Annotated in this window: 25 protein-coding genes (1 of these 25 cut by a window edge); 18 read left to right on the plus strand and 7 right to left on the minus strand. The window is 75.3% G+C overall.

The window, feature by feature from the left end:
- The 6 genes from ACIP5M_RS27550 to ACIP5M_RS27575 form a co-directional block, all read left to right on the plus strand.
- Positions 1–1,628, plus strand: the 3' portion of a protein-coding gene (locus ACIP5M_RS27550; RefSeq protein ID WP_401201712.1) for a ricin-type beta-trefoil lectin domain protein. 61 nt of this gene lie to the left of the window's left edge; the window shows 1,628 of its 1,689 coding nt (coding positions 62–1,689); its start codon lies beyond the left edge, outside the window; the stop codon is at positions 1,626–1,628.
- A gap of 12 nt (positions 1,629–1,640) precedes the next feature.
- Entirely contained in the window at positions 1,641–4,076 is a 2,436-nt protein-coding gene (locus ACIP5M_RS27555) for an alpha-N-acetylglucosaminidase (protein WP_401201713.1), read from the plus strand.
- Between the two features lie 418 nt (positions 4,077–4,494).
- Positions 4,495–4,836: a hypothetical protein gene (locus tag ACIP5M_RS27560; RefSeq protein WP_401201715.1), complete on the plus strand. Its 342-nt coding sequence runs from the start codon at positions 4,495–4,497 to the stop codon at positions 4,834–4,836.
- Complete coding sequence (locus tag ACIP5M_RS27565; RefSeq protein ID WP_401201717.1) at positions 4,829–5,893, plus strand: polyprenyl synthetase family protein; 1,065 nt, start codon at positions 4,829–4,831, stop codon at positions 5,891–5,893. Before ACIP5M_RS27560 ends, ACIP5M_RS27565 begins: the two co-directional genes overlap by 8 nt.
- Positions 5,894–5,967: 74 nt before the next feature.
- Positions 5,968–7,164: an oxygenase MpaB family protein gene (locus ACIP5M_RS27570; RefSeq protein WP_401201719.1), complete on the plus strand. Its 1,197-nt coding sequence runs from the start codon at positions 5,968–5,970 to the stop codon at positions 7,162–7,164.
- A 98-nt stretch (positions 7,165–7,262) separates the two neighbouring features.
- Positions 7,263–8,852: a molybdopterin-dependent oxidoreductase gene (locus ACIP5M_RS27575; RefSeq protein WP_401201720.1), complete on the plus strand. Its 1,590-nt coding sequence runs from the start codon at positions 7,263–7,265 to the stop codon at positions 8,850–8,852.
- A 38-nt stretch (positions 8,853–8,890) separates the two neighbouring features.
- On the opposite strand, the gene ACIP5M_RS27580 is transcribed toward ACIP5M_RS27575, so the two are convergent.
- The 3 genes from ACIP5M_RS27580 to ACIP5M_RS27590 form a co-directional block, all read right to left on the minus strand.
- Positions 8,891–10,138 carry a cytochrome P450 gene (locus tag ACIP5M_RS27580; RefSeq protein WP_401201721.1) on the minus strand — a complete coding sequence of 416 codons (1,248 nt, stop codon included), beginning with the start codon at positions 10,136–10,138 and terminating at the stop codon, positions 8,891–8,893.
- A gap of 84 nt (positions 10,139–10,222) precedes the next feature.
- Positions 10,223–11,500: a putative Ig domain-containing protein gene (locus tag ACIP5M_RS27585; RefSeq protein WP_401201723.1), complete on the minus strand. Its 1,278-nt coding sequence runs from the start codon at positions 11,498–11,500 to the stop codon at positions 10,223–10,225.
- 114 nt (positions 11,501–11,614) lie between these two features.
- On the minus strand, positions 11,615–12,508 hold the full coding sequence (locus tag ACIP5M_RS27590) for a LysR family transcriptional regulator (RefSeq protein WP_401201724.1): 894 nt from the start codon (positions 12,506–12,508) through the stop codon (positions 11,615–11,617).
- 497 nt (positions 12,509–13,005) lie between these two features.
- Here ACIP5M_RS27590 and ACIP5M_RS27595 point away from each other — a divergent pair, with 497 nt between their 5' ends.
- The 9 genes from ACIP5M_RS27595 to ACIP5M_RS27635 all read left to right on the plus strand — a co-directional run bounded on the left by ACIP5M_RS27595 (position 13,006) and on the right by ACIP5M_RS27635 (position 33,831).
- Positions 13,006–20,106 carry an SDR family NAD(P)-dependent oxidoreductase gene (locus ACIP5M_RS27595; protein WP_401201726.1) on the plus strand — a complete coding sequence of 2,367 codons (7,101 nt, stop codon included), beginning with the start codon at positions 13,006–13,008 and terminating at the stop codon, positions 20,104–20,106.
- Positions 20,099–24,862, plus strand: coding sequence for a beta-ketoacyl synthase N-terminal-like domain-containing protein (locus ACIP5M_RS27600; protein WP_401201728.1), 4,764 nt, complete (start codon positions 20,099–20,101; stop codon positions 24,860–24,862). Before ACIP5M_RS27595 ends, ACIP5M_RS27600 begins: the two co-directional genes overlap by 8 nt.
- On the plus strand, positions 24,852–25,244 hold the full coding sequence (locus tag ACIP5M_RS27605) for an acyl carrier protein (RefSeq protein WP_401201730.1): 393 nt from the start codon (positions 24,852–24,854) through the stop codon (positions 25,242–25,244). The genes ACIP5M_RS27600 and ACIP5M_RS27605 overlap by 11 nt, the downstream gene beginning before the upstream one ends.
- Positions 25,245–25,252: 8 nt before the next feature.
- A complete protein-coding gene (locus ACIP5M_RS27610; RefSeq protein WP_401201731.1) occupies positions 25,253–26,098 on the plus strand; it encodes an alpha/beta fold hydrolase in 846 nt (281 codons plus the stop codon).
- A complete protein-coding gene (locus ACIP5M_RS27615; RefSeq protein WP_401201733.1) occupies positions 26,095–27,297 on the plus strand; it encodes a glycosyltransferase in 1,203 nt (400 codons plus the stop codon). The genes ACIP5M_RS27610 and ACIP5M_RS27615 overlap by 4 nt, the downstream gene beginning before the upstream one ends.
- Positions 27,294–29,192: a methyltransferase domain-containing protein gene (locus ACIP5M_RS27620; RefSeq protein WP_401201735.1), complete on the plus strand. Its 1,899-nt coding sequence runs from the start codon at positions 27,294–27,296 to the stop codon at positions 29,190–29,192. The genes ACIP5M_RS27615 and ACIP5M_RS27620 overlap by 4 nt, the downstream gene beginning before the upstream one ends.
- Before the next feature lie 1,247 nt (positions 29,193–30,439).
- On the plus strand, positions 30,440–31,138 hold the full coding sequence (locus tag ACIP5M_RS27625; RefSeq protein ID WP_401201736.1) for a galactokinase: 699 nt from the start codon (positions 30,440–30,442) through the stop codon (positions 31,136–31,138).
- 111 nt (positions 31,139–31,249) lie between these two features.
- A complete protein-coding gene (locus ACIP5M_RS27630) occupies positions 31,250–32,488 on the plus strand; it encodes an alkaline phosphatase family protein (RefSeq protein ID WP_401201738.1) in 1,239 nt (412 codons plus the stop codon).
- Positions 32,489–32,499: 11 nt separating this feature from the next.
- Positions 32,500–33,831: an MFS transporter gene (locus tag ACIP5M_RS27635; RefSeq protein ID WP_401201739.1), complete on the plus strand. Its 1,332-nt coding sequence runs from the start codon at positions 32,500–32,502 to the stop codon at positions 33,829–33,831.
- Here the strand turns inward: ACIP5M_RS27635 and ACIP5M_RS27640 are convergent.
- Together ACIP5M_RS27640 and ACIP5M_RS27645 are read right to left on the minus strand one after the other, a co-directional pair.
- Positions 33,713–34,084: a hypothetical protein gene (locus ACIP5M_RS27640; protein WP_401201740.1), complete on the minus strand. Its 372-nt coding sequence runs from the start codon at positions 34,082–34,084 to the stop codon at positions 33,713–33,715. The two genes, ACIP5M_RS27635 and ACIP5M_RS27640, sit on opposite strands and share 119 nt — an antisense overlap.
- 32 nt (positions 34,085–34,116) lie before the next feature.
- Positions 34,117–36,840, minus strand: coding sequence for a CHAT domain-containing protein (locus ACIP5M_RS27645; RefSeq protein WP_401201742.1), 2,724 nt, complete (start codon positions 36,838–36,840; stop codon positions 34,117–34,119).
- Between the two features lie 162 nt (positions 36,841–37,002).
- On the opposite strand from ACIP5M_RS27645, the gene ACIP5M_RS27650 reads away from it, so the two are divergent.
- The gene (locus ACIP5M_RS27650; RefSeq protein WP_401201744.1) at positions 37,003–37,917 is read left to right on the plus strand and encodes an SDR family oxidoreductase; all 915 of its coding nucleotides are present in this window, start codon (positions 37,003–37,005) and stop codon (positions 37,915–37,917) included.
- 15 nt (positions 37,918–37,932) lie between these two features.
- Here ACIP5M_RS27650 and ACIP5M_RS27655 read toward each other — a convergent pair whose 3' ends face one another.
- Positions 37,933–39,165 (minus strand): enoyl-CoA hydratase/isomerase family protein, encoded by a 1,233-nt coding sequence (locus ACIP5M_RS27655; RefSeq protein WP_401201746.1) that lies wholly within the window; start codon positions 39,163–39,165, stop codon positions 37,933–37,935.
- Here ACIP5M_RS27655 and ACIP5M_RS27660 point away from each other — a divergent pair.
- Positions 39,146–39,721: a dihydrofolate reductase family protein gene (locus ACIP5M_RS27660; protein WP_401201748.1), complete on the plus strand. Its 576-nt coding sequence runs from the start codon at positions 39,146–39,148 to the stop codon at positions 39,719–39,721. The two genes, ACIP5M_RS27655 and ACIP5M_RS27660, sit on opposite strands and share 20 nt — an antisense overlap.
- On the opposite strand, the gene ACIP5M_RS27665 is transcribed toward ACIP5M_RS27660, so the two are convergent.
- Positions 39,706–40,455, minus strand: a complete 750-nt coding sequence (locus tag ACIP5M_RS27665; RefSeq protein ID WP_401201750.1) for an AraC family transcriptional regulator — start codon at positions 40,453–40,455, stop codon at positions 39,706–39,708. The two genes, ACIP5M_RS27660 and ACIP5M_RS27665, sit on opposite strands and share 16 nt — an antisense overlap.
- A gap of 54 nt (positions 40,456–40,509) precedes the next feature.
- Here ACIP5M_RS27665 and ACIP5M_RS27670 point away from each other — a divergent pair, with 54 nt between their 5' ends.
- On the plus strand, positions 40,510–41,739 hold the full coding sequence (locus ACIP5M_RS27670) for an MFS transporter (protein WP_401201751.1): 1,230 nt from the start codon (positions 40,510–40,512) through the stop codon (positions 41,737–41,739).
- Positions 41,740–41,886: the final 147 nt, after the last annotated feature.

Here is a 41,886-nt window from a genome sequence, read left to right on the forward strand (position 1 = left end):
CGCTCCCCCCCACCCCCGCGGGCGCCGAGCCCACCGCGACCTCGGACACCCCGCTCGCACTGACCCCGCCCATGGGCTGGAACAACTGGGCGCACTACATGTGCGACATCAACGAGGCCAAGGTCGTCGCGAACGCCGACGCGCTCGTGTCCACCGGCCTCGCCGCCAAGGGCTACGACACGGTCACCGTCGACGACTGCTGGATGACCAGGAGCCGCGACGCACAGGGCGCCCTGGTCGTCGACACCGCGAAGTTCCCGCACGGCATGGCCTGGCTGGGCGAGTACCTGCACGCCAAGGGCCTGAAGTTCGGCATCTACGAGGACGCCGGCTCCCTCACCTGCGAGAAGTACCCCGGCAGCGGCGCTCCGGCGGGCGGCGGCGAGGACCACTACGAGCAGGACGCCCGGCAGTTCGCCTCCTGGAAGGTGGACTACGTCAAGATGGACGGCTGCAACCTGTGGGTGCCGGAGGGCAAGACGAAGGAGCAGGCCTACCGGGACGCCTACAACGCGGTGGCCGCGGCCCTGCGCGGCAGCGGCCGGGACATGGTGCTGTCGGCCTCCGCGCCCGCCTACTTCCAGCAGGGCGAGTGGGGCGGCTCCGACTGGCACAAGGTCCTCGGCTGGGTCGGCGAGACGGGCCAGCTGTGGCGCGAGGGCAAGGACATCAAGGTGTACCAGCCCACCGCGCCCACCACCTCGCGGTGGAGCTCGGTGATGGGCAACTACGGCTACAACCGCTGGCTCGGCCGGTACGCGGGCCCCGGCAACTGGAACGACCCCGACTTCCTGATCGCGGGCGCCCCCGGGCTCACCGCGGCGGAGAGCCGCAGCCAGGTCGCCCTCTGGGCCATGATGGCGGCCCCGTTCATCCTGTCCTCCGACGTCTCGAAGCTGACCCGGGAGGGACTCGCGGCCCTCGGCAACACCCGGATGATCGAGCTGGACCAGGACCCCATGGGCCGTCAGGGCGCGGTGGTCTCCTCGAACGCCACCTTCGAGATCCTGGTACGGCCGCTCGCGAACGGCGACCGCGCGGTGGCCGTGCTCAACCGCTCGGCCGGCGCCCGGGACATCGCTGTGCCGCTGGAGGAACTGGGGCTGCCGTCCTGTACGGCCGACGCACAGGACCTGTGGACCGGCGCCCGGCGGGAGGTGGCCGGCACGCTGACCGGGAAGGTGGCCGGGCACGACACCGGGGTCTGGCGGCTCACCCCGCGCGGCTGCGCGCGGGCCGTGCCGACCGGGCAGCTCGTGGGCGACGGAGTCCGCTGCGCCGACGGGGCGAACACCACCGGTGTCGGCGCGGTCGTGATGGCGGCGTGCACCGGGGCCCCCGACCAGCGGTGGGTCCTGGACCAGGACGCGCGGCTGCGGCTGGCCGGCGCATGCCTGTCGGCGGGCGAGGGCGGACTGGTGGAGCTGGCGGACTGCGCGTCGGGGCCGGCGGAGCAGCCCGGCCAGCGCTGGGCACCCCGGCGTGACGGCGCCCTGGTGGAGGAGGCGAGCGGGCGGTGCCTGACGGCCCCGGCCCGGGCCGCCACCCCCGACGCCCCGGCCGAGCGGCTCCACCTGGCTCCCTGTGGCGACCACCGGGTCGACCAGGCCTGGTCCCTGCCGGTCTGAGGGCGGGGACGGATGACGAACACCGTGCCGAAGTCCGCACCGGCCCCGGCCCCGGGCCCCCTCGGGACCGCGTCCCGCGCACGCGGGGCGGGGCCGGGGGCGCGGATGCGGGCCGCCGGGCTGGTCGCGCTGCCCGCCGCGCTGCTGACGGTGGTCTGCGCCTGGGCGGCGCCGCCCGCCGCACCCGCACCGCGCGCCGGGTCGACCGCGCAGGGCGCCGGGTGGCGTACGGAGGGTGCCTGGTCGCCCGCACCGCGCGCCGGGTCACCCGCGCAGGGCGCCGCGCGGCAGGCCGACGCCGCGCCCGGCCCCGCTGCCGGCGGGCGGGCCGCCGCCCCGCGGCCCGGAACCTTCGACGCCGCGCCGGCGCGCGCCGCGCTGGAGCGGCTGCTGCCTCGCCACGCCCGGCAGTTCACGCTCGTGCCCGACGCGGCGGCCGCCGCCGACACCTTCACGGTGTCCGGAACGCCGGGCGCCATCACCGTGCGCGGCAGCACGGGGGCCACCCTGCTCACGGGAGTCGGCTGGTACCTCCAGCACGTCGCCGGGGTGGACGTCGGCTGGCCGGGTGACAGCACAGGCATGCTGCCCGCGCGGCTGCCGGGCGTCCCCGCGCCCGTCACCCGCAGCGCGCTCGTGCCCCACCGGTACGCGTTGAACGACACGGACGACGGTTACTCGGGCCCGTACCGCACGTTCGAGGAACACCAGCGGCAGATCGACCTGCTCGCCCTGCACGGCATCAACGAGGTGTTCGTGCAGGTCGGCGCGGAGTACCCGTACTACCGGGCGCTCCAAGACTTCGGCTACTCCGCCGAGGAGCTGCGCGCGTGGATCCCCGGTCCCGGCCACCAGAGCTGGTGGCTGCTGCAGAACCTGAGCGGCTTCGGCGGCCCGGTCTCCGAGCGGCTGCTGCGGGAGCGCGCCGAGCTGGGCGGGCGGATCGCCGAACAGCTGCGCGGGCTCGGCATGACCCCGGTGCTTCCGGGCTTCTTCGGCACCGTGCCGCCCGGGTTCGCCGCGCGCAATCCGGGGGCCGTCACGGTGCCGCAGGGCGACTGGGCGGGCTTCGCGCGCCCGGACTGGCTGGACCCGGCCTCGCCGGTGTTCGGAAAGCTGGCCACGGCCTACTACGCCGAGCAGCGCGCGGTGTTCGGGGACAGCACGATGTACCGGATGAGTCCGCTGCACGAGGGCGGCCGGACCGGCTCCGTCGACGTCGGCGCGGCGGCCGGCGCCATCCAGGCCGCCCTGGACGCCGCGCACCCGGGCGCGCTGTGGGCGGTGCTGGGCTGGCAGGACGACCCGAGCGCGGAGCTCCTCGCCGGGGTGGACACGCGCCGGCTGCTGATCCTGGACGGGCTCTCCGACCGCTACAACCGGCTGGACCGCGAGGCCCGCTGGGGCGGGGCACCGTACGCGATGGGCACGATCCACAACTTCGGCGGGCACACCACCATCGGCGCCAACACCTCCGTCTGGCTGGAGCGGTTCGGCCCGTGGCGGACCAAGAGCAACAGCGCCCTGGCCGGCATCGCCTACCTCCCGGAGGGCACCGGGACCAACCCGGCCGCCTTCGACCTGTTCACCGACCTGGCCTGGGATCCGGGCCCGGTCGACCATCGCCGCTGGTTCGCCGACTTCGCGGCGCGCCGCTACGGCCGCCCCGATCCAGGGGCCGCCGCGGCGTGGGAGGAGCTGCGCAAGGGGCCGTACAGCACGTCCTCGGGGCTGTGGTCGGAGTCGCAGGACAGCCTCTTCACGGCCCGGCCTAGCCTGACGGCGGCGGGGGCGGCCTACTGGAGCCCCAAGTCGATGCGCTACCAGGCCGGTTCCGTACGGCGGGCCCTGGACCACCTGCTGAAGGTGGATCCGGCCCTGCGCGCCTCCAGCGCCTACCGCTTCGACCTGGTGGACACCGCCCGGCAGGCCCTCGCCAACCATTCACGGGTTCTGCTGCCCAGGATCAAGGCGGCCTACGAGGCCAAGGACCTGACGCTCCTGCGGCAGCTGACCGCCGAATGGGCCGACGCGGAACGCCGGTTGGACGCGGTCACCGGCTCCGACCCGAACTTCCTCCTCGGCCGCTGGCTCGACCGGGCCCGCTCCTCGGGCACCGACCGGGCCGAACAGGACCGGTACGAGTACGACGCCCGCTCGATCGTCAGCGTGTGGGGACCGCGCGGCACCAGCGAGGGCGGATTCCTGCACGACTACGCGAACCGCGAATGGAGCGGCCTGATCTCGGAGTTGTACGCACACCGGTGGCGGCTGTACTTCGACTCCCTGGAGGAGGCGCTGGTCCGGCGGACCGCGCCGCGGGAGATCGACTGGCATGCCGTGGAGGAGGAGTGGGCCCGGCTGACCACCCGGCATCCGGTCCGGCCGAGCGGGGACCCGTACGAGCTGGCGGCCGGGATCGCGGCGGTCCTGCCTCCCGGCCCCTAGGGCCTGTCGTCAAACTCCCGTCTGCCCCGCGACGCCTGGCACGCGCTCTCGCCGCACCGGGCGGAAGCCCGAGTACGGCCAGTACGAGGCCTGCCCCCCGGCACGCCGAGAGCACGCACCAGACGCCGCGGGGCCGCCCTCCGGGCGACGACGGGAGTGTGACGACAGGCCCTGGGCGGCCTCCGGCTGACACCCCTACACCTGCCCCGGTGGTGACGATCACCTCATCCGGTGATCGTCACCCTCCCGTGGGATTCTCGGCACTCGTGCGAGGGAGAAGGCGCCCCGCGGTTCGCCGCTCGGGAGCGGCACTCGGTTCACTGACCCGGAAACGATCAGGGGCGGCCACCGGAGCGATCCGGGGACCGCCCCTTCCGATGCCGCGACGGCACGACGTGAGCCAGGAGTACACCGAAGCATGTCCCAGACCGAACACGAGCAGCGCGCACAGGAGCAGCGGGAGCAGGAGCGGCCCGGGCGGGAACGGCCCGCGGGCACCGCGCCCCTGGAACTGTTCACGCTGATCGCCGCAGGAGTGGCCGACCTGGCCCTGGACCAGCTGCGGCAGACCGCTGACCACGCGCACCACCTGATGCGCCGCTCCGACCTGCGGGAACTGTTCACCGACGGGGTGGTGGAGCTGCGCAAGCGGGGAGAACTGGCCACCCGCCGGGCGGGAGTGGGCAACGAGAACTACCTGGAGACCATGGCCCGGCGGGCCGCGGAGCGCATCGCCGCCGAGGGCCGCCCCTGTGCATGACCACACCGGCTTCAAGGAACGCATCGACGAGGTGCTGGTCCGGCTGGCCGACGAGGAGGAGCAGGCCCTCCTCGGCCTGAACGCCGAACTCTCCCCGCTCTCGGAACAATTGCGGCGGTCTCTGGCGCGCGGCAAGCGGATCCGGGCGGCCTTCCTGTACTGGGGGTGGCGGGCGGCGGGCCAGCCCGACTGCGAGGGCGTGATCCGGGCCGCCGCCGCGATGGAGCTCGTCCACGCGGCGGCCTGCACCCACGACGACATCATCGACGGCAGCCGGATGCGGCACGGGCAGCTCACCGCGCACGCGGCGTTCGCCGCGGCCGGGCAGCGTCCCACCGCGCTCGCGATGATCCTCGGCGATCTGCTGATGGGGTACGCCGGGCACGTGTTCACCTCGTGCGGGCTGCCCGGGGCCTACCTCGCCCGGACGGTCCCCCTCTGGTCCACGCTGCTGCGCGAGACGATGGCGGGCGAGTTCCTGGAGGTGCTGCGCACCGGCACGCGAACCCCTCTGGAGCACCGTACGGCGGATCCGGGCGCGGCGGCGCCGAAGGTGGCGGAATCCCTGGAGGTCGCGCGCTACAAGACGGCCAAGTACACCGTGGAGCGGCCGCTGCACCTCGGCGCCACCCTCGGCGGCGGCTCCCCCGCCCTGCTGGACGCCTTCTCCGCCTACGGTCTCCCGCTCGGCGAGGCCTTCCAGCTGCGCGACGACCTGCTGGGCACCTTCGGCGACCCGGCCCGTACCGGAAAGTCGAACCTGGACGACCTCCGGGACGCCAAGCCGACCGCGCTGCTCGCCCTGACCGTGGCGGCGGCCGGCGCGGACGACCGCCGCCTGCTCGCGAAGCTCGTCGGCAACCCCGACCTCGGCCCGGAAGAGGCCGCCTCGGTACGGGAACTGATGGAGCGCCACGGAGCCCGGCAGCAGGTCGAGGACATGATCCGGGAGCGCATCGGGCGGGCCACCGGCGCGCTGGACGCCGTACCCATGCCCGCGGAGGCGCGGTCGGCGCTGCGCGAGCTGGCCGCAACGGCCGCCGAGCGGTCCCGGTAGCAGCCGGCCGCGGCCGCCGCCCCGCCGCCGGCGGCCGGTACCCCACCCGTCTAAAGACCCCAAGGACGACCGAAGTGAACACCACCGACACCACCACGGCCAACGCCGCCCCGGCGCGCACCCGTTACGACGACGCCACACTCGACGCCCTGCGCACCCAGGGGGATCCGCTCGCCGACGAGACCGTCGCCGAGATGTTCCACCGCAAGGAGGTGGGCGACCTCAACACCCTGATGCGGTTCTTCACCACCGTGGGGGACACGCTCCCGGAACAGCTCCCGGCCTCGGCGCGCGCCTATTTCGAGGCGACGGCCATGCCGCCCGGCTGGGTGGACTGGGACGTCATGGAGCAGGCCCGGCTGTTCTTCATGGACAACGCCGCCCACATCAACACCGGACTGTCCTTCGCGGCGATGCCCGCCACCTACGCCATTCCCCGGCTCTCCCGGCTGCTCTCCTCGACGCACTCCCTCGCGTACCCCTCGCGGCGGATGGCCAACACCGGCCAGTTCGTCACCTACCTCATGCAGACCAACTCCTTCGCGGAGGGCAGCAAGTTCATCCCGGCCGCGCAGAAGGTGCGGCTGCTGCACGCGGCGGTCCGCCACCACCTGCGCCACGGCGGCCACTGGGACGTCGAGAAGGACGGACTGCCCATCTGCCAGGAGGACATGATCGGGGGGCAGGTCTGCTTCTCGCTGCTGGTGCTGGACGCCATGCACCAGCTCGGCATCCACATGAGCGAGGACGGCGCGGAGGCCTACTTCTACGCCTGGCGGGTCGTGGGCGCCATGCTGGGCTGCGACATGTCGGCGGTGCCCGAGACGCTCGCCGAGGCCCGCGACTACTGCGATCTCTACCTCCTGCGCAACCTCGGCCCCTCGCCCGAGGGCGTACGGCTCAACGCGCAGCTGATGCGGATGTACGAGGACGTGGTCCCGGGCACCTTCTTCGACCCGATGGTGCCCGCGACGGTCCGCTTCCTCGTCGGGGACACCATCGGTGACTGGCTGGAGATCCCGCGCACGGCCTGGGACACGGCGGCGAAGGCGGTGCCCGTGTTCCTCGGGCTGCTGGAGACGATCGAGGACAGCAGTCCGTACGCGGAGTGGGCGCTCGACAAGGCCGGCTCGCTGCTCTCCGGCCTCGAACTGTCCGCGCTGACCCGGGGCCGGGTGATGCACCACGCCATCCCGGCGGAGCTGAAGGACGAGTACGGGGTGAAGGCGCCGCGCACCGGACGCTGGGTGCCGCCGGCGCCCGTGCACTGACCGGGGTGCCCTTGCACTGACCGGCGGCGCCCTTGCCTCGACCGCCCGCGCCGGGCCGGACCCGGGCCGGACCCGGGCGGTCGAGGCACACTGGCCGTGTGAAGGCAGATCCCGGGCGCCCCGGACGGCGGCAGCGCCTGTTCGGCGCCGCGAGTGGCGTGATCGCCGCGGTCGCGGGGCTGGGCTTCGCGGAACTCGCCGCGGCCGCCGTCCGGCCGGAGGCGTCCCCGCTCACGGCGGTCGGCGGAGCCGTGGTGGACCGTACGCCCGCGGCCGTCAAGGAATGGGCCATCCGGCAGTTCGGCACCGCCGACAAGCTGGTGCTCACCCTCGGCATCCTCGCGATCCTGGCCGCCGTGGCCATCGGTGCCGGGGTGCTGGCCCTGCGCCGGCTCCCCGCCGGCATGGCCGTCGCCGGCGGTTTCGGCGTGCTCGGCGCGGCGGCCGCGCTCAGCCGGCCCGAGGCGACGTGGCGGGACGCCCTGCCCTCCGCGGTGGGCGGTGCGGCCGCCGCCGGAGTGCTGTACCTGCTGGTCAGGGCGTTGCGGCGGCCGCGCCCGGCCGGGGCTCCGGCCGGCGGCGCCTGGGCGATGGACCGCCGCGGCTTCGGCCGCCTCGTCGCCGCCACCCTGGCGGTCTCGGCCGGGGCCGGGCTCGCCGGACGCCGTCTCGGGGCCTACAGCTCGGCCGGCGCCACCGCCTCCCGGGCCGGTTTCCGCCTGCCCCCGCCCGCGGTGCCGGCGCCGCCCGTACCCGCCGGCGCGGACCTGCGTGTCCCCGGGGTCTCCCCCTTCCTCACCCCGAACCGGGACTTCTACCGGGTGGACACCGCCCTCGTCGTGCCCCGCGTGGACGCCGACACGTGGCGGCTGCGCATCCACGGGGAGGGAGTCGCCGAGCCCCTGACCCTCGATCTGCGGGAGCTGCTCGCCCGCCCGCTCGTCGAACACGACATCACCCTGTGCTGCGTGTCCAACGAGGTCGGGGGCCCGTACGCGGGCAACGCCCGCTGGCTCGGCGTACGACTCGGGGACCTGCTCCGCGAGGCCGGCGTACGGCCTCCGTCGCAGGGCGGTCCGGCCGACCAGCTGGTGGCCCGTTCGGTGGACGGCATGACCCTGGGCACGCCCGTCGAAACCGTGATGGACGGCCGGGACGCACTGCTGGCGGTCGGGATGAACGGCGAGCCGCTGCCCTTCGCGCACGGCTTCCCCGTCCGGATGGTCGTACCGGGCCTGTACGGATACGTGTCCGCCTGCAAGTGGCTGCGCGAGCTGCGGCTGACCACCTTCGCCGCCTACGACGCGTACTGGGTGCGCCGGTCCTGGGCCGCCCGGGGCCCGGTCAAGACGCAGTCGCGGATCGACACCCCCCGGGCGAGCGCCGTGCTGGTGCCGGGCCGGGTGCCGGTCGCCGGTGTGGCGTGGGCGCAGCACCGGGGGATCGCCCGGGTGGAGGTACGGGTCGACGGCGGTCCGTGGCACGAGGCGCGGCTCGGGGACGCGGACGGCGCCGACACCTGGCGGCAGTGGGTGTGGCCGTGGGAGGCGACGGCGGGCCGGCACACCCTGGAGGTCCGGGCCACGGACGGCACGGGCGCCGTGCAGACGGGGGAACGCACCGGCACCCTGCCCGACGGCGCGACCGGTTGGCACGTGGTGACCGTGCGGGTCGGGTCGGGCCCTTGAGGATGCCGCGGGCGGATTGACGCCTGGGTTCCGCGCCGTTACTCCCGTACCAGGCGGACGGGCAGCGACTGCACGTTGTTGCTGATGAAACTGCGCTGGTGCGGGATCTCCGGCTCGGGAACGGCGAGGTCCAGGTCCGGGTAGCGGGCGAAGAGGCGCTCCAGGGCGATGGTGGCCTCCAGCCGGGCGAGCGGGGCGCCCATGCAGTAGTGCGCGCCGTGACCGAAGGAGAGGCTGCGGGCGGCCGTGGGGCGGGTGACGTCGAAGCGGTCGGCGTCCGGGCCGTGGAAAGCCCGGTCGCGGCCGGCCGCGCTGTAGCCGGCGAGCACCGGGGTGCCCCGCGGGATCACCGTCCCGTCGACGTCCAGGTCGCGGGTCGGGTAGCGGAACGGGAACCAGCTGACCGGCGAGTCCCAGCGCAGGGTCTCGTCCACCACGTCCGACCAGGTCGCCTTGCCCTCCAGGACCAGGGCCAGCTGATCGCGGTGGGTGCACAGGGCGCGGACCGCGTTGGTGATGAGGTTGAGGGTGGTCTCGTGGCCCGCGACCAGCATCAGCCGCATGGTGCCGATGAGTTCCGCCTCGCTGAGCCGGTCGCCGTCGCCCTCGCGGGCGGCGATCAGGGCGCTGGTGAGGTCGTCCCCGGGGGTCTCCCGGCGGGCGGCCGCGATGACGCCGATGAGGCCGACCAGCTCCTGCAGGGCTGCCATCTTCTCGGCCGGGGTGACGTCGGTCGCGATGATCACCGTGTTGGTCAGCCGGTGCAGCCGCTCCCGGTGTTCGGGATCCACGCCGAGCAGCTCGCAGATGACGCTCATCGGCAGGGGGAGGGCGAAGTGCGCGTGCAGGTCGGCGACCCCGCCGGGGGCTTCGGCGGCCGCCCGCCCGAGGTCGTCGAGAAGTGCGGCGGCCAGCTCTTCCACGCGCGGGCGCAGCCGCTCGACCTGGCGGGCCGTGAAGGCCTTGCCGACCAGGGAGCGGAGCCGGCGGTGGTCGGCGTCGTCGGAGGTGTGCATGCCCTGGGCGTTGGCGAAGACCCGCAGCGGCCAGTCGGGAGGGATGGTGCCGTCGTGCAGCGCCGGGAAGTGCCGGGCGTCCTTGGCCACGTCGGGGTGGGCGAGGAACTCCTTCAGCGCGTCGTGTCCCAGCACGACCGCACCGGGCACCCCGCCGGGGAGTACGACCTCGGCCACGGCGCCCCGGGCGCGCAGCCGGGCGTTCAGCGCGTGCGGGCAGCCGCCCGCCGGGTCGATGACGTGCGGGACGGGTGGGGTGGGGGACGACAAGCCGGATCTCCTGACCTGGTGAACGAAACTCGGTCAACAGTGCGGCCTGGGGGGCGGGTTGTACAAGTCCGCCCCCTGGCCGTCTCAGAACCAGTTGACGGTCAGCGCGAAGGAGGTGCCGGCGGTGGCTCCGGCCGCGTCGGTCGCGGTGGCGGTGACCTGGACCGTTCCGCTGCTCCAGGGCTTGCCGCCGATGCGTCCGGAGGCGGCGTCGAGGGACAGGCCCCAGGGCAGGCCGGAGACGGCGTACCGGACGGGCTGCTTGCCGCCGGTGGCGGTGAGCTGGATGGTGCAGGACTGGTTGAACTTGCACGTCTGGGGGCCGGGGTTGGTGAGGCTCAGGCCACCGGGAGTGGGGGTCGGAGTGGGAGTCGGGGTGGGTGTGGGCGTAGGCGTGGGGGTGGGCGTAGGCGTGGGCGTGGGCGTCGGGGTCGCGCCGCAACCCGGCGTGGCCTCCGGCGGCAGCGGCACCCGCCAGATCTGGGTGTCGTTCTCCGACCCGACGAGCAGGTTCGCGCAGTCGGCGTACGTCACCGTCTCGCCCTGCGACTGGGCGGGCAGGGCCACGTCCGCGAGCTTGGTCCCCGCCGTGTCGTAGACGGAGGCCGTGTTGGCGCCCAACGGTCCGCCGCTGCGCAGCGTGTACGAGGCTCCCGTCGGCGAGAAGGCCCCGTCGGTGGCGAACACCGGGCCGGAGCCGATCGCCGTGAGGGTGTTGACCTGTCCGGTCACCGGCGGCAGCGGGGCCTGGTAGAGCCGGCCCGCGGCTCCGATGACCTTGCTCGCGATGAAGAGCCGTCCGGTGACGGGGTCGGCGAGGAGGGACTCCGCGTCGTGCTTGCCGTCCGCGTAGGCGAAACGGTACGTCGTCGGCGTGACCGTGGCGTTGGCGAGCTGCGCGGGCTCGGCGAAGCTGTGGACGGTGATCTCGGCACGGCTGCCGAAGTTGTCCCCGATGTCGCCGACGAGGATCACCGGGCCGCCCGCGGCGTCCTTGCCGATCGCCAGGCCCTCCCAGTCGGTGTTACCGGCCCCGGAGACGGTGAGGGTGGCCTTGAGGACGCCGGTGGTGCCGGTGCAGTCGATCGCGAAGACCTGGTTGGTGTTCCCGCTGTCGTTGACGGCGTAGAAGACGCCCGGGTGCTTGCGGCTCATGGCGAGCCCGCTGAGCTCGGCCAGGCCGCCGGGCAGGGTGCACTTCTTCTCGGGCGCCAGGGCGGCGGCGGCCGCGGGACCGGCCGGGACGGGGGCGGCCGGGGAGGCGGTGGCGCTGGCCATCCAGGCCACCGCCGGCAGGATCGTGGCGAGGACCGCGGTCGCGAGGGCGGCGGCGGCCCGTGGTGCTGTCAGGAGTCGGGACATGCGGACCATGTGAGGCGGCAACGGCCGAGGACGCCAGACTCAACCCCGCCCCGTTCGAGCATCGTTCAATGCCGTCCCGGCATGCCTCCCGCCGGGCGCCCTCCCGGACCCGGCTCAGCGCACCGGCTCCCGTACCGGCGCCTTGCGCCCCACGTCCGCGATGAAGGCGCGGGCCGCGCGGCTCAGCGGCCGGCGGGCGTGCGCGATGCCCACGGGACGCAGCAGGGGAGGGGTGAAGGAGCGGATCTCCGCCCTGCTGCCGAACGCCCTCAACACCACGTCCCGGTACCAGATGAGGGAGCCGCGGCCGTCGGTCACCCCGGTCACCCAGGCGAGGCGCTCGTCGACCTCCAGGGAGGGCACGGGGCGGACCCCGAGACAGCTGAACATGGCTTCCATCTCGGTGCGCCGGCCGGTGCCCGGCGTGGGCAGCACCATCGGCAGCCCGTCGAGCATGCGCAGCGGCAGGGGGTTGGGCAGCCGGGAGCCGATCGGCGAGATCAGCACCACCTCGCGTTCCTGGATGTGGTGGGTGGTGAGTTCCTTGTCGACCGGCAGGTCGACGAGGGCCAGTTCCGCGTGCCCCTGGTTCAGTTCCTGGACGACCGCCTCCCTGCTGTCGTGCTGGTGGAGGCGGACGTCCACGCCGGGATGGCGTTCGGTGAAGGCGGCGACGAGGTCGGTGGCCAGGTCGAGGGCGAGGGTGGGCGTGGTGACGACGGAGAGGGAGCCCCGGGTGTCCTTGCCGTGCGGGGTCCCGATGTCGTCGATGGCCTCGACCGCGTTGAGCACGGTACGGGCCAGCCGGACGACCCGGGCCCCCTCCGGTGTGAGGTCCACCCCCCTTCCCCGGCGGGCGAGGAGTTCGACGCCCAAGTCGCGTTCCATGGCCTGTACGGCCCGGGACAGGGCGGACTGGGCGACGAAGACCGAGGCGGCGGCGCCGGTGATGGACCGGCAGTCGGCGACGGCGACGAGGTAGCGGAGTTGCGCGAGTGTGGGGGTCATGACCGGACGGTAACCGCGGGAGGGTGGACCCGTAAGGGCCACAGGGTGAACAACTGCCCGCCCCTCGGAGCGGTGTTCATGCCGGGTCGGCGGCAAGACATGCCGGTGCGGCATGAGCCAGGGGGATGTCGTACGCCGGCCCGCGCATCGGGGCGGCCCGCCCGGGTGGGAATCGCCGCAGGCCACCGGCGCGGCAGGGGCGCGATGCCGGTCCGCCCGGGGCGGGTTCCGCGTGCTCCGCGGGTCCCGATGAGGCGAAGCATCGTATTCCGTATGGCTGTTGACAGTGCACGGCGCCCCCCGCACGATGCATCGCGGCGTCCGGGCATGTGATCGTTGTTCAAGGTTCAAGCTCGCCCCCACCGATCGGCCGGGGATCCCGGCCGGTGTGCGCACGCGGCGCCCGGGCCGCAGATCGGCAGCACATCTCCACGCTCTCCCCCGGTTCTTCCGCCCTGTACTGCGCCATGTCACACAGCACTGGAAGAGGAGCGCCCGTGACCCCCCAGCCCCCGCAGTCCTCCCCCGCCACCCGCGATCTGGTCGTCGCCGTCAGCCCGTTCGAGGAGCCCCATCCGCGGATCGTGACCGCCGCCGAACGGGCCGGGGCCCTCGGGCTGCTCGACCTCGGCCGGGACGCGAACGCCGCACGGCGCGCCTTCGCGGAGCTGGACCGCCGGCTCGGCGCCGGCCGCCCCTACGGGGTGCGGGTGCCCGCGGGCTGCCCGACCGGGCCCGGAGAGCTGCCGGACCCCGTGGACACCGTGCTGCTGGCCGATCCGGCGGCGCACACCCGGGAGCAGGTGGCTGCCTGGGCGGCGGCTCCCGGCCGGCCACGGGTGTGGGCCGAGGTCACCAGCCCGGCGGAGGCCGCGGCCGCGGTGGCCGCCGGGGCGGCGGCGCTCGTCGCCAAGGGCCACGAAGCGGGCGGCCGGGTGGGCGGGACCACCACCTTCGTCCTGCTGCAGCAGTTGCTCGCGGGCCCTGGCGCCGGGGTGCCCGTCCGGGCGTGCGGGGGGATCGGGCCGCACACGGCGGCCGCGGCCGTCGCGGGCGGGGCCGCCGGGGTGCTGCTCGACGTACAACTGGCCCTGACGGCCGAGGGCGAGGAGGCGCTGCCCGGCGAAGTGACCGCGGCCCTGCGGGCGATGGACGGCTCGGAGACCCGGCTGGTCGACGGGCACCGGGTGTTCGCACGCCCCGACCTGCCTGCGCCGCCGGACGGACCCGCCGCCGCGCTGCTCGGTGCCCGGGACCTGCGGGCACAGTTGCTGCCCGTCGGGCAGGACGGTGCCTCGGCGGCCCGGCTGGCCGCCCGCCACCGGACCACCGGCGGGGTGATCCAGGCCGTACGGGATGCCGTCGCGGGGCATCTGGCCGCCGCCGTACGGGCCCGGCCGCTGGAGCGGGCCCTGCCCGTCGCCCAGGGGCCGATGACCCGGGTGAGCGACCAGGCGGCCTTCGCGGAGGCGGTGGCCGCGGCGGGCGGGGTCCCGTACCTGGCTCTGGCGGTCATGGAGGGCCCCGACGTGCGCAGGCTCCTCGCCGAGAGCGCCGAGCGGCTCGGGGACCGCCCCTGGGGGGTGGGCCTGCTCGGCTTCGCCCCCGCCGAACTGCGGCGGGAACAGCTGGCGGCCGTGGCCGAGGCCCGCCCCCCGTACGCGATCATCGCGGGCGGCACCCCGGCGCAGGCCGCGCCGCTGGAGGCGGCCGGGATCCGGACCCATCTGCACGTGCCGTCCCCGGGGCTGCTGGAGCGGTACCTCGCCGAGGGGGCGCGGCGGTTCGTCTTCGAGGGCCTGGAGTGCGGGGGGCACGTCGGTCCGCGGGCCTCGTTCCCGCTCTGGGAGGAGCAGATCGAGCGGCTGCTGTCCTGCGCCGAACCAGCTGCCCTGGACGTACTGTTCGCGGGCGGCATCCACGACGAGCGCTCCGCCGCCATGGTGGTGGCGGCCGCGGCCCCCCTGGCCGAACGGGGGGCGCGGATCGGGGTGCTGATGGGCACGGCCTACCTGTTCACGAAGGAGGCCGTGGCGGCGGGGGCGGTCCGGCCGGTCTTCCAGCGGGCGGCGGTGGACTGCACGGACACCGTGCTGCTGCACACCGCCCCCGGCCACGCGACCCGCTGCGCGGCCACCCCGTACGCCGAGACCTTCGAGGCCACCCGCCGGCGCCTCACGGCCGCAGGGCTGGCCCCGCGCGAGGTCTGGGAGCAGCTGGAACACCTCAACCTTGGCCGGCTCCGCCTGGCCTCCAAGGGCCTGCGCCGCGCGGCGGGCTCTGCCGACGCGGCCGGATCGGCGGGCGTGGCGGGCTCTGCCGGCGGGGCCGGATCGGCGGGCGCGGCCGAGCCGGCGGGCGCGGCCGGACCGGACGGTGGGGGCGGCGCCCGGCTGGAGGCCGTCGGTGAGGAGGAGCAGTACGCGGAGGGCCTGTTCATGCTCGGGCAGGCGGCAGCCCTGCGCGACGGGACCACCACCGTGGCCGCGCTGCACGCGCAGGTGACCGAGGGGGCGACGCGGTTCCTGGAGCGGCGCGCCCGGGAGGTCGCCGCGCCGGAAACCGGGGCGAAGCCGGACCCGGCCGCCGATCCGCTCGACATCGCCATCGTGGGGATGGCCTGCGCCTACCCGGGGGCGCCCGACCTCGCCGCCTACTGGGCGCGGATCCTGGCCGGCAAGGACGCGGTGACCGAGGTGCCGGCCGAACGCTGGGACCCGGCGCTCTACTACGACGCCGACCCGGCCCGGGCCGGTGAGCGCACGCCCTCCCGGTGGGGCGGCTTCCTGGGGCCCGTCCCCTTCGACGCCCTCGCGCACGGCATCCCCCCGGCCTCCCTGGCCGGGATCGAGCCGGTCCAGCTGCTGGCCCTGGAGATCTCCGCGCGGGCGCTGGCGGACGCCGGGTACGGCCGGGACCGGGAGTTCGACCGCTCCCGGACGTCCGTGGTCTTCGGCGCCGAGGCCGGTACCGAGCTGGCCGGCGCGTACGGACTGCGCGCACTGCTCCCGGCCTACCTGGGCGAAGTCCCGGCCGCCCTGGACGAGCAGCTGCCGCGCCTCACCGAGGACTCCTTCCCGGGCATCCTCGCCAACGTCATCGCGGGCCGCGTCGCCAACCGCCTCGACCTCGGCGGCGCGAACTGCACGGTCGACGCCGCCTGCGCCTCCTCGCTCGCCGCCCTCGACCTCGCCTGCCGCCAACTGCGCGACGGGGACACCGACATGGTCGTCTGCGGCGGCGCCGACGTGCACAACGGCATCAACGACTACCTGATGTTCTCCTCGGTCCGCGCCCTGTCCCCCACCGGCCGCTGCCGCCCCTTCGACGCCGCCGCCGACGGGATCGCGCTCGGCGAGGGCGTCGGGGCGCTCGTGCTCAAGCGGCTCGCGGACGCCGAGCGGGCCGGCGACCGGGTGTACGCCGTGGTCAAGGCGGTCGGCGCGGCCAGCGACGGCCGGTCGCTCGGCCTGACCGCGCCCCGCCCTGAAGGCCAGCGCCGGGCGCTGGAGCGGGCCTACGCCCGGGCCGGCATCAGCCCGGGAGAGGTGGGCCTGGTCGAGGCGCACGGCACCGGCACGGTGGTCGGCGACAGCACCGAACTGTCCGTGCTGACCGAGCTGTTCACCGCCTCCGGGGCCGCGCCCGGATCCTGCGCCCTGGGCTCGGTGAAGTCGCAGCTCGGGCACACCAAGTGCGCGGCCGGCCTGGCCGGCCTGATCAAGGCGGCCCGGGCCGTCCACACGGGCGTGCGGCCACCCACCCTGCACCTCGACACGCCGAACCCGGCCTGGCAGGCGGAGAGCAGCCCCTTCTCCTTCGACACGCAGGCCCGGCCCTGGGCGGAGCCCCCGCGCCGGCGCATCGCGGGCGTGAGCGCCTTCGGTTTCGGCGGCACCAACTACCACGCGGTGCTCGCCGGTTACGAGGGTGCCGAGGAGCCCCGGCACGGCCTGGAGGAGTGGCCCGCCGAGCTGTTCTGCTTCCGCGGCGAGGACCGCCGGGCAGCGGGCCGGGCGATGGCGAGGCTCGCCGCCCGCCTGGAGGAGAACGACGCGGCCGGTCGGCCGTGGGCGCTGCGGGACCTCGCGGCGGAGGCCGCCGCCACCGGCACCGGCCCGATCCGGGTGGCGGTCGTGGCCTGCGACCCGGACGAGCTCGCCGCCCGGCTGGCACGGGCCCGGGCGTTCGCTCCCGGCCCGGGGGTCCACGTACGGGAGGAGTCGGCCGATCCGGGCCGGGTCGCGTTCCTGTTCCCCGGGCAGGGCAGTCAACGCCCCGGGATGCTCACCGAGTTGTTCACCGCCTTCCCCTCCCTGCGCGGGCTCCTGGACGAGGCGCCCACCGCGGTGGTCTCGGCGATGTGCCCGCCCGCTGCCTTCAGCACCGAAGACCGGGCGGCCCAGCGGCAGGCGCTCACCGACACCCGGATGGCCCAGCCGGCCCTGGGCCTGGCCGGCGCGGCGGCACACCTGCTGCTCACCGGACTGGGCGTACGGCCCGATTCCGTGGCCGGGCACTCCTACGGTGAACTCACCGCGCTCTGGGCGGCGGGCGCGTACGACACGGAGAGCCTGCTGAGGCTGAGCACCCGCCGGGCCGAGGCCATCATGGCGGCCGCCGGAACCGATCCGGGCTCGATGGCGGCGGTGTCGGCACCACCGGACGAGGTACGGGAGATCGCGACGGACGCCGGTTGCGTGGTGGCGAACCACAACGCCCCCCGCCAGTGCGTGATCTCGGGCCCGACCACCGCGGTGTCCACGGCGGTGGCCGCGCTACGCGAGGCCGGGCTGTCGGCGGAACCGATCCCGGTGGCCTGCGCCTTCCACAGCCCGGTCGTGGCGGGCGCGGCCGCGACCCTCGCCGACGAGCTGGCCGGTACGGCGGTGGCCGACCCCGCCGTACCGGTCTGGTCCAACACGACGGCCGCCCCCTACCCACCCGGCCCCGATGCCGTACGGGGCCTCGCGGCGCGCCAGGTCGCGGAGCCGGTCCGGTTCGTGGAGCAGGTGGAGGCCATGTACGCGGCCGGCGTCCGGACCTTCGTGGAGGCCGGGCCGGGGCGGGTCCTGACCGGTCTGGTCGGCCGCATCCTCCACGGCCGGCCCCACACGGCGGTCCCGCTGGACGTACCGGGCGAGCACGGCCTGGTGCGCCTGGTCACGGCGCTGGCAGAACTCACGGCCGCCGGTGTGCCGGTAGCACCGGAAGCACTCTTCCGCGGCCGGACCGCCCGCCTCCCGGAGCAGCCTCCGGCCCGCCCGGGCTGGCTGGTGGACGGCCACCTGGTCCGCACCGCGAACGGCGAACCGGTGGCCGGCGGCCTCCGCCCGGCCTCCCCGGTCCCCCTGCCCCCCGCCGCGTCCACGGACCGGCGCGAGGAGGCGGTCCTGGAATACCTCCGCGGCAGCCGCGAACTGGTGGAGGCGCAACGGGACATCCTGCTCGGCTACCTGGGCGCGTCCCACCCGGAGGATTCCGGCGGCACCGGGCGTATGCCGGGGCGACACCATCCGGGCTCGCCACAGCCGAGGTCCGGGCGCGGCCGGGCGGGTGCCGGGGCGTCCCCGCAGGGCGCCGAACACGGTTCCGCATCCCCATCCGACCCCTGGCCACGTTCGGTGCCCGAGGAGACGCCCCGGCGCACGCCCGGACGCGCCCGGACCGCCCCCGTGGAAGCCGCCCCCACGGGAGCCGCCCCCGCCGGAGTCGGCCCCGCCGACGCCCACGCACCGGCCGACCGCTCCCCCGAGTCCGTCATGGAGGCCGTCCTGGAGATCGTCCACACCCGCACCGGCTACCCCCGGGACATGCTCGACCCCGAGCTGGACCTGGAGGCGGACCTGTCCATCGACTCCATCAAGCGGGTGGAGATCATCGGCGCCCTGGCCGACCGGATCGGCCTCCCCCAGGACCCCGGCGGCAACGCCGAATCCGCCGTAGAGGAACTGTCCCGCATCAAAACCCTGCGCGGCATCGTGGACTGGGTGGTGACCCACACCCCCGGCGCCCCGGAACCCACACCGACGCCGTCACCGGCACCGGTACCGGCCCACACACAGGCCCACGCCCACGCCCACGCACCGGCACCCACACCGGCCCCGCCGTCCGCGCGCCCACCCGCCGCGCCCCCGCTGACCCGCCTCCGCGTCGACCTCCTGCCCGCACCGGCCCCCGCAGCCGACCCGGCGGCCCTGCGGACCCACCTCCGCGACCTCCGGATCGCCCTCGTCGACGATGCCCAAGGACTGGCACGCACGCTCGCCGCAGCCCTGCGGGACCTGGGCTCCGAGGTGCAGATCCTGCCGGCCCCCGAGCCCGGCTTCGACGCGCTGGTCGACCTGTCGGCGCTGCGCCCGGGTGCCGAACCGGTCCTGCCCGAGGCGTTCCCGGGCCTGCAACGCGCCCTGACCTCCGGCCTGCCCCGGCTGCTCCTGGTCACCGCCCCCGGCACCCCCGGAGCCGGCCTGCACGGCTTCGCCCGCAGCGCCGCCCTGGAATTCCCCGGCACACTGATCCGCGCCGTGGAGGTCCACCCCAAGGAGGACCCGGAGCGCATCACGACCCAGCTCCTCACGGAACTCATCGACGCCGCAGGCAACGACAACGGCACCAACGCCGCAGGCAAGGGCAACGGCACCAACGCCGCACCCTCCGTCCACTACGCGGAAGACGGCACCCGCCTCACCCACCACCCGGTCCCCACCCCCCTCCTCACGACCGGCGGCACCCCACCCCTCGACTCCACGTCGGTGGTCCTGCTCACGGGCGGCGCCCGCGGGATCACCGCCCGCACCGCCCTGGCCCTGGCCCGCGCCACCGGCTGCCACGTCGAACTGATCGGGCGTACACCCGAACCGGCCGCCGGGGCGGACGAGTTCGCACAGGCCCACGACCGGGTCGCGCTCCGCGCCGCGCTGATCGCCGCAGGCCTCCGTACACCCGCCGAGATCGAGGCTGCGGCCTCGCGGATCCTCGCCGAGCGCGAGGTACGGGCCGCCCTGGCCGCCCTCGCCACGGTGGCGGCCTCCGTGCGCTACCACCGCGCGGACGTCACGGACGAGCAGGCCGTACGGGCCGTCGTGGCCGACGTACGGGCGCGCCACGGCAGGCTCGACGGGATCGTGCACGGCGCCGGGGTCCTGCGCGACGGCCTGGTGCGCGACAAGCAACCGGCGGACTTCACCGAGGTGTTCACCACCAAGGTGGCCGGCGCCCGCCACCTGGCCGCCGCGGCGGCGGAGCACGGGACCTGCCCCGCTCCCCGCTTCCTGGCCCTGTTCGGCAGTGTCGCCGGGGTGTACGGCAACCGCGGCCAGAGCGACTACGCCGCGGCCAACGACGCCCTCGACGGCCTGGCCCACACCTGGGCGGAGTCCTTCCCCGGCCGGGTGCTGGCCGTGGACTGGGGCCCCTGGGCCGCGGAGGCCGGCGGCATGGTGACCCCCGAGCTGGAGCGCGCGTACGCCCGGCGGGGGATCCCGCTGATCGCCCCCGAGGCGGGAACCGCCGCGTTCCTCGACGAACTGGCCCACGGGAGCGACGTACAGGTGGTCCTGATGGCCGCCGCGGAGGAGGGCGGCGCCGATGAGTGAGCGAGCGCGGCGCGGCCCCCGCCCCACCGACGCGGCGATCGTCGGAATGGGCGCCGTGTTCCCGGGCGCCCCCGATCTGGCCTCCTACCGGCGCAACCTCCTCTCCGGTACGGACTGCATCGGCGAGGTTCCGCCCGGGCGCTGGGACCCCGAGGTGTACTACGACCCGGACGGCGCCACCGGACCGGCGGCCGGCGACCGGTTCTACTGCCGGCGCGGCGGCTTCGTCGACGGACTGGCCGCCTTCGACCCGACGCGGTTCGGGATCATGCCGGCCGCGGTGGAGGGCGCCGAACCGGATCAGATGCTGGCCCTGCACGCGACGGCCGAGGCGATCGCGGACGCGGGCGGTGAGGAGCGGCTGCCGGCCGACCGCTCCCGGATCGGGGTGGTGCTGGGGCGCGGCGGGTTCATGGGCGTGGCCACGGCCCGCCTGGACCAACGGGTGCGCACGGCCCACCAGTTGGCGCAGACGCTGCGCGAGCTCGCGCCGGAGCTGGGCGAGCGGCGGATCGCGCAGGTGCGGTCGGCCTTCCAGGAGGCACTGGGGCCGGAGAGGCCTGACGCGTCGATCGGGCTGGTGCCGAGTTTCACCGCCGCCCGCACCGCGAACCGGCTGGACTTCCGCGGCCCCGCCTACACACTCGACGCGGCCTGCGCCTCCTCCCTGCTGGCCGTCGACCAGGCGGTGGGGCTGCTGGCGGCCGGGCGCTGTGACGCGGTGGTGGCCGGGGCCGTGCACCACTGCCACATCGCCACCCTGTGGAGCGTGTTCACGCAGCTGCGGGCGCTCAGCCCGAGCGAGCGGATCCGCCCCTTCGACCGCAGGGCCGACGGGACCCTGCTGTCCGAGGGCACCGGGGTGGTGCTGCTGAAACGGCTGGCGGACGCGGAGCGCGACGGCGACCGCGTCTACGCGGTGATCCGCGGCACCGGGGTGGCCGGGGACGGCCGGGCGGCGAGCCTGATGAGTCCGCTGGTCGCGGGCCAGGTACGGGCGCTGGAGCGGGCCTGGCGGGAGGCCGGCCTGGACCCGCGGGCGCCGGGCGCGCTGGGACTGCTGGAGGCGCACGGTACCGGGACTCCGGTCGGCGACGCGGCCGAACTGGACACCCTGGCCCAGGTGTTCGGGCCACCGGAACGCAGCGGAGGGGGCATCGGAACCGCAACCGGCACCGGCGTGGGCACCGGAACCGGCATCGGCTTCGGCTCGGTGAAGTCGATGCTCGGCCACACCATGCAGGCCTCCGGCATGGCCGGGCTGATCAAGGCGGCGCTGGCGGTGCACGAGGGGGTGCTGCCGCCGACGCTGCACCTGGAGGAGCCGCATCCGGACCTGGCGCGGACCCGGATGCGGCCGGTGACGGCCGCCGAGCCGTGGGAGAGGGGGCCGATGCCCCGCCGGGCCGGTGTCAACGCGTTCGGTTTCGGCGGGATCAACGCGCACGTGGTGCTGGAGGAGGCTCCGGCGGCCGCCGCCAGGCCCGCCGCCGCGGTCCGCAGGTTCCTTCCTCTGGGGGGCCCGGCCTCCCCGGTCGGCGGGGCCGCGCGGGGCGACGTACTGCTGCTGGCGGCGGACAGCACGGCGGAGCTGGCGGCGCGGCTGGCGTCCGCCTCGCCGGCCGCCGGGGACGCTGATTCCGGGGACGCGGATCCCGCCGCCGCCCCGCAGGCGATACCGGCGCCCGTGGGCGACGGGCCCTGCCGGGTGGCGGTGCTCGGGCCGACGCCCCAGCGCCTCGCGCTGGCCGCGAAGGTCGTGGCGCGCGGCCGGCCCTGGCGGGGCAGGGGGGACGTGTGGTTCACACCGGAGCCGCTGGGCGGCCGGGTGGCGTTCCTGTTCCCCGGCCTGGAGCCGGAGTTCGCACCGGTGGTGGACGATGTGGCGGACCGGCTGCGGCTCCCGCGGCCCCGCCTCACCCGGGGCGAGTCGCTGGTGGAACGGGCCCTGGACGCCCTCGCGACGGGCCGCTTCTTCGCACGGGTGCTGCCCGGCCTCGGCATCGAAGCCGATGTACTGGCGGGCCACAGCCTGGGTGAGTGGGCCGCCATGGTGGCCTCGGGCATGTATCCGCAGGAGGCGGCCGACACCTTCCTCGACTCGCTGCGCCCCGGCTCGCTGAAGGTCCCGGACCTCGTCTACGCGGCGCTGGGCTGCGGTGCGCCGCGGGCGGAGGCGGCGCTCCACGGGCTCGACCGGGTGGTGGTCAGCCACGACAACTGCCCCCACCAGTCGGTGGTGTGCGGGGATCCGGACCAGGTGGCCGCCGTCGTCGCGCGGTTGCGCGGCGAGGGGGTGATCGGGCAGGAACTGCCGTTCCGTTCCGGGTTCCACACCCCGATGTGGGAGCCGTACCTCGGCCAGGTCCGCGCCGCCTTCGCGCGGCTGCCGCTGCGGCCCGGCGCCCTCCCGGTCTGGTCGGCGACCACGTGCGCGCCGTTCCCCGACGCCCCGCAGGAGGTACGGGACCTGGTGGTCCGCCACCTCCTGGAGCCGGTCCGCTTCCGCGAGCTGACCCTGCGCCTGTACGAGGAGGAGGGCGTTCGGAGCTTCGTCACGCTGGGCCCCGGCAGCCTGCCGGGATTCGTCGAGGACACCCTGCGCGAGCGGCCCCACCTCGCGGTGTCCACCTCCTCCCCGCGCCTGCCGGGCCTGGCGTCCCTGAGCCGCACGTGCGCCGCGCTGTGGGTCGAGGGCCACGCGCCGCGCTGGGAACGGCTGTTTTCCGGCGGGAGGGTGGCGGGCGCGGATCCCGGGCCGGTGCCCGCGGGCCCGGCGCAGGCGCTACGGCAGGCGGGGCCGGGCACCACGGCCGCCCACCCCGTGACCGCCGCCCCGGCGACATCGGGGCGTGCCGTCCCGCTGGACCTCGGTTCGCCGCTGGTCCGGCTCGGCGAGGCGGCCCGGGCCGCGCTCGGCGGCCTCCTCGCGCCGGAGCCGGCCGCCCCGCCGGGCGTCCCGGCGGCCGCGGAGGCCGGGCAGAGCCCGCAGACCGGCCAGACCGCGCAGCCCGGGCAGGCCGCGCCCGGCGGCCCCCGGCCGGTCCTGTTGTCCGCCTTGGACGCGGTCCTCAGTGACACCCGCGCGGCCGTCCGGAGCGTCAGCGAGGCGTGGTCGGCTTCCGCGCGGCCACCGGAACCGGCGGTCCCCGTGGGGGGCCTGCGGGGGTCCGGCTCCCCGGGTCCGGCAGCGGCGGTCGCGGGCACCCACACCCTGCACCTCTCCCTGGCCGCACTGCCCTACGTACGGGACCACTGCGTCTACCTCCAGCCGGACGGCTGGCCGGAGGACTCCGACCGGTTCCCGGTCGTGCCGATGACCACCATGCTGGAGCTGGCGGCCGACGCCGCCCGCCGGTACGCCCCGCCCGGCCTCGCCGTCGTCGGTTACGAGGATGTACGGGCCCTGCGCTGGCTCCCCGTGGAACCGGCCGTCGACATCGAGGCCACCGTCCGGGGCGACGGGCCCGGACGGTACCGCGTCGGCCTCGGGGAGTACGCCTCCGTGGTCGTCCTGCTCGGCGACCGGTACGGGCAGCCGCCCGCGCCCGACACCACCCCCCTGCGCGACCCGGGGCCCGCGCCCGTCAGCGCCGAGGCGCTCTACCGGGACCGGTGGATGTTCCACGGCCCGCGCTTCGCCGCCGTGCACGAGGTGCGGACCGTCGGCTCGGACGGCATCCAGGGGGTCCTGCGGGCGCTGCCGGACCCGGGGGCGCTGCTGGACGCCGCCGGCCAGCTGTTCGGGCACTGGATGCAGCTGCGGCTCCCGGTGGACCGCCTGGTGTTCCCGGCCACCGTGGACCGCATCCGGTACTCCGGTCCCCCGCCCGCCCCGCAGGAGCTCGTCTCCGCCACCGCCCGGATCCGCGAGGTACACGACGTCACCGTGCGCGGGGACGTCGAGCTGCGCCGCGCCGGCGGCGAGGTGTGGGCGCTGATCGAGGGGTGGACGTACCGCCGGTTCGGCGCCGACGAGCGGGTGTGGCCGATGAAGTTCACCCCGGAGGTGTGCGGCATCGGCGAACCCCAGCCGGCCGGCTGGTGCCTGGCCCGGCGCCGCTGGTCCGACCCGGCCTCGCAGGAGCTGGTGATGCGCCGCTACCTGGGCGCCGCCGAACGGGCGGTGTACGAGCGGCTGTCGCCGCGGGCCCGGGCGCCCTGGCTGCTGGGCCGGATCGCGGCCAAGGACGCGCTGCGCCACCTGCTGTGGGACGCCGGCGCCGGGCCGGTGTTCCCGGCGGAGGTGCCGATCGGCAACGACCCCGCCGGCCGGCCCGTGGCCGAGGGCCCGCTCGCCCGCGGTCACCGGCTGACGATCGCCCACAAGGACCGGATCGCGGTCGCCCTCGCCCACCCCCACCGGGCGGTCGGGATCGACGTGGAGCCGGTGACCGCCGACCCGGACGCGCTGATCCGCATCGCGCTCGCCCCGGACGAACTCCGCCTGGCCGAGGCCCTGTCCGCCCGCGACGCCACCGGCCTGCCGGCCGCGCTGACCGCGCTGTGGTGTGCCAAGGAGGCCGCCGCCAAAGCGGCGGGCAGCGGGCTCGGCGGCCGGCCGCGGGAGTGGCGGGTCTCCGGTGATCCGGACTCCGGCGGCCTGCTGGTGCGGTCTCCCGACGGGCACCCGTACGCCATCGGCACCACCCTGCTCGGCTCCGCGCCGCTCGACCACGTGGTCGCCTGGACCGCCCACGGACCCGCGGCCTCCCCCGTCCCCTTCCACCTCACGGAGACACGTCATGGCACCTGACATCCTCGCCGAGATCACCGGCATGCTGGTGGAGATCGTCGGCGACGAGTACCTCCTCGCGGAGGAGGTCACGATGAAGACGACCTTCAACGAGGACCTCGCCCTGGAGAGCATCGAGTTCGTCGCCCTCGCCGAGCTGCTCCACCACCGCTACGGCGCCGAGGTGGACCTGATGGGCTTCCTGGCGGAGAAGGACATGGACGCCATTCTCGCCATGTCCGTCGGTGAACTCGTCACCCACATAGGCCGGATCACCCACGCCTCCCTCGCCCGGACGGCGCCGGCGGGCCCGGCCACCGCCGCCACCGGCGCGGTCCCCACCAGCGCGGCCGCCACCGGTGCGGCCACCACCAGTGCGGCAACCGCCGCCACGGCCGGCTGAGCCCCGCCATGGCCTTCGTCCTCGCGGAATCACTCCGCTTCCACGTCCAACGGCTTCCGTCCGGCGCCGGTCCCGACGGCGGCGACCGGCCCGTCGTGGTCTTCCTGCACGGGCTGGTCGTCGACAACCTGTCCTCCTTCTACTGCCCCCTGGCCGTGCCGGTGGCCCGGGCCGGGCACGAGGTGGTCCTCTACGACCTGCGCGGCCACGGCCGCAGCGAGCGCCCGGTCGCCGGCTACGACAGCCGCACCGCCGTACGGGACCTCTTCGCACTGCTCGGCGCGCTGGACCTCGGACGGCGCCCGGTCCACCTGGTCGGCAACAGCTACGGCGGAACCCTCGCCCTGCACGCCGCCCTGGCCCGGCCCGACCTCGTCGCCGGGCTCACCCTGCTCGAACCGCCGCTCGGCGGGGCGTGGGTGGAGAACATGGTCGACACCCTGTCGGCCGCCGCGCTCAGCCTGGAGGACAGCCCCGTACCGGCGGAGCTGCTCACCCTGCGCCTGCGCAAGGCCGCCCACCTCACGGCCATCGCCGACGATCTCCTGAACCGCACCACCCTGATCGACGACATCGCCGGGAGCCGCACCTTCACCCCGGCCGACTACGCCCGGCTGCACTGCCCGGTCCTGGTGGTCTGCGGGGAGCACTCCGAACTGGTGCCGGGCGCCCGGGAACTGGCCCGGCACGCGGCGCGCGTCAGCCTGCGGATCCTGCCGGGTCTGGGGCACGACGTCCTCAAGGAGAACAGCGGGGCGCTGCGGGAAGCCGTGCTCGCCCACCTCGACGCGACGGCCGTACCGGCGGCCCCGGTGGCGGCGGCGCGGCCGCGGGTGGGAGCGCTGGTCCCATGAGGGTGCTGTTCACGGTGCCGCCGCTGGCGGGACACGTCAATCCGACCGTGGCCGTGGGGGCCGAACTGGCCGCCCGCGGCCACGAGATCGCCTGGACCGGACCCGCTTCGGCACTGGCGGGGCTGCTGCCCCCGTCGGCCCGGATCCTGCCGGCCGGAGACGAGGCGGGCGGCGGCTACTCGGTCCTGCACGAACGCTGGCGCGACCTGCGCGGCGTCGGGGCACTGCGGTTCCTGTGGGAGGAGGCGCTGGTCCCGCTGGCGCGGGCGATGGTGCCGGGGGTGACGCGGGCGGTCCGCGCCTTCGAGCCGGACGTGATGGTCGCCGACCAGCAGGCCCTGGCCGGGCCGCTGGCCGCCCGGCGGCTCGGCGTCCCGTGGGCGACGTCCGCCAGCACCTCGGCCGAACTGACCCGCCCCTTCGCCGACTTCCCGAAGGTCGGGGAGTGGGTGGCGGACCAGATCGCCGGCCTGCTGCGGGAGTTCGGGGCCGGCCACCCCGACGCCGGCGGGAAGGGAGAGGAGGCCGACGGGGACCGCGGGTGGGATCCCCGCTTCTCCGAACGGCTGATCCTGGTCTTCTCCACTCCCGAACTCGTGGGCAACGAGGAGGATTTCGCGCCCCACTACGCCTTCGTCGGCCCGGCCTTCGGGGCCCGGCCGGCCGCCCCCGGATTCCCCTGGCAGCGGCTGGACCCGGCGCGGCGGCGCGTGCTGGTCTCCCTCGGCACCCTCAACCAGGAGGCCGGCGGCCGCTTCTACGGGGCGGTGCTGGATGCGGCCGAGCGGCTGGCCGCGGAGGTACAGCTGGTGCTGGCGGCGCCCGCCGCCCTGGTCGGAGCCGCCCCGGACCACGTACTGCTGCAGGAGCGCGTCCCGCAGCTGGAGCTGCTGCCACACCTGGACGCGGTGGTCTGTCACGGCGGCCACAACACGGTGTGCGAGGCCCTCGCGTACGGGCTGCCGCTGGTGGTCGCACCGATCCGTGACGACCAGCCGATCGTGGCCCAGCAGGTCGTCCGGGCCGGGGCCGGGGTACGGGTGCGGTTCGGGCGGACCCGGGCCGAGGAACTGCGCGACGCGCTCACGGCCGTGCTGGACGAACCCGGCCCCCGCCGGTCCGCCCGGCGGATCCAGGCCTCATTCGCCGCGGCGGGCGGGGCCGCCGCCGCGGCCGACCGGTTGGAGAAGCTGCTATGACGCCACCCCCCTTCCCCCGCGGCCGGGGCCGGCTCCCGGTCCGGGTCCGGTGGACCTCCGCGGTGCTGCTGGCCGCGCTCGGCGCGGGCACCCTGCGGGCCGGCCGCCGACTCCGGGAGATCCCGGTGCTGCCCGTCGTCCCGCCCACCGCGGCCGCGATGCCGCGTGCCGCCGGGTGGCGGCTGCTCACCGCCCGGGGGGTCGAGCCCGACGCGGCCACCTTCCTCGCGGCCTGCGCGCACGCCGAACGGGAGGGCCTGCGGGTGCTCGACCTGCTGCCCGGGGACCTGGCCGCCGAGCGGGCGCTGGGGCTGCTGCGCCTGGTCGATCCGGCCCGGTACCGGCAGGACCGGCTCGGCGAGGGGCGCGGGGCCGGCTTCGCGGTGCTCGTCGCCGACGAGGTGCTCGAACGGGCCGGCGTGGACCCGGGCGGGCCGCGTCCGGTCCCGGCGGAACTCCTGGCGCTCACCCGCCGTTTGAAGGAGTACGCGGCCGGGGCCACGGGCCTGGTCATCGCGCCGGCGCTGAGCTGCGGGCCGCAGTCGCATCCCGGCGGGCCCGCGCGCGCCGCCGAGCTGCGGGCCCAGGGGCTGCCCCCGGGGGCGCTCGCCGCCGCGCAGCTTTCCGGGCTCGCGCTGCTCGCGGGGGTCGCCGTACGCCAGGGCCGGTGGGGGGCCGCCGCGGCCGGGCTGTACTGGCTCCAGCCGTACCTCGCCCTCGGTGGCCCCCGCTCCCCGCTGCGCCCCGCCGATCTGGCCCGGGCCACCGCGGCTCGCCCCGTACGCTCCCTCGGCGCTGCCCTCCGTACGGCCGCGGCGGCCGACCCGACCCGGTCCGGTGATCCGCAGGCCGCCCGGGCCGCCGCCTACCGGACCGCCGCCTACCGGGCCGACCTGGCCGCCGGGACCGACCGGTTCTTCGAACCGCGCCGCCCGGACTGCCCGTGGTGCCGCTCGGACCGGCTGTCCGTCCGGGTACGGATGCCCGACCAGCTCCAGGGCAAGCCGGGCCGGTTCACGCTGGAGCAGTGCGGCGACTGCGGGCACGTCTTCCAGAACCCCCGACTGACGCCGGAGGGGCTGGAGTTCTACTACCGCGACTTCTACGACGGGCGGGGCGGCGAGGGCGCGGGCACGGTCTTCGGCCGGCTCGGCCCCGCCTACCGGGGGCGCGCCGAGATGCTCCTCCCGCACGCCGACCCGGAGTCCTGGCTGGATGTCGGCACCGGGCACGGGCACTTCTGCAACGCGGCGCGGGCGGTCTGGCCCCGGACCCGGTTCGACGGGCTCGACATGGGCGAGGGGGTCCGCGAGGCGGAGCGGCGCGGCTGGGTCGAGACCGGATTCCAGGGCCAGTTCCCGGAGTTCGCGTCGAAGCTGGCGGGCCGGTACGAGGTGGTCAGCATGTACCACTACCTGGAGCACACCCGGGATCCGTTCGCCGAACTGGACACCGCGGCTGCCGTCCTCGCCCCCGGCGGGCACCTGGCCATCGAACTCCCCGACCCGGAATCGCGGATGGCCCGGCTCCTCGGGCCGGCGTGGCTGCCGTGGTTCCAGCCGCAGCACCAGCACCTGATCCCGGCCGCGAACCTGCGCGAGGCGCTGGCCGACCGGGGGTTCACCGTCCTCGCGGAGGAGCACGGGCCGGCCCACCAGGGCAACGACTTCTTCGGCGCGGTGGCCCTGACGGCCACCCGCCTGGCCCCGGACCCGGACCGCCCCTGGGGCCCCGATCCCACCCGCCGCACCCGCGCCCTCGCCGCGGCGGTACGCGCGTGCGCCCTCCCCCTGTTCGCCGGCGCAGCGGTCCTCGACACCCTGCGCACCGCGGCAGCCCACCACACCGACGGCGGCAACGCCTACCGCCTCCTGGCCCGCAAGGCCCAACGATGACCCCCACCCCGGGCCGGCCCCCCCGTCCCCCCCACCCGAACAACCCCACCGCGTCGTACCCGCCACCCCCCACCCACCCCACCGGGAACACTGCCGCCCCGCACGGCCCTGCCGGGGGCGCTCCCGCCACAGCCACACCCGCCGAAGGCACACGTGCCGGAGGCGCTCCCGCCACAGGCGCACCTGCGGGGGGCGCCGCCGCCACGATCGGACCCGCCGGGGGCGTTGGCGCCGCAGCCGCACCTGCCGAAGGCGCCGCCACTACAGCCGCACCCGGCGAAGGCGCTCTCGCCACAGGCAGACCCGCCGAAGCTGCTCCCGCCACGAACACGCCCGCCGAAACCGCTCCCGCCACAGGCACACCTGCGGCGGGCGCTGCCGCCACGGTCGGACCTGCCAGGGGCGTTGGCGCCACAGCCGCACCCGCCGAAGCCGCTCCCACCACGGGCACACCCGCCGGAGGCACTCCCGCCACAGGCGCACCTGCGGAGGGCGCCGCCGCCACGATGGGACCCGCCGGGGGCGTTGGCGCCGCAGCCGCACCCGTCGAAGCCGCTCCCGCCACGGGCACAGCCGCCGAAGGCGCTCCCGCCACAGGCGGACCGGGCCGGGGGGCCGCCCCCCGGACCGCCACCTTCCGGGCTGCCGGCCCCGCCGGAGGCGGACCGGCGGAAGCGCGGGCTTCGGGGGGCACCTCCCGGACAACCGCCGCCGCCGGAGGCGGACCGGGTCGGGGGGCCACCCCCGGAACAACCGACCCCGCCGCAGGCGGACCAGGCCGGGGGGCCACCCCCGGAACAACCGCCCCCACCGCAGGCGGACCAGGCCGGGGGGCCACCCCCGGAACAGCCGACCCCGCCGCAGGCGGACCAGGCCGGGGGGCCACCCCCGGAACAACCGACCCCGCCGCAGGCGGACCAGGCCGGGGGGCCACCCCCGGAACAACCGCCCCCGCCGCAGGCGGACCAGGCCGGGGGGCCACCCCCGGAACAACCGCCCCCGCCGGAGGCGGACCGGGCCGGGGGGCCACCCCCGGAACAGCCGACCCCGCCGGAGGCGACCTGGCTCGGAGGGCTACCGCCGATCCCCTCTTCCGGCTCGTCGCCTACGCACTCGAAGCCGCGCACGGGCGGCCCCCGGCCGCCGTCTGGAGCGCCCCCTACGCCTTCCACCTCGGCTCGCCCGGGCTCGTCGCGGCCGCCGGGTGGCCCACGGCCGCCGCCGCGGCGCCCCGCACCGACGGGCTGGTGCGGCTCAGCTCCCTCTCCCACCCCGCCGACAGCTGCGATCTGCCGCTGACCCTCTCCGGGCCGCCGCCCGCCGCCCCCGCCTGGGCCGTCCGCCCGTACGCCGTGCTGCGCGCCCTGGCCCGGGCCGGCCACGGCCGCGGCGGGACCGACCTGCACGTGCAGGGCTCGCTCACGGCCGCCGCCGGGCTGGCCACCGCGGAGCCGGCCGACTGCGCGGTGGCCCTGGCGGTGGCCGACGCCCACGCGCCGGCGGACGGGCAGCCGGACCGCGCCCACCTGGCCCGGCTGCTCGCCCAAGCCCTGCCGGACGGCGACGACACCCTGCGCCGGGCGGTGTTCTTCGCCCGGCCCGGGAAAGCCCTGCTGCTCACCGCGCCACCCCAGCGGCACCGGTACGTCACCTTCGACCCGGCCGCCTCGGGCACACGGCTGGTGCTCCTCGCCGTGCGCGGCGAACCGGCGGACCGGCCGGCCGACCTGGCCCGGGCGGTGGCCTGCGCCCGCCGCGCGGGAGCCCTGAGCGCCTGGCCGCCCGGCCCGGCCCCACGGCCGGGGCGCGGCGTACTGGTGCTGCTGCCCGAGGCCCGACTGGCGGCGGTGCGGGCCGCGGTCGCGGAGGACTTCCGCGGCCGCGCGCGGCCCGTACCGCGGTTCCTGAACATCGCCGTGGCCGGTGCGGCCCGGCGCGAGGAATGACACGAGAAGGAGGAACCACCCATGCCCACGCCCAGCCCCACCCCCACCCCAACCCCAACACCAACAACACCGGCGGCCCACGCCAGACGCCGCGCCCGACGGTCCGCGATCGTGGCCGCGCTCGGCGCCCTCGGCCTGCTCGGCGCCTTCACCGTCGCCAACTCCCAGGCGGCGGAGAACGCTTCCGCGGCCCCCGTGACGAGCACGGCGACGGCCGCACTGCCGACGTACGACCACGTCGTGGTCGTCGTGTACGAGAACAAGCAGTACGGCGAGATCATCGGCAGCGCGAACGCCCCGTACATCAACCAGCTGGCGAACGGCGGCGCCAGCCTGACCGGCATGAAGGCGCTGACCCACCCCAGCCAGCCCAACTACTTCAACCTCTTCTCCGGCGCGACCCAGGGCATCACCGGCGACAGCTGCTACACCCCGCAGTCGATGACGGCGCCGAACCTCGGCCAGGAGCTGATCGCGGCCGGCAAGACCTTCGTCACGTACAACGAGGACCTGCCGGCCGAAGGTTCCACCGCCTGCACGAACGGCCAGTACGCCCAGAAGCACAACCCGTGGTTCGCCTTCAAGAACGTGCCGCTGAACACCGGCAAGACGTGGGCGCAGTTCCCGCAGAACAACTTCGCCGCCCTGCCGGACCTGTCCTTCGTCGTCCCCAACCAGTGCAACGACATGCACTCGTGCTCGGTGGCCACGGGCGACACCTGGACGAAGAACAACATCGACGCCTACGCGCAGTGGGCGAAGGCCAACAACAGCCTGCTGGTGCTGACGTGGGACGAGGACAACTACCTCGGCTCCAACCAGATCGCCACCGTCTTCTACGGAGCGAACGTCAAGACGGGCAAGTACACCACCGCCTTCAACCACCACCACCTGCTGCGCACCTTCGAGGACCTGTTCGGCACGGCCTCGCACGCGGGCAACGCGGCCAACGTCCAGCCGATCAGCGAGGTGTTCACCGACTCCACCCCCACCCCGACCCCGACCCCCACCCCGACACCGACACCGACACCGACACCGACACCCACCCCGACCCCGACCCCGACCCCCACCCCCACCCCCACCCCCGGTGATCTGAAGCTGGCCAACCCCGGCCCGCAGACCTGCAAGTTCAACCAGTCGTGCACCATCCAGCTCACCGCCACCGGAGGCAAGTCCCCCATCCGCTACGCGGCCACCGGCCTGCCCTGGGGCCTGACCGTCGACGCCACCACCGGCCGGATCAGCGGAAAGCCGTGGGGCAGCGGCACGGTCCAGATCACGGCGACCGCCACCGACTCCGCCGGCTCCACCGTCACCGCCGCGTTCCCGCTCACCGTCAACTGGTTCTGAGGGAGGCATCCGTGTACCTGTCGACCACCCGGGCCGCCGACACGGCCGGGCAGCGCGCCCCGGTCCCGAGAGGCCCGCTGCGGGCCGTCCCCGGCACCGTGTTCGCGCTCGGCCTGGTCAGTCTGGTCACGGATGTCTCGGCCGAGATGGTCACCGCCGTCCTGCCGCTGTACCTGATGGCCGGACTCGGCATGTCACCGCTCGCGTTCGGCGCCCTGGACGGGCTCCACCAGGGCGCCACCGCGCTGCTGCGCCTCGCGGGCGGCCGCATCGCGGACCGCACCCGCCGCCGCAAGCTGGTGGCGGGCGCCGGTTACGCGCTGTCCGCCGCCTGCAAGGCGGCGCTGCTCGCCGTCGCCACCCCCTGGTCGGTGGCGGCGGTGCTCGCCGCCGACCGGACGGGCAAGGGCCTGCGCACCGCCCCGCGCGATGCGCTGATCTCGCTGTCCTGCCCGCCCGAGCAGCAGGGCCGCGCCTTCGGGGTGCACCGTGCGCTGGACACGGCGGGCGCGCTGCTGGGCCCGCTGGCCGCGTTCGGGGTGCTGTGGGTGGCGGTGGACGGGTACGAGGCCGTGTTCACCGTGAGCTGCTGCATCGCGGTGCTGGGCGTGGTGGTGCTGGCCCTGTTCGTACGGGAGACCCCCGCGCCCGCGACCCGTACCGCCCTTCCCCCCGTACGCACCCTCCTACGGGTCCCCGGACTGCTCCGCCTCTGCGCGACCGCCGCCGCCCTCGGCCTGTTCACCGTCGGCGACGCCTTCCTCTACCTTCTGCTCCAGCGCCGGCTCGACCTGCCGGCCGCGTACTTCCCGCTGCTGCCGGTCGGTACGGCGGCCGTGTTCCTGCTGGCCGCGCTGCCCCTGGGGCGGTTCGCCGACCGGCTGGGCCGGCGCCGCGTGTTCCTCGCCGGGCACGTGCCGCTGCTCGGCGCGTGCCTGCTGCTCCTGGCTCCCGTACCGGCCGGTGCACCGCTCGTCTGCGGCGTGCTCGCCCTCCTCGGCCTGTTCTACGCGGCCACCGACGGGGTCCTGATGGCCGCCGCCGGCCCGCTGCTCCCGGCCGAACTGCGCACCACCGGGCTCGCGCTGCTCCAGACCGCTCAGGCCCTGGCCCGCTTCGCGGGCTCCCTCCTCTTCGGGGCGGCCTGGACCCTGTGGGGTCCGGCCACCGCCCTGGCCTCTGCGGCAGCCTCCCTGACCGCCGTCCTGGCCGCCGTCTGCCTCCTCAGGGGCGTTCCTCGTCCTCCTCTTCCGTGGGGTCGTCCTCCACGATCTGCCGCAGGGCCGCCCGGTCCGCCCCGGCCAACGGCAGCCGGTCGCCGTTCTCGTTCCGGACGACGATGACGACCTCGGACGCGGCGGCCCGCTCCCCGGCCTCGTCCGCGGACCGGAGGCGCCTGAGGTGACCCTGCAGGTCCAGCAGGCCGTTCACCAGGGTGAGGACCGCGCCGGCGATGACGACCACACTCATCGGGTCGACGGCTCGCGCACGGCCGAGCCGGCTCACGCTCAGGTCCGTCAAGCCCTCGACCACCGAGTCGACCACAGCATCGTCGGGTGTGTAGATGACCAACTCAACCTCTTTGTAGTCGTCCAACGGAGGTCCTCTCCTTGTCGTCCTGCTCGTCGTCACGAAGGAAAGCCGACATAACTGAAGGCGGCCCAGTGCTCCACGCCCAGCTCGGCCCGCAGCACGCCCTGCGCCTCGCGCACCGCGCCCTGTGCCGACGCTCCCCGCCGGACGGCCGCGTGAAACAGCCTCATGAAGGCCAGCGCGGTCCCGTCGTGGACGGGCCACCGCGAGGCCACGATCCCTTGCGCGCCCGCCCGCAGGAACGCGCCCGTGAGTCCGGCCGCGTCATTGATGGCGCTGCCTCCCGTCAGCGCGGAGGAACACGCCGAGAGCACGACCACCGGTGCACGCTCCAACCGGATCCCCAGCAGGTCGGAAGCGGTGACCCGCCGGCTGTCGACCTGGGGGTCCTCGACGAGGTGCAGCGCCGAGTTCCACGGGTCGTCCTGGTCGAAGGAGCCGTGGCCCGCGAAGTGGATCAGGTCCCATGGCCCGGAGAGCCGTTCGAGCACCTCCCGCTTGGCGGCGAAGCTGGTGTCGAGGACGGTGAGGCGCCCACCCCACGTCCGCTGCAGCGTCCTGGCTTCCTCTGCCGTCGACGGCAGGTCCGCGCCCTGGTACGTGACCATGAGGACGTTCATCGGCGGTCCCGGCGGTGCGGCCTCGCCGGCCGCGCGCAGGTCCTCCGCCACGCTGAACGACGGCAGGTACGTGATGCCCTCGAGCGGCGGGGCACCCTCCTCCTCGGCCAGCGCGGCGAGCGCTTCGAAGGAGATGCCGCCGACGACTCCCGGGGTGCTGATGACCACCCTGGTGAGCGCCTCCTCGCGCAGGGTGTCCGCCAGGGGGCGCCACAGCGCCCGGTACGCCTTGGTGAAGAGTTTCCGGAACCGCTTCTCCCGCCAGTTGCTCTGGTCCTTGGAGGTGAGCGCCATCGCCGCGGCGAGCCCGGCGAGGTCCGCCTGCCACAGGTGCGCCCGTACGGTCCTGCCGACGACGACGGCGAGGACCTGGTCCCTCCACAGGGAGAGGCTGACGAAGCCGGTGCCGGCCGCCGCGGCGCGCCACTGCCGCAGTGTCGCCTCCAGGCGGGGCCGCAGGACGTCGAGGTGTTCGGAGAAGGGAGGGGTGTGTGCGACGACCGGCGGCTCGCCCAGCAACGCCGCCAGCACGCCCACCGACTCCTGCAAGAGCTGTGCCGACGTCTCGGCCTCGAGCGCCGACCGCTCCTCCTCCCCCATGGTGTGGAAGCGGATCGTCGCGGCCCGCGACCATTCCACGGCGCACAGCGCGTCGACAGGACGGCCCAGCCGGGCGTAGACAAGGGCCAGCGTGTCGAAGTATTGGACGAACTCCTCCGCGTGCGCGTGCAGCACCCGGACGTCGGAGATCCGCCGGCGGCCGAGGACTCCTCCCGCGCACACCTCCTCCAGCAGCCTCAGCGCCTCGTCCAGCCGGCCGTCCTGCAGGTACAACTGCGCCAGGTTCCCGATCATGACCCAGGAGTCCGGCTGGTCCCGCCTCGCACCGAGGCCGGCGACATTGGCCTCGAGGTCGTCGATCGCCTGACGGCGGAGTGCGGTGCCCGGCTCCTTGCTGCCGAGGATGGCCGCCGCCCGGGAGTTCCGTGCCGAGAGCACCATCCGGTCGGAGAGGTGTCCGCTGTCGATGGCGTCGGAGAGGTAGCGGACGGCCCGGCCGACGTCCTCGTCGGAGAGACCGTGGAGGACCCGCGGGTCCGCCTCCCCGACGGCTTCCATCGCCTCGAGCATCCACGGCTCCACCGCACGGCGCGCCTGGAGGACCGTGGTGACGGGCAGGCCCAGGAGGTCGCCCAGGGCCCAGCGGAGGCGGGCCGACTGCTCCGGTGCTTCGTGATGGCCGCGGCCCGGCCCGCTGGTGAAGTACTCCAACGCCTTCTCGGCGACCTCGATCGCTTCGGCGCGCAGTCCGGGCCGGTAGACGATCGCCAGCAGCCCGTCGCCGATCTCGCGCAGCAGACTGAAGGCGTACAGGGCGAAGTTGTGCTCCGCGAACGCCAGATGGAGCGGCGCACGACCTGCGAAGCCGGCCATGGCACGTGCGCAGAGTTCCACGGCCTCCACGCCGTCCGCCGGGTCGCGCACCAGCCGGAACAGTCGATGCCGCAGAGAGGACTCGTAGTTCACCAGGAGCGCGGTGTCCCCTTCCGCCGGGTGACCGCCGAAGCTCCACAGCCTTCGGACGAACCGGGCGAGGAGCTGCAGCTCCTCGAAGAAGTCGGGCCGGAGGGAGGGGATCTCCAGCTCCCGTTCGGACTCCAGGATGTCGTCGGAGGCCGACAGCCCCCAGATGTGCTTCGGCCGGCGCCGCACGTCCTCCTGCGCTTCGGGAGGAGCCAGACCCTCGTCCCAGCCGGGGCCCTGCCGGCACTCCGGTGTGAACGGCGGGTCGATCTCCGCCGCCTGCAACTCCAGGCGTCGGCTGCCGCAGTTCACGCAGGCGAGCTCCTCGAAGCCTGCGAGGGCCACCTCGAAGGCGGTGCCGCAGTCGGCGCAGGTGAACAGGCACACCGCCAGGTGGACGACCGGCTCGTGGGGGCCGGCGCCGCAGTGGGCGCAGTACCCCTCGGCCGTGCCGGTTCCGGCGGCGAAGCCGGGATGGGTACGGGTCTCGCGCCCGCAGCGGGCGCAGCGCCGGTAGACCTGGCCGTCGTAGGAGATCACGGGTGCGAGCTCGGCGTACCGGTCGGGCAGCGACCAGCACCGGACTTCGTCCAGGGACTGCTGTGGCTCGGGCATGGCGGCCTCCCCCGCGGTGGTGGGCCGCGCTGCCACCCCGCTCCTGGAACGATACGGTGCCGGACCGGCCGGAGTCAGCCGGTCGCGTCACCCGCGTGCGGAACGGGGGCCGCGGTGGCGTCGTGTTGGTTGCCCGCGCCCGGCCGGGCGTAGGCTCGCCGCATGGCTGGAACTCTTGAGGGCAAGGTCGCCCTGGTCGCGGGCGGCACGCGGGGAGCGGGCCGGGGCATCGCCGTCCAACTGGGCGCGCAGGGCGCGACGGTGTACGTGACGGGCCGCAGCACGCGGGGCCGGCGTTCGGAGTACAACCGGCCGGAGACGGTCGAGGAAACAGCCGGGCTGGTCACGGCGGCGGGCGGCACGGGGATCCCCGTGGTCACCGACCATCTGGTGCCGGCCGAGGTCGAGGCGCTGGTGCGGCGGATCGACGCCGAGCAGGGGCGTCTGGACGTCCTCGTGAACGACATCTGGGGCGGGGAGGTGCTCTTCGAGTGGGAGAGCACGGTCTGGGAGCACGACCTGGACAAGGGGCTGCGGCTGCTGCGGCTGGCGGTCGAGACGCACGCCGTCACCAGCCATTTCGCGGTGCCGCTGCTGCTGCGCCAGCCGGGCGGGCTGGTGGTGGAGATGACGGACGGCACCGCCGAGTACAACGCGACGCGCTACCGGGTGTCGTTCTTCTACGACCTCGCCAAGTCCTCGGTGCTGCGCATGGCGTTCGCGCTGGGCCACGAGCTCGGGCCGCGCGGGGCCACGGCGGTGGCGCTGACCCCGGGCTGGCTGCGTTCGGAGATGATGCTCGACGCCTTCGGCGTGACGGAGGCGAACTGGCGCGACGCGCTGGAGAAGGTCCCGCACTTCGGCATCTCGGAGACCCCGTCGTACGTGGGCCGCGCGGTGGCGGCCCTCGCCGCGGACCCGGAGGTGGCGCGCTGGAACGGGCAGTCCCTCTCCAGCGGCCGGCTCGCCGCGGTCTACGGTTTCACGGACCTCGACGGCAGCCGTCCGGACGCGTGGCGCTACATGGTCGAGGTCCAGGACCCCGGTCTGCCCGCCGACCCGACCGGATACCGCTGAGCCCGGTCGCCCGTCTCAGCCCTCGTCGACCGTGCCGGCGGGGGCCGCGCCGTCCGGGAGCCCCAGTTCGCGGTCCTGCCCGAGGGGGGCGAAGAACCGCTCCACGTCCGCGTCGGACACGTCCGCCAGGGCCGGGGGCGACCAGCGCGGCCTGCGGTCCTTGTCGACGACCTGGGCCCGGATGCCCTCGACCAGATCGGGCGAGCGCAGCGCGTTGCAGGAGACCCGGAACTCCTGTGCCAGCACCTGCTCCAGCGAGCCGAGGTCTCCGGCGCGGCGCAGGGCGGCGAGGGTGACCTTGAGCGCGGTCGGGGACTTGGCCAGGATCGTCTCGGCGGCCTCCTTGGCGGCCGGGTCGCCCTCGGCGAGCAGCCGGTCCACGATCTCCTCGACGGTTCCGGCCGCGTAGCAGCGGTCGATCCAGGGCCGTGCGTCCGCGAGCCGGCCGGGCGGCGGCGTGGCGGCGTACCGCGGCAGCACTTCGTGGACGGGGGCCGTCGCGAGCGCGGCGGTCAGTTCCGGGAGCCGGGCGGCGGGGACGAAGTGGTCGGCGAGCCCGCACAGCAGCGCGTCGGCGGCTCCCACGGCGGCGCCGGTCAGGGCGAGGTGGGTGCCGAGGCGGCCGGGGGCCCGGCCGAGCAGCCAGGTCCCCCCGACGTCGGGGACGAAGCCGATGCCGGTCTCGGGCATGGCCACGCGGGAGCGTTCGGTGACGACGCGGACCCGGCCGTGGGCCGAGAGCCCGACCCCGCCGCCCATGACGATCCCGTCCATGAGGGCCACGTACGGCTTGGGGTAGCGGGCGATGCGGGCGTTGAGGCGGTACTCGTCGCGCCAGAAGCCGGCGGAAGCGGTGGTGCCGGCCTTGGCGTCGTCGTGGATCGCGCGGATGTCCCCGCCCGCGCACAGCCCGCGCTCGCCGGCGCCCCGGATCAGGACCTGCCGGACGGCGGGGTCGGCCTCCCAGGCGGTCAGGGCGGCGTCGATCCGCCGCACCATGGGGTGGGTGAGGGCGTTGAGGGCCTTGGGGCGGTTAAGGGTGACCACCCCGGTCCGGCCTTCGGTGTGGAGCAGGACGGTGTTCTCGTCTTCGGTCTTCACGCGCACCAGTATCTCCGCGCCGGTCTCCGCGCCCCGAGCCGCCCCGGTGCGGTTTCCGGGGCCGCTCGGGGCGGCTTCCGGGGCGGCTTCCGGGGCGGGACGGTCCGCGGGCGTACAGTGGACGCCCATGCGGAAGATCATCCTCATGGCGTCGGTGTCCCTGGACGGATTCTTCGAGGGCCCCGAGCGGCAGATCGACTGGCACTTCGTCGACGACGAACTGCACCAGCACTTCAACGACGAGATCCGCACGATGGGCGGTCTGCTGGAGGGCCGCGTGACGTACGAGCTGATGGCGGACTTCTGGCCGACGGCCGACGCCGATCCCGCGAACGCCGGGACGGTGGCCGAGTTCGCCGGCATCTGGCGCGACATCCCCAAGTACGTGTACTCGCGCACCCTTCAGCGGGCCGACTGGAACACCACCATCGTCCGGGACGTGGTCCCGGAGGAGGTGGCCGCCCTCAAGGCGGCCCCGGGCGGTGACCTGGTGATCGGCGGGGCCGATCTCGCCTCCGCGTTCCTGCGCCACGACCTGGTGGACGCGTACCGGATCTACGTGCACCCCGTACGGATCGGGCGCGGGAACCCGCTGTTCAAGCCCCTCCCCGAGGGTCCGGACCCGGTGCCCGTCCCGCTGCGGCTGGAGGGCACGCACACCTTCGGCAACGGGGTCGTGCAGCTGCGCTACGAGCGCCCGTAGGCCCCCGGGGTGTGCCCGAACGCCCGCCGGAACACGTCGATGAACGCGCTCGCCGACGACCAGCCACAGCGGTGCGCGACCGCGGTGACCGGGGTGTCGACCGCCAGCAGCCTGAGCGCCTGGTGCAGCCGCAGCTGGGTGCGCCACTGCGGGAAGGTCATGCCCAGCTCGGCCCGGAACAGCCGGCTCAGCGTCCGCTCACTGGCCCCGGCCCCCGACTCCGCGCCGAGCGCGGCCAGTCCGCGCGGGTCCGCCGGGTCGGCGTACAGCAGGGCGCAGACCGCCGCGAGCCGCGGGTCGGCGGGGGCGGGCAGGTGCAGCGGCTGGAGCGGCGAGGCCCGCAACTGGTCGAGGAGGACCCCGAGCATCCGGCGGCGCGCGGGGCTGCCGTCGTCGGGCGTGCGGGTGTAGGCCAGGATCAGCTCGCGCAGCAGCGGCCCGACGGCAATCACGGCCGGCGCGTCCAGGGACAGCGGGTTGAGGCGGGTCGGCAGGCCGACGCAGTGCAGGTCGGTGCGTCCGAACGCGCGGTGCTCGTGCACGGTCCCGGCCGGGATCCACAGGGCGCGGGTCGCGGGGGCCACCCAGGTGCCGGCGTCGGTGGTCACCGACAGCACCCCGCGGCCGGCGTAGGCGATCTGGTGGTCGTCGTGGCGGTGGGGGTCGATCCCGGTGTCGGTGTCGAGCTCGCTGACGTTCGTCGCGGCGCGCGGCGTGTGGCGGATTTTCTGCATCACCCGGCAATTTATCGGAAGCGCCGCCCACCCGCCGCCGGTGATCCTCGACCGGTGAAGAAGAACAGCATCCGCATCCGTACCGCCGCCTTCGCGGCGGGTCACTCGTGCGTGGACGTCTACCAGGGCGCCGTCGCCGCGCTCGTACCCTTCCTCGTGGCGGAACGCGCCTACGACTACGCCGCCGCGTCCGGCATCGTGCTCGCCGCCTCGCTGCTCTCGTCCGTGGTGCAGCCGCTGTTCGGGATGCTGACCGACCGGTGGCCGATGCCCTGGCTCATACCGTCGGCGGCGGCCGCGGCCGGGCTGGGCATCGCCCTGGTGGGGCTCGACGCGGGCTACCCGGCCACCGTGGCCGCCGTCGCCCTGTCGGGGCTGGGGGTGGCCGCGTACCATCCGGCGGCCGCCCGGCGGGTCCGCACCGCCCCGGGCGGGGCCGGGCACACCGCGATGAGCTGGTTCGCCCTCGGCGGCAATGTCGGCTTCGCCTGCGCGCCGCTGCTGGTCGGGGGCGCCCTGGCGGTGCCCGGGCCGGCCGGCTGGTGGCTGCTGGCGCTCCCGGCGGCGCTCGGTGTCCTGCTCACCCTGCCGCGTCCGGCGGGGACGCGCGGCGCGACCGGCTTCCCGGAGACGAGCGCCCCCGGGTCACGCGCCGGCGGGGACGACCGGCCGGCGTTCCTGCGGCTCTCCCTCGTCGTGGTGGTCCGCTCCGTCGTGTTCATCGGCCTGAGCACCTTCATCGCGCTGTACGTACGCGAGCGCGGCGGTGGGGGAACCGCCGGCGCCGTGGCCCTGTGCGCCCTGTTCGCGGGCAGCGCCGGCGGCACCCTGCTCGGCGGCCGGCTCGCGGAGCGCTGGGGCCGGGTCACCACCGTCCACCGGTCGTACGCCGCGGCCGTGCCCGCCATCGCCGGGATCCTGCTCCTGCCGCTCCCGCTGGTGTACGTATGCGCGGCGCTGGCGGCCACCGCGCTGTACGTGCCGTTCTCCCTCCAGGTCACCCTGGGCCAGGACTACCTCCCCACGCGCATGGGCACCGCGAGCGGTGTCACCCTCGGCCTGACCGTCAGCGTCGGCGGCCTCGCGAGCCCGCTGATCGGCGCCGCCGCGGACGCCGCCTCCCTGCGCACCGCGCTGATCCCGCTGGCCGTGCTGCCGGTGCTGGCCTGGGCCCTGTCGCGGCGGCTGCCGGAGCCGTGCCCCGACCCCGGGGCCGCTCGGGTGGTCCCGGAGGCCGGGGCGGCGGCCGTCGCCAAAACCGAGCAGCCGGACTTGCCCGCCTGACGGCACTCCCCCTAGGGGGTGTCTTACGGATCAGGCCGGGCTCCCGGTGTCCGGCACCGCGCCTCGCCGCGTTGTCCTCACTCGCCGACGCTCCGCGTCGACTCCCTCGTCCGCCTTGCGATGCACGGCACCAGCCACCGCTCCCTC

The organism is Streptomyces sp. NPDC088762, from assembly GCF_044750905.1.
Lineage (GTDB): Bacteria > Actinomycetota > Actinomycetes > Streptomycetales > Streptomycetaceae > Streptomyces.

Excerpts from the sequence above, each read along its gene's own strand:
- ACIP5M_RS27555 (WP_401201713.1), top strand. The coding sequence starts at position 1,641 with ATGACGAACACCGTGCCGAAGTCCGCACCGGCCCCGGCCCCGGGCCCC.
- ACIP5M_RS27560 (WP_401201715.1), top strand. The coding sequence starts at position 4,495 with ATGTCCCAGACCGAACACGAGCAGCGCGCACAGGAGCAGCGGGAGCAG.
- ACIP5M_RS27585 (WP_401201723.1), bottom strand. The coding sequence starts at position 11,500 with ATGTCCCGACTCCTGACAGCACCACGGGCCGCCGCCGCCCTCGCGACC.
- ACIP5M_RS27590 (WP_401201724.1), bottom strand. The coding sequence starts at position 12,508 with ATGACCCCCACACTCGCGCAACTCCGCTACCTCGTCGCCGTCGCCGAC.
- ACIP5M_RS27600 (WP_401201728.1), top strand. The coding sequence starts at position 20,099 with ATGAGTGAGCGAGCGCGGCGCGGCCCCCGCCCCACCGACGCGGCGATC.
- ACIP5M_RS27605 (WP_401201730.1), top strand. The coding sequence starts at position 24,852 with ATGGCACCTGACATCCTCGCCGAGATCACCGGCATGCTGGTGGAGATC.
- ACIP5M_RS27610 (WP_401201731.1), top strand. The coding sequence starts at position 25,253 with ATGGCCTTCGTCCTCGCGGAATCACTCCGCTTCCACGTCCAACGGCTT.
- ACIP5M_RS27615 (WP_401201733.1), top strand. The coding sequence starts at position 26,095 with ATGAGGGTGCTGTTCACGGTGCCGCCGCTGGCGGGACACGTCAATCCG.
- ACIP5M_RS27620 (WP_401201735.1), top strand. The coding sequence starts at position 27,294 with ATGACGCCACCCCCCTTCCCCCGCGGCCGGGGCCGGCTCCCGGTCCGG.
- ACIP5M_RS27645 (WP_401201742.1), bottom strand. The coding sequence starts at position 36,840 with ATGCCCGAGCCACAGCAGTCCCTGGACGAAGTCCGGTGCTGGTCGCTG.
- ACIP5M_RS27650 (WP_401201744.1), top strand. The coding sequence starts at position 37,003 with ATGGCTGGAACTCTTGAGGGCAAGGTCGCCCTGGTCGCGGGCGGCACG.
- ACIP5M_RS27660 (WP_401201748.1), top strand. The coding sequence starts at position 39,146 with ATGCGGAAGATCATCCTCATGGCGTCGGTGTCCCTGGACGGATTCTTC.
- ACIP5M_RS27655 (WP_401201746.1), bottom strand. The coding sequence starts at position 39,165 with ATGAGGATGATCTTCCGCATGGGCGTCCACTGTACGCCCGCGGACCGT.
- ACIP5M_RS27665 (WP_401201750.1), bottom strand. The coding sequence starts at position 40,455 with ATGCAGAAAATCCGCCACACGCCGCGCGCCGCGACGAACGTCAGCGAG.